50 protein-coding genes and 1 tRNA gene (1 of these 51 running past the window's edge) are annotated in these 57,671 nt (G+C 59.6%); 20 read left to right on the top strand and 31 right to left on the bottom strand.

The annotated features are described in order from the left end of the window. From iolE to phnN, 6 genes are all read left to right on the top strand, one after another. Positions 1 to 852: the 3' portion of a myo-inosose-2 dehydratase gene (gene iolE / locus LB533_RS25905; protein WP_224678510.1), read on the top strand. Its footprint begins 66 nt before the window's first position; only the last 852 of its 918 coding nucleotides appear in the window; the start codon falls outside the window, past its left edge; its stop codon occupies positions 850 to 852. A gap of 40 nt (positions 853 to 892) precedes the next feature. After that, positions 893 to 1,141 carry a DUF3329 domain-containing protein gene (locus LB533_RS25900; protein ID WP_224678509.1) on the top strand — a complete coding sequence of 83 codons (249 nt, stop codon included), beginning with the start codon at positions 893 to 895 and terminating at the stop codon, positions 1,139 to 1,141. A 216-nt stretch (positions 1,142 to 1,357) separates the two neighbouring features. After that, positions 1,358 to 2,170 carry a 5-deoxy-glucuronate isomerase gene (gene iolB, locus LB533_RS25895; protein WP_224678508.1) on the top strand — a complete coding sequence of 271 codons (813 nt, stop codon included), beginning with the start codon at positions 1,358 to 1,360 and terminating at the stop codon, positions 2,168 to 2,170. 150 nt (positions 2,171 to 2,320) lie between these two features. Next, positions 2,321 to 3,028: a DUF1045 domain-containing protein gene (locus tag LB533_RS25890; RefSeq protein ID WP_224678507.1), complete on the top strand. Its 708-nt coding sequence runs from the start codon at positions 2,321 to 2,323 to the stop codon at positions 3,026 to 3,028. Positions 3,029 to 3,072: 44 nt separating this feature from the next. Continuing rightward, a complete protein-coding gene (locus tag LB533_RS25885; RefSeq protein WP_224678506.1) occupies positions 3,073 to 4,212 on the top strand; it encodes an alpha-D-ribose 1-methylphosphonate 5-triphosphate diphosphatase in 1,140 nt (379 codons plus the stop codon). Next, positions 4,209 to 4,841, top strand: coding sequence for a phosphonate metabolism protein/1,5-bisphosphokinase (PRPP-forming) PhnN (phnN, locus tag LB533_RS25880; protein ID WP_224678505.1), 633 nt, complete (start codon positions 4,209 to 4,211; stop codon positions 4,839 to 4,841). Before LB533_RS25885 ends, phnN begins: the two co-directional genes overlap by 4 nt. A 36-nt stretch (positions 4,842 to 4,877) precedes the next feature. Here phnN and LB533_RS25875 read toward each other — a convergent pair whose 3' ends face one another. The 4 genes from LB533_RS25875 to LB533_RS25860 all read right to left on the bottom strand — a co-directional run bounded on the left by LB533_RS25875 (position 4,878) and on the right by LB533_RS25860 (position 9,284). Then, a complete protein-coding gene (locus tag LB533_RS25875) occupies positions 4,878 to 5,393 on the bottom strand; it encodes a DUF2231 domain-containing protein (protein ID WP_224678504.1) in 516 nt (171 codons plus the stop codon). Between the two features lie 228 nt (positions 5,394 to 5,621). Further along, the gene (locus LB533_RS25870) at positions 5,622 to 6,617 is read right to left on the bottom strand and encodes an ABC transporter permease (protein ID WP_224678503.1); all 996 of its coding nucleotides are present in this window, start codon (positions 6,615 to 6,617) and stop codon (positions 5,622 to 5,624) included. Positions 6,618 to 6,666: 49 nt separating this feature from the next. After that, positions 6,667 to 8,205 (bottom strand): sugar ABC transporter ATP-binding protein, encoded by a 1,539-nt coding sequence (locus LB533_RS25865; RefSeq protein ID WP_224678559.1) that lies wholly within the window; start codon positions 8,203 to 8,205, stop codon positions 6,667 to 6,669. A 116-nt stretch (positions 8,206 to 8,321) separates the two neighbouring features. Further along, a complete protein-coding gene (locus tag LB533_RS25860; protein WP_140491278.1) occupies positions 8,322 to 9,284 on the bottom strand; it encodes a sugar-binding protein in 963 nt (320 codons plus the stop codon). Positions 9,285 to 9,833: 549 nt separating this feature from the next. Here LB533_RS25860 and LB533_RS25855 point away from each other — a divergent pair. From LB533_RS25855 to LB533_RS25835, 5 genes are all read left to right on the top strand, one after another. Next, positions 9,834 to 10,928, top strand: coding sequence for a LacI family DNA-binding transcriptional regulator (locus LB533_RS25855; RefSeq protein WP_224678502.1), 1,095 nt, complete (start codon positions 9,834 to 9,836; stop codon positions 10,926 to 10,928). A gap of 360 nt (positions 10,929 to 11,288) precedes the next feature. Continuing rightward, entirely contained in the window at positions 11,289 to 12,890 is a 1,602-nt protein-coding gene (locus tag LB533_RS25850) for a flavin monoamine oxidase family protein (protein WP_224678501.1), read from the top strand. Positions 12,891 to 12,939: 49 nt separating this feature from the next. Further along, the gene (locus tag LB533_RS25845; protein WP_224678500.1) at positions 12,940 to 13,353 is read left to right on the top strand and encodes a c-type cytochrome; all 414 of its coding nucleotides are present in this window, start codon (positions 12,940 to 12,942) and stop codon (positions 13,351 to 13,353) included. Between the two features lie 90 nt (positions 13,354 to 13,443). Then, positions 13,444 to 13,956 carry a RidA family protein gene (locus tag LB533_RS25840; protein WP_224678499.1) on the top strand — a complete coding sequence of 171 codons (513 nt, stop codon included), beginning with the start codon at positions 13,444 to 13,446 and terminating at the stop codon, positions 13,954 to 13,956. 289 nt (positions 13,957 to 14,245) lie between these two features. Further along, on the top strand, positions 14,246 to 15,046 hold the full coding sequence (locus LB533_RS25835) for a class I SAM-dependent methyltransferase (RefSeq protein ID WP_224678498.1): 801 nt from the start codon (positions 14,246 to 14,248) through the stop codon (positions 15,044 to 15,046). A gap of 17 nt (positions 15,047 to 15,063) precedes the next feature. On the opposite strand, the gene LB533_RS25830 is transcribed toward LB533_RS25835, so the two are convergent. Continuing rightward, positions 15,064 to 16,596 (bottom strand): winged helix-turn-helix domain-containing tetratricopeptide repeat protein, encoded by a 1,533-nt coding sequence (locus LB533_RS25830; protein WP_224678497.1) that lies wholly within the window; start codon positions 16,594 to 16,596, stop codon positions 15,064 to 15,066. Positions 16,597 to 16,723: 127 nt separating this feature from the next. Between LB533_RS25830 and LB533_RS25825 the strand changes: the two genes are divergently transcribed. The 3 genes from LB533_RS25825 to LB533_RS25815 all read left to right on the top strand — a co-directional run bounded on the left by LB533_RS25825 (position 16,724) and on the right by LB533_RS25815 (position 18,944). Continuing rightward, positions 16,724 to 17,185 (top strand): cupin domain-containing protein, encoded by a 462-nt coding sequence (locus LB533_RS25825; protein ID WP_224678496.1) that lies wholly within the window; start codon positions 16,724 to 16,726, stop codon positions 17,183 to 17,185. 175 nt (positions 17,186 to 17,360) lie between these two features. After that, the gene (locus LB533_RS25820) at positions 17,361 to 18,062 is read left to right on the top strand and encodes a haloacid dehalogenase type II (RefSeq protein WP_224678495.1); all 702 of its coding nucleotides are present in this window, start codon (positions 17,361 to 17,363) and stop codon (positions 18,060 to 18,062) included. Positions 18,063 to 18,479: 417 nt separating this feature from the next. After that, on the top strand, positions 18,480 to 18,944 hold the full coding sequence (locus LB533_RS25815) for a hypothetical protein (protein ID WP_224678494.1): 465 nt from the start codon (positions 18,480 to 18,482) through the stop codon (positions 18,942 to 18,944). A 74-nt stretch (positions 18,945 to 19,018) separates the two neighbouring features. Here the strand turns inward: LB533_RS25815 and LB533_RS25810 are convergent, their stop codons facing one another. From LB533_RS25810 to LB533_RS25795, 4 genes are all read right to left on the bottom strand, one after another. Continuing rightward, a complete protein-coding gene (locus LB533_RS25810; protein ID WP_224678493.1) occupies positions 19,019 to 20,458 on the bottom strand; it encodes a relaxase/mobilization nuclease domain-containing protein in 1,440 nt (479 codons plus the stop codon). Further along, positions 20,455 to 20,808 carry a plasmid mobilization protein gene (locus LB533_RS25805; RefSeq protein ID WP_411970907.1) on the bottom strand — a complete coding sequence of 118 codons (354 nt, stop codon included), beginning with the start codon at positions 20,806 to 20,808 and terminating at the stop codon, positions 20,455 to 20,457. Before LB533_RS25805 ends, LB533_RS25810 begins: the two co-directional genes overlap by 4 nt. 323 nt (positions 20,809 to 21,131) lie before the next feature. Then, on the bottom strand, positions 21,132 to 21,482 hold the full coding sequence (locus LB533_RS25800) for an ankyrin repeat domain-containing protein (protein ID WP_224678491.1): 351 nt from the start codon (positions 21,480 to 21,482) through the stop codon (positions 21,132 to 21,134). Further along, positions 21,479 to 22,279, bottom strand: a complete 801-nt coding sequence (locus tag LB533_RS25795; RefSeq protein ID WP_224678490.1) for a hypothetical protein — start codon at positions 22,277 to 22,279, stop codon at positions 21,479 to 21,481. Before LB533_RS25795 ends, LB533_RS25800 begins: the two co-directional genes overlap by 4 nt. 190 nt (positions 22,280 to 22,469) lie before the next feature. Between LB533_RS25795 and LB533_RS25790 the strand changes: the two genes are divergently transcribed. The 4 genes from LB533_RS25790 to LB533_RS25775 are packed head-to-tail and all read left to right on the top strand — an operon-like array spanning position 22,470 to position 25,786. Next, complete coding sequence (locus LB533_RS25790) at positions 22,470 to 24,083, top strand: type IV secretory system conjugative DNA transfer family protein (RefSeq protein ID WP_224678489.1); 1,614 nt, start codon at positions 22,470 to 22,472, stop codon at positions 24,081 to 24,083. A 10-nt stretch (positions 24,084 to 24,093) separates the two neighbouring features. Then, entirely contained in the window at positions 24,094 to 24,855 is a 762-nt protein-coding gene (locus tag LB533_RS25785; RefSeq protein WP_224678488.1) for a J domain-containing protein, read from the top strand. After that, positions 24,855 to 25,436 carry a hypothetical protein gene (locus tag LB533_RS25780; RefSeq protein ID WP_224678486.1) on the top strand — a complete coding sequence of 194 codons (582 nt, stop codon included), beginning with the start codon at positions 24,855 to 24,857 and terminating at the stop codon, positions 25,434 to 25,436. Before LB533_RS25785 ends, LB533_RS25780 begins: the two co-directional genes overlap by 1 nt. Before the next feature lie 53 nt (positions 25,437 to 25,489). Next, the gene (locus LB533_RS25775) at positions 25,490 to 25,786 is read left to right on the top strand and encodes a hypothetical protein (RefSeq protein ID WP_224678485.1); all 297 of its coding nucleotides are present in this window, start codon (positions 25,490 to 25,492) and stop codon (positions 25,784 to 25,786) included. 13 nt (positions 25,787 to 25,799) lie between these two features. Here the strand turns inward: LB533_RS25775 and LB533_RS25770 are convergent, their stop codons facing one another. From LB533_RS25770 to LB533_RS25740, 7 genes are all read right to left on the bottom strand, one after another. Then, on the bottom strand, positions 25,800 to 26,159 hold the full coding sequence (locus LB533_RS25770; RefSeq protein WP_224678484.1) for a hypothetical protein: 360 nt from the start codon (positions 26,157 to 26,159) through the stop codon (positions 25,800 to 25,802). Next, entirely contained in the window at positions 26,156 to 26,329 is a 174-nt protein-coding gene (locus LB533_RS25765; RefSeq protein ID WP_224678483.1) for a hypothetical protein, read from the bottom strand. The genes LB533_RS25770 and LB533_RS25765 overlap by 4 nt, the downstream gene beginning before the upstream one ends. Positions 26,330 to 26,361: 32 nt before the next feature. After that, positions 26,362 to 26,604, bottom strand: a complete 243-nt coding sequence (locus tag LB533_RS25760) for a hypothetical protein (RefSeq protein ID WP_224678482.1) — start codon at positions 26,602 to 26,604, stop codon at positions 26,362 to 26,364. A gap of 322 nt (positions 26,605 to 26,926) precedes the next feature. Continuing rightward, positions 26,927 to 31,222, bottom strand: coding sequence for a beta strand repeat-containing protein (locus LB533_RS25755; RefSeq protein ID WP_224678481.1), 4,296 nt, complete (start codon positions 31,220 to 31,222; stop codon positions 26,927 to 26,929). A gap of 863 nt (positions 31,223 to 32,085) precedes the next feature. Further along, positions 32,086 to 32,535, bottom strand: coding sequence for a helix-turn-helix domain-containing protein (locus LB533_RS25750; RefSeq protein ID WP_224678480.1), 450 nt, complete (start codon positions 32,533 to 32,535; stop codon positions 32,086 to 32,088). A gap of 315 nt (positions 32,536 to 32,850) precedes the next feature. Then, positions 32,851 to 33,159: a hypothetical protein gene (locus LB533_RS25745; protein WP_224678479.1), complete on the bottom strand. Its 309-nt coding sequence runs from the start codon at positions 33,157 to 33,159 to the stop codon at positions 32,851 to 32,853. Between the two features lie 68 nt (positions 33,160 to 33,227). Then, complete coding sequence (locus LB533_RS25740) at positions 33,228 to 34,127, bottom strand: ArdC family protein (RefSeq protein ID WP_224678558.1); 900 nt, start codon at positions 34,125 to 34,127, stop codon at positions 33,228 to 33,230. A 470-nt stretch (positions 34,128 to 34,597) separates the two neighbouring features. On the opposite strand from LB533_RS25740, the gene LB533_RS25735 reads away from it, so the two are divergent. Continuing rightward, positions 34,598 to 35,059, top strand: a complete 462-nt coding sequence (locus LB533_RS25735) for a hypothetical protein (protein ID WP_224678478.1) — start codon at positions 34,598 to 34,600, stop codon at positions 35,057 to 35,059. Between the two features lie 22 nt (positions 35,060 to 35,081). On the opposite strand, the gene LB533_RS25730 is transcribed toward LB533_RS25735, so the two are convergent. The 13 genes from LB533_RS25730 to LB533_RS25670 form a co-directional block, all read right to left on the bottom strand. Then, entirely contained in the window at positions 35,082 to 37,598 is a 2,517-nt protein-coding gene (locus tag LB533_RS25730; RefSeq protein ID WP_224678477.1) for an AAA family ATPase, read from the bottom strand. Then, positions 37,570 to 37,782: a hypothetical protein gene (locus LB533_RS25725; protein ID WP_224678476.1), complete on the bottom strand. Its 213-nt coding sequence runs from the start codon at positions 37,780 to 37,782 to the stop codon at positions 37,570 to 37,572. The genes LB533_RS25730 and LB533_RS25725 overlap by 29 nt, the downstream gene beginning before the upstream one ends. Before the next feature lie 538 nt (positions 37,783 to 38,320). Beyond that, positions 38,321 to 39,322 (bottom strand): hypothetical protein, encoded by a 1,002-nt coding sequence (locus LB533_RS25720; RefSeq protein ID WP_224678475.1) that lies wholly within the window; start codon positions 39,320 to 39,322, stop codon positions 38,321 to 38,323. Between the two features lie 2 nt (positions 39,323 to 39,324). After that, positions 39,325 to 40,737 carry an argonaute/piwi family protein gene (locus tag LB533_RS25715; protein WP_224678474.1) on the bottom strand — a complete coding sequence of 471 codons (1,413 nt, stop codon included), beginning with the start codon at positions 40,735 to 40,737 and terminating at the stop codon, positions 39,325 to 39,327. Continuing rightward, a complete protein-coding gene (locus tag LB533_RS25710; protein WP_224678473.1) occupies positions 40,734 to 42,497 on the bottom strand; it encodes an SIR2 family protein in 1,764 nt (587 codons plus the stop codon). The genes LB533_RS25715 and LB533_RS25710 overlap by 4 nt, the downstream gene beginning before the upstream one ends. 275 nt (positions 42,498 to 42,772) lie before the next feature. After that, entirely contained in the window at positions 42,773 to 45,622 is a 2,850-nt protein-coding gene (locus LB533_RS25705; RefSeq protein WP_224678472.1) for a DEAD/DEAH box helicase family protein, read from the bottom strand. Between the two features lie 95 nt (positions 45,623 to 45,717). Beyond that, positions 45,718 to 46,332: a hypothetical protein gene (locus tag LB533_RS25700; protein WP_224678471.1), complete on the bottom strand. Its 615-nt coding sequence runs from the start codon at positions 46,330 to 46,332 to the stop codon at positions 45,718 to 45,720. Between the two features lie 13 nt (positions 46,333 to 46,345). Beyond that, positions 46,346 to 48,262: a site-specific DNA-methyltransferase gene (locus tag LB533_RS25695; protein ID WP_224678470.1), complete on the bottom strand. Its 1,917-nt coding sequence runs from the start codon at positions 48,260 to 48,262 to the stop codon at positions 46,346 to 46,348. Positions 48,263 to 48,273: 11 nt separating this feature from the next. Beyond that, complete coding sequence (locus tag LB533_RS25690; RefSeq protein ID WP_224678469.1) at positions 48,274 to 51,123, bottom strand: SNF2-related protein; 2,850 nt, start codon at positions 51,121 to 51,123, stop codon at positions 48,274 to 48,276. A 44-nt stretch (positions 51,124 to 51,167) separates the two neighbouring features. Next, positions 51,168 to 51,395, bottom strand: a complete 228-nt coding sequence (locus tag LB533_RS25685) for a CopG family ribbon-helix-helix protein (RefSeq protein ID WP_224678468.1) — start codon at positions 51,393 to 51,395, stop codon at positions 51,168 to 51,170. A 727-nt stretch (positions 51,396 to 52,122) separates the two neighbouring features. Next, entirely contained in the window at positions 52,123 to 53,298 is a 1,176-nt protein-coding gene (locus LB533_RS25680; protein ID WP_224678467.1) for a tyrosine-type recombinase/integrase, read from the bottom strand. Between the two features lie 54 nt (positions 53,299 to 53,352). After that, a complete protein-coding gene (locus tag LB533_RS25675; protein WP_224678466.1) occupies positions 53,353 to 53,586 on the bottom strand; it encodes a hypothetical protein in 234 nt (77 codons plus the stop codon). 64 nt (positions 53,587 to 53,650) lie between these two features. Beyond that, positions 53,651 to 54,313, bottom strand: coding sequence for a DNA methyltransferase (locus LB533_RS25670; RefSeq protein ID WP_224678465.1), 663 nt, complete (start codon positions 54,311 to 54,313; stop codon positions 53,651 to 53,653). Positions 54,314 to 54,769: 456 nt separating this feature from the next. On the opposite strand from LB533_RS25670, the gene LB533_RS25665 reads away from it, so the two are divergent. Continuing rightward, positions 54,770 to 56,419 carry a recombinase family protein gene (locus LB533_RS25665; RefSeq protein ID WP_224678464.1) on the top strand — a complete coding sequence of 550 codons (1,650 nt, stop codon included), beginning with the start codon at positions 54,770 to 54,772 and terminating at the stop codon, positions 56,417 to 56,419. On the opposite strand, the gene LB533_RS25660 is transcribed toward LB533_RS25665, so the two are convergent. After that, positions 56,390 to 56,466, bottom strand: a tRNA-Arg gene (locus LB533_RS25660). The two genes, LB533_RS25665 and LB533_RS25660, sit on opposite strands and share 30 nt — an antisense overlap. A gap of 111 nt (positions 56,467 to 56,577) precedes the next feature. Continuing rightward, the gene (locus LB533_RS25655) at positions 56,578 to 57,504 is read right to left on the bottom strand and encodes an HNH endonuclease (RefSeq protein WP_224678463.1); all 927 of its coding nucleotides are present in this window, start codon (positions 57,502 to 57,504) and stop codon (positions 56,578 to 56,580) included. Positions 57,505 to 57,671: the final 167 nt, after the last annotated feature.

The raw sequence follows: 57,671 nt of genomic DNA, 5'->3' as shown, positions 1-57,671 counted from the left end.
GACGTGTCGTTGGAGGAGTGCCTACGCCAGTCGCGCTCGGCCGGCTTCACCGGCATGGAGATGGGCCGGCGCTTTCCCAACGACCCTAAGGTGATGCTGCCGATCCTGAAGGCGGCCGACGTCACGCTGTGCGGTGGCTGGTTCTCGGGCACGCTGGTCGATGAGGAGATGAACAAGAACAAGGATCGCATCCAGCCGATGATCGATCTGTTCAAGGCGGTGAACGCGCCTTGCATCGTCTATGGCGAGGTCGGCCGCTCGATCCAGGGCGACCGCTCGAAGCCGCTCGCCACCAAGCCGAAACTCTCGGGCGACGAGATGAAGGCTTATGCCAGGCGCCTGACCGAATTCGGCGAATGGTGCGCCGAGCAAGGCATGCCGCTTTCCTATCATCACCACATGGCGGCGGTGGTCGAGACCGAGCCGGAGCTCGACGCCTTCATGCGCCATTCCGGAGCGGGCATTCCGCTGCTGCTCGATGCGGGCCATCTGGCGTTTGCCGGCGGCGATGTGCTGCGCGCCATCGACAATCACCACAAGCGCATCAGCCATGTGCATGTGAAGGACGTGCGCATGGGCGTGATCGAGAATCTCGACCGCACGAAGCAGTCCTTCCTCGATGCGGTGGCGCTTGGCGCCTTCACCGTGCCGGGCGACGGCTCGCTGGATTTCGGCGCCATCGTGCAGCGTTTCGCCGATCATGGCTATGAAGGCTGGTTCGTGGTCGAGGCCGAACAGGACCCGAAGAAGAACCCGCCGCTCAAGATGGCGCAGGTTGGCTACAAGGAGCTGATGCGCGTAATGACGGCCGCCGGCTACACGGTCGAGACGCAGGGCTTTCCCCATGCCTGATCGGGTTCTCGCCAGGCCGGGCTTGCTGTAGGTTGCCGCGATGAAAGATTCCGAGCACCCCTTTTTCCGGCCATTGTGGCGGCGTGTCGCCGTCGTCGCGGTCTGCGTCATCTGGTCGATCATCGAGTTCGCGAGCGGCACACCGTTCTGGGGCGTGATCGCGCTGGGCTTCGCCGGCTATGGCGTCTGGCAGTTTTTTTATCTCTACAAGCCGGCGGAAGAGAACAAGGCAACGCCTGACGGACCGAAGACTAGCGAACCCAAGGCCGGCCCTGAACCAAAGGAATGATTGGAGACGATCCTGTGGATCGGAGACTGCGTGCGTGGCGGATTGCATACGTTGGCTATTGGCCGAAACGCCTGGTCGAGGTCACGGAATGGATCCTAGGGTCTTCGCGACGGAGCTTCGCTCCTGCTTCGCCCAAGGATGACGAAGTTGGGGGTGGCCGACGATGGCCCCTTCATACGACCGGCTTGGCCAACCAATAGAATAGGAGAGCTCCCAATGTCGAAACTGCTCGTCAAGGCCGGGAAGGGCCACGGCCGCGTCGCGCATGTCACCCCGCAAAGCGCAGGCTGGACCTATGTCGGGTTCGACCTGCACCGGCTGGAATCAGGGCAAACGGCTTCGGGAACAACGGACGATCGCGAAATCTGCCTGGTGTTCGTCACCGGCAAGGGCACGGTCACGGCCGGCGGCAAGGATCTCGGCCTGGTCGGACAGCGCATGTCGCCCTTCGAAGGCAAGCCATGGTCTGTTTATGTGCCGCAGGGATCGGAGTGGTCGGTGACGGCTGATACCGGACTGGAACTCGCAGTGTGCTCGGCGCCCGGCCTCGGCGGCGGCCTGCCGGTTCGCGTCATCGGACCCGACGATCTCGGCCAGGAGGTGCGCGGCAAGGGCACCAATACGCGCTACGTGACCAACATCCTGCCCGAGGGCAAGCCGGCCGATTCGCTGCTGGTGGTCGAGGTCATCACGCCCGGCGGCCATACGTCGAGCTATCCGCCGCACAAGCACGACCAGGACAATCTGCCTGAGGAGTCCTATCTCGAGGAGACCTATTACCACCGCCTCAACCCGCCGCAGGGCTTTGCTTTCCAGCGCGTCTACACCGACGCCGACAAGGACGGCTCCCGCGAGCTGGACGAGGCGATGGCGATCGAGGACGGCGACGTCGTGCTGGTGCCCAAGGGCTATCACCCCTGCGCGGCTTGCCACGGCTATGACCTCTACTACCTCAACGTCATGGCCGGCCCGAAGCGGACGTGGAAATTCCACAATGCGCCCGAGCACGAATGGCTGATGAAGGCCTGACCGTTCCGGGTCTCGGCTGAAATTGTTGGTCCAGCTTGGAAAAATCGTCGGCTAAGGACCCGCGGGGTCGATTTGCCTTCGAAAACCCTTCAAAGCTTCGTCAATCCGTCATGGAAATCACCTATGGCAACGGGCTGACGAGGATTTTCGATGCGCTACGCCATCTATTTCATCCCCCGGCAGGACGAGAAGCTGGCGCGGATCGCCGCCAATTGGCTGGGCCGTGACCCGTTCGGCGCCGCGACGCGACCGGTCGAGGCGGTGGGCGACCTGTCGGCGGCGGAAGTCGCCTTTCACACTGCATCGGCACGGCGCTATGGTTTTCATGCGACGCTGAAAGCCCCTTTCCGGTTAGCGGCCAACGAAACCGAAGCCTCGTTGCGCACAGCGCTCGACCACTTTGCCGGAGCGATGCCAGTTGTGACGATCCCGCGCCTCGTCGTCAGCCAGATCGACGGTTTCTTCGCGCTGGTGCCGGAGGCGCCATTGCCTCCGCTCAATCGCTTCGCCGATGACGTGGTGCGCGATTTCGACCGCTTTCGCGCGCCGTTGACGGAGGCCGAGATCGAGCGGCGCAGCCCGGACTCGCTGAAGCCGGGCGAATTCCGCAATCTCTGCCAATGGGGCTATCCTTACATCTTCGAGAGCTTCCGCTTCCACATGACGCTTTCCGGCAGGGCCGGCCCACAGGAAAGCCCTCGTCTTCGCCTGGCAATCGAGGGCCTGTTCGCCGAGGTGCTGCACCAGCCGGTGCCTGTGGACGGGTTGACGTTGTTCATCGAGCCCGAACCCGGCGCCCCGTTCATGGTGCTTTCCCAGCACGCGCTCGGGCGCCGTCCGGCCAGGAAAACCGCCTGAAGCAACAAGCCGTAAAGGCCAGAAGAAACCAAGGACTGCCTGAAATGACCGCCGAGACCATTCTGAGCAACGCCCGCATCGTTCTTGCCGACGAGATCATCGACGGCTCGCTCCTGATGCGTGACGGTCTGATCGCCGACATATCCGCCGGCGCCGTCCGCGCCGGCGAGGACATGGCTGGCGATTTCATCATTCCGGGGCTGGTCGAGCTTCACACCGATCATCTCGAAGGCCATTATGCGCCGCGGCCGAAGGTGCGGTGGAACCCGATTGCCGCCGTGCTTGCCCATGACGCGCAAGTGGCGACCGCGGGCATCACCACCGTGCTGGATGCCTTGCGTGTCGGCATGGACGAGGATGCCGATCTCAACGCCGCCGACATCCGCAAGCTCGCCGATGCGATCGAGGACAGCGTGCGGATGGATCGATTGCGGGCCGATCATTTCATCCACCTGCGCTGCGAGGTCTCGGCGCCGGATTGCCTCAGGGCCTTCGCCAATTTCGAGACGGACGAACGGGTGAAGCTCGCTTCGCTGATGGACCATGCGCCGGGTCAGCGCCAGTTCGTGAACCTCGAAACCTACGCCTACTACTACCAACGCAAGCTGAAGCTGACCGATCACGATTTCCAGAAATTCTGCGAGAAGCGGATGGGCGAATCGGCGCGGAATTCGGGACCGAACCGCGTCTTCATCGCCGCCGCCTGCCATGAGCGCGGCATCGTGCTTGCGAGCCATGACGATGCAACGACGGGCCATGTCGACGAAGCCATCGAGCAAGGCGTGCGCGTTGCCGAATTCCCCACCACCGAGGAGGCCGCCAGAGCCTCGAAGGATGCCGGGCTTGGCGTGCTGATGGGCGCGCCCAACGTCATGCGCGGCGCCTCGCATTCTGGCAACGTCTCGGCGCGCACGCTGGCCAGCGACGGGCTGCTCGACATATTGTCGTCCGACTACATCCCCTTCAGCCTGATCCAGTCCGCCTTCTTTCTCGGCGACGTCGTCGATAGCATTTCCCTGCCGCAGGCGGTTGCGATGGTGTCCAAGAACCCGGCCGAGGCCGTCGGCCTTTCCGATCGCGGCATCATCGAAGAAGGCCGCCGCGCCGACCTGGTGCGCGTGCGCCTCGACGACCACGTTCCGGTGGTGCGCACGGTCTGGCGGCAGGGGCGACGGGTCGCATGATGGTGTCGGCGTTGATCGAGCGTGAACTGTCGGCCGAGGCGTTTCCGATACGCGACGGCGTCTTTGTTGCCGTGGTGGGCCCGAGCGGCGCCGGCAAGGATACGATCATCGGCCATGCCAAGGCGCTCTTCGCCGACGAGACGCGGCTGGAATTCGTGCGCCGCGTCATCACCAGACCGAGCGACACGGCAAGCGAGGATCACGACACGCTGGCCGATGCCGCCTTCATCGAGGCCGAAGCCGACGGCGCCTTCGCCGTTTCCTGGGAAGCGCACGGCCTGCGCTACGGCCTGCCGGCCGAGGTCGATTGGGCAGTGGCCAACGGCCATGTCGCCGTCGCCAATGTATCGCGCGCGATCATCCCTGCCTTGCGGGAACGCTATGCCAACCTTGCCATCGTCGAGATCACCGCTTCCCCCGATGTCCTGGCCGAGCGGCTGGCGATGCGTGGCCGCGAGTCGCGCGGCGAGGTGCTGGCACGCCTGGCGCGCAGCGCTACCGTGACCTTGTCTGGCCCCGATGTCACCACGATCGACAACAGCGGTTCGCGCGAGGCGGCAGGCGAGCGCTTCGCGCAGGTGCTGCGCAAGGCGATGGCATTCTCCGATATGTCGGGACTGATTGCCTGAGGTGTTGATCTTCAGATGGTGCCGGCCTGACCTGAATTATGCCGCGTGTCGGTCGTGATCGGCACGACGCGTGCTGGCCGGCGTTGCCGACGGTTGTGTCGGCGCGTCCAGAACCGCGACGTGATGGCGGTACACCATCTCCCAGCCTTTCCAGCCGGTAAACAGCAGGATGCAGACAACGATCAATGAAAGCAGCACTCCCCATGGGCGAACTGCCGCTTCGGCGCCTTGGCTGTAGCGAAGATAGAAATTGATCAGTGCCAGAACGACGGCGGTCAAATTGCCGACCATGTGATACCAGGCGTCCGTCAGGGCGCGGATGCGCGGCTCGCCCAGGAAATCGATGAAGCCGGCGACCGCCGCCAGGAGAGCCATGACGATGGCCGCCCCAATCAGCCATATCGACGCGCGTGCCCAGAAGGCGTCGGCAGTTCCCCAGAACATCAAGTCGGTGACAAACGCCCCGACAAGGAAAGCGACAGGAAAGGGGATGAGCATCGGATGGATGGGATGACCTCCCACCTTGGCGGTGCTTAGCGGATTCGCGGCCATGACAACGCCTCCGAATAGAAAAGCATTGAACAACGCCCAGATACGGGTTTCGTTCCACCCCGGATGGAAGCTCGCAAGACCGCTTTCCGGGCGCCGCCCGGTTTTGCAGCCAAGTCACTTGGGGCCGCACAGATGCGGCCGACAATAGTCGAGCGGAATTGCGGGTCGGGCGAAATGGCGCGGCGTTATCTTTCGACGGCCATGGCGGACGGCGGCTTTTTGCCCTGATTATTCCGCCGCTGCCCCGGCGATGCTCTTGCGGCTGGCGTCGACCATGCGCCGCCGCGCGCGGAACACGCCCCATTGCTGGTCGATCAGCACGCCGATGAGGATGACACCGCCCATCACCGCGAAATTGAGCGAGGACGGGATGCCGAGCAGATTGACGAGGTTCTGCAGCTCCTGCAACAGCACGGTGCCGAGGATGACGCCGATCAGCGAGCCCTCGCCGCCGCGCAGCGAGAAGCCGCCGAGCACGGCCGCGGCAATGGCGTAGAGCTCGTAGAACTGGCCGTGGCTGGCCGGCGAGATGGAGCGCGTGTACATGGCGAAATAGATCGCCGACAGCGCCGTCAGCACGCCGCAAATGACATAGGCGGCCATGACGACGCGCCCGGTGCGGATGCCGGAATATTTCGCCGCTTCCTCGTTCTTGCCGATGGCGTAAAGATAGCGGCCGAACACCGAGCGGTGCAGCACCACCCACATGACGATGGCGATGACGATCAGCGCGAAGAAGGAATTCGGCACGCCCCAGGAGCGGCCGGCGGTAAAGAATTCGAGCTCCGGGAAATTCTGGCCAAAGGCGAAGCCGGCGGTGCCGTCGGCGGTGTAGAAGCGGGCGACGCCGCGATAGATCAAAAGGCCGCACAAGGTCACCACGAAGGGCTGCAATTTGAGCCGCGTGATCAGCCAGCCATGCGCCAGGCCGATGATGGCACCGAGCACCAGGATGAGTACGAAAGCCAGCGGCCATTCCATGCCGCGCACGGCGATGAAGTCGATGAACAGCGTTCCCAGCAGCGCCACCAGCGAGCCGACCGACAATTCGATGCCGCCGGTGATGATGACGAAGGCCTGGCCGATCGACAGGATGCCGAACAGTCCGATCAGGTTCGAGGTGTTGGCGAGATTGATCGGCAGCAGGAAGCGCGGGTTGATGATGGCGACGATGGCGCCGACCACCAGGATCAGGATCAGCAGGCCGAGATCTTTCTTGCTCATCGTCTTCTCCCCAATGCCGGCCCGAGCGCTTCCGCGGCGCGGCGCAGAATTATTTCGGCTGCTTGCCTACCGCCAGCAGCAGCACGTTTTCCTGGCTGAACTGGTCCTTGTCGAGAATGCCCGAGATCTGGCCCTCATGCATGACGGCGATGCGGTCGGACACGCCGATCACCTCCTCCATGTCGCTGGAGATCATCAGCACGGCGACGCCGGCGTCGGCGAGCGCGCGCATCAGCGCGTAGATCTCCGCCTTGGCGCCGATGTCGATGCCGCGCGTCGGCTCGTCGAGGATCATCACCTTGGGGTTCATCGCCAGCCATTTGGCCAGCACGACCTTCTGCTGGTTGCCGCCCGACAGCGTGCCGGTGCGCGTCTGCACCGAAGGCGCCTTGATGCCGAGATCTTTTTTCTGCTTCTCGGCGGTAGCCGTTTCGGCGCTGGCCGACACCAAGGAGCGCTTGGCATGCGCCGGCAGGTTGGGCAGCGAAATGTTCTGGGCGATCGACAGGTCGAGCAGGATGCCGGTCAGCTTGCGGTCCTCCGGCACCAGGAAGATGCCGTGCGCGACGGCATCGGCCGCCGAGCCCAGGGCGAGCGGCTTGCCGGCGAGCTCGAGTGCGCCGCCAAGGCTGCTTTCGATGCCGAAGAATACCCGCGCCAGCTCGGTGCGGCCGGAACCGACGAGGCCGGCAAGGCCGAGGATTTCACCGCGCCTGACGTCGAGATCGACCGGCCGGCCGGGATAGGTCGGGGTGCGGATGGCCTTGGCCGACAGGGCGACGGCGCCGGGGGCGCGGGCCGCCTCGGAAGCCTTCTCGCGCTCCTTCAGCATGCGGCCGATCATCAGCTTGACCATCTGGTCGTGGTTGATGTCGCGCTTGGGCAAGGTGCCGGCCAGCATGCCGTCACGCAGGACGATGACGCGGTCGGCGACGCGCTCGACCTCGTGCAGGCGATGTGAAATGAAGATGACGCTGATGCCGTCCGCCTTCAGCGCCTTGATGACGTCGAGCAATTTGTCGGTCTCGGCGATCGGCAGGCTCGATGTCGGTTCGTCGAGGATGACCAGCCTTGCCTTGATCGACAGCGCCTTGGCGATCTCGACCATCTGCTGCTGGGCGAGCGACAGTTCGGCGACAGGCGTGTCGGCGGAGAAATTGGCGCCGACGCGCTTCAACAGCGGCGCCACCATGGCGCGCAGCCTGGCGCGGTCGACGAGCTTGAGCGGCCCGGCGCGCAGCGGTTCGCGGCCGAAGAAGATGTTGGCTGCGACATCGAGGTTCTCGAAGAGGTTGAGTTCCTGGTGGACGAAGGCGATGCCGGAGCCAAGGCTGCCCTCGACGCTCAGGCCGTCATGGGCGGTGCCGTCGACGGTGACAGTGCCGCTGTCGGGCCGCGTCACGCCGCCGAGGATCTTCATCAAGGTGGATTTGCCGGCGCCGTTCTCGCCGACGAGGCCGATGACCTCGCCCGGCCTGACCTCCATCGAGAAGCCGTCGAGCGCTACGACGCCCGGATAGGTCTTGCGCACGTTCTCGAGACTGAGGAACGGGGTGGTCGCGGCGATGGATGTGTCGGAATAATTCATCATGCCTGACAGCGTTGGCGGGCCGACCTCTTGGCAGACTGACTGGCCTCGAAGGCTTCGTCAATGCGAGAGCAGCCGGCCCAAGCGACGTTGGGCCGGCTGAACTGCCTTCGGTCTTAATTTCCAGCCATCGCCTTCAGATTGGCGGCGTAGGCGTCGACGTCATCCTTGCCGATGATCTTGGTCGGGATGATGATGAGGCCGTCGGCCGGGATGCCCGACTTGTCGCCCTTGAGATAGGATGCCATCAGCTTCATGCCCTGATAGGCCCACTCGAAGGGCTGCTGCACGACGGTGGCGGCAATGGTGCCTTCCTTGACGCCGCCCAGCGTGATCGGATCGTCGTCGAAGCCGACCACGGTGATCGAGCCGAGCTTGCCGGCATCGCGCAGCGCTTCATAGATGCGCGGCGTGTTGTAGGAGTAGAAGCCGACCATGCAGGTGACGTCGGGGCTGGCGACCAGCGCGTCCTCGACATTCTTCTTGGCACGGGCCTGATCGATGTCGTCGCCGCGCACGTCGACGAGCTCGATCTTGGTGCCGGCGAGGCCATCCTTCATGCCCTGGATGCGCTCCTTGGCATTGTCGGCGCCGAGCAGGCCGACGAAGCCGAGGCATTTGCCGCCGTCCGGCATCGCCTTCTTGGCGATTTCGGCCGCCTGCTTGCCGGCATCGACATTGGACGAGCCGATATAGGCGACGCGCTTGGTCTGCGGAGCGTCACTGTCGGTGGTGAACAGCGCCGTTTCCGAGGCGATCTTGTTCAGCCCGTCGGTCGAGGTCTTGGGATCGACGGCCGAAACCATGATGCCCTTGACGCCGGCGGTGACCAGATCGTCCATCAGCCGCTGCTGGATGGCGACCGAGGACTGCTCGGGATATTTCAGCTCGAGATTGTAATCGGGCAGTTCGCCCTGCGCCTTCTTGACGCCGGCTTCGGCCGCCTTCCAGAAGTCGGAAGCGCCGTTGACCACGAAGGCCAGCGTCGGCTTGTCGTCGGCGCGCGCGATCGTGCTCGCCGTCAGGCCGAGCAGCAGCGCCGCGGTGGCCACGGATGCATTGCGTATCAAGGATTTCATGTTCAACCTCCCGTTTTGGCCGGTCGTCGGACCGGCCGATCCTGCACTTGTCTGATTTGCCGTTCGCGGCTTGGACGCCCTCCTCCTCAAGGGTTCCCGGCACTGAAGATGGCGTCGTTCCAGCCACGGCGACGGACTTTAGAGACTCATCCCCCGTTCGTAAATAGTCCGATTTGTCTGACATATCACATGTCCGCGACAAGGCTTCGCGGGGTACTATCCGCTTGCCATCGGGCCATTCGCATGCGCCGCGCCCCAGGGAAATCGAACGCGACGGACCGACGTTACAGCGCATTTTCGTATTAGTAAACGGTATTAGTTGCGGGCGATGGCGACCGCGCCGGCGGCGCCGCCGTTGGGCTTGCCGAGAACGCAATGGCTTGGCGCAAAAGGGATAATCGGCTCATATGCTGTGATTTAGGCTACCTGAGCCGCCTAGCCAGTAGACCGGTCGCCCGCTAATAGATATAAGTCACGCGATATTTCTATAAGCCGGCGCGGCCTTGATGGTTGCCGGGCAGGCCGGACAGGCCGGGGAACACGAACAGCATGAGCGAGACCACTGATATCGCGACGGCAAGGCGCCGCAAGGCGCCGGTGAAGCCCAAGGGCCGGGTCACCATGACCGACATTGCGCGCGCCGCCGGCTGCTCGCAGGCGACTGTTTCCTTCGTGCTCAACAATTCGCCTGGCATAAAACTGTCGCGGCAGACCCGCGAGCGGGTGATCGAGGCGGCGCGCGCGCTGGGCTACAGCGCGCCGGCCTTCTCGGCGCTGAAGACGCCGGCTGCCGCCTTCGACGGGCTGGACGGGGTGATCGGCTTCGCCGTCGACCAGCTCGCCACCAGCCCGGAAGCCGTCGTCGCCATCGAGGGCGCGCGCCAGGCCTCGTGGAACGCCGGCAACGTGCTTCTGGTGGCGCAGACCATGGGCGACGCCGTGATGGAGCCGCGCGCCATAGAGGCGCTGACCAGGCGGGGCATTTCGGCGCTGATCTACATGACCATCTTCACCCGCGAGATAACGGCGCCCGACTTCCTCTACAGCCTCGACATCCCGGTGATCCTGCTCAACTGCTACACGTCGGATTATGCCTTCCCCGCCGTGGTGCCCTCCGAGATCGCCGGCGGCCAGAGCTCCACCCGGCACCTGATCAGCCACGGCCACCGCCGCATCGCCACCATCACCGGCGAGCCCTGGATGCAGGCGGCACAGGACCGGCTGAAAGGCTACCGCCGCGCGCTTGCCACCGCCGACATCCCCTTCGATCCCGAACTGGTGGTCGAGGGCGACTGGTCGGCCAGCGCCGGTTATGCCGCGACCGTCAAGCTCCTGGCGCTGAAGGACCGCCCGACCGCCATCTTCTGTCAGAACGACCGCACCGCGATCGGCTGCTACGAAGCGCTGAAGGAAGCCGGCCTGCACATACCGCAGGACATCTCCGTGGTCGGCTACGACGACGAGGAAATCGCCCGGCATCTGTTCCCGCCGCTGACCACCTCGATCCTGCCGCATATGGCGATGGGCCAATGGGCGATCGAACAGCTCGAAGCGCCAGCGACGGTGGGACGGGGGCGCTATCCCATCACCAAGCTGGAATGTCCGCTGGTGGAGAGGGAGAGTGTAAGGGCCGTGGCAGGCTGACCGACAGGCCGACAAGGCAAGCATTTGGGCGATGAAAACCGGCGCCGCGAGCGCCGCCTGGCCACGGACTTTCCCGCCGGACTTTCCCGCTGCCGGGGCCAGCCAGGCATGCCCTTTCAATTGGCACAGCAAGCGGTCGGGCCGCCGGCCCCGAGGCCGCGAAGGCGTGAAAAATGCCGGCCAGCGACGCCGCGAGAGCCCTATTGCGCCAAGGTTCGAGGACATTTGTTCCAAGCGCGGCGTGTTGGTTGAACGGACTGGATTGCAGGCATAGCCTTGCGTCGTCCACCGGGGCTCGCCTCGAGCTTGCGGGGGCAACAGGCGGCGGATCGCGGCGTGCCGCTGATCGAGGAGACGAACATGCAGCTCGAACAATCCCTTGCCGGCATGCGCCGGCGCGACCTTCTCAAAATGATCGGCATCACGGCGGGCAGCGCCGCAATGTACCAGGCCATGACCAGCATGGGGCTGGCGGCAGAGTCCGATTACGAGGGACCGATCAAGCTCGAAGGCGACCCGAAGGGCGCTTCGGTGCTCGTCCTGGGCGCCGGCCTGGCCGGCATGCTGGCGGCGCTGGAACTGCGCCAGGCCGGCTACAAGGTGAAGATCCTTGAATACAATGCCCGCGCCGGCGGCCGCAACTGGACGATACGCGGCGGCGACACCGTTACCGAACTCGGCGGCTACACGCAGAAATGCGAGTTCGATGAGGGGCTCTACCTCAATCCCGGCCCTTGGCGCATCCCCTACCATCACAACGGGCTGCTGGCCTATTGCCGGAGGCTCGGGGTGACGCTGGAGCCGTTCCAGCAGACCAACCACAACGCCCTGCTGCACTCGACGGAGGCCTTCGGCGGCAAGCCCAAACGCGTGCGCGAGATCGAGACGGACTTCAAGGGTCACACTTCGGAGCTGCTGGCCAAGGTGGCCAGGAAGGGCCAGCTGGAGGGGCTCGTCTCCAAGGAGGACCAGGAGGTGCTGCTCGAGGCGCTGCAGTCCTGGGGGGCGCTGGACAAGGACTACAGCTACAAATCCAGCCTCACGACCGCCGAATTCCGCGGCTACGAGAAGGAGCCGGGCGGCGGCATCGGCGCCGAGCCGGCGGCGGGTCAGGTCATCGGCGCGTCCGACGTGCTGAATTCGCGCCTGTGGGGCAGCCTCGCCAACTTCTCGCTCTACGAATTCCAGACCACCATGTTCCAGCCGGTCGGCGGCATGGGCAGGATTGGCGAAGCCTTCGCCAAGCAGGTCGGCGACCTTATCACCTATAATGCCAAGGTCACCAAGATCGCCCAGAACGACAAGGGCGTGACGGTGACCTATGAGGACGCGAGAAACCCCGGCACCGCGCAGGAGGCCAGCGCCGACTGGTGCGTGTGCACCATTCCGCTCACCATCCTCAGCCAGATCGAAATCCAGGTCGGCGGCGCCATGCAGGCGGCGATCGGGGCGGTGCCCTATGCGTCCTCGGTCAAGGTCGGCCTGCAGATGAAGCGCCGTTTCTGGGAGGAGGACGAATCGATCTTCGGCGGCGTCAGCTACACCAACCTGCCGATCTCGCAGATCTCCTATCCCAGCACCGGCTTCAACGCCGGCGGCAAGGGCGTGCTGCTCGGCTGCTACACATGGAACGGACCGAACTCCTACGAATTCACCGCCATGACCCCGCAGGAGCGCGTGCAGAAGGCGGTGGAATACGGCGCGCAGCTCCACCCGCAATACAAGCAGGAGTTCGAGACCGGCGTTTCCTGGGCATGGCACCGCTCGCCCTTCACGCTTGGCTGCGCGGGCGACTGGACTGAAGAGGCGCGCAAGGAGCACTACGACAATCTGTGCCAGATCGACGGCCGCATCGTGCTGGCCGGCGAGCATGCCTCCTACATTCCCGCCTGGCAGGAGGGCGCGATCCTGTCCTCGCTCAACGCCATCACCCGCCTGCACCAGCGCGTCATGCAGGGATGAGGCCATGCCGATCCCTTCGTTCACCCCGTATCCCGCGAGGCATCCCATCATGAGCAGCTCCTTCAAAAGATCCAGCGGTCTCATCGCCGCCATGGCCGTCGCCATGGCGTTCACGGCCCCCGGCGCGTTCGCCGATTCGGCCGGCGTCACATTCAGCCAGGGCGATAATTTCACCGAAAAGGACGGCGCGGGGCTCTATGCCAATGTCTGCGCCGCCTGCCACCTGGACAAGGGGCAAGGCGCGGTCGGCGCCGGCCACTATCCGGCGCTGGCCAAGAACAAGAACCTGGAGACCGGCGGCTATCCCGTAAGCCTCGTCCTGCACGGGCAAAACGGCATGCCGCCGGTGGGGCAGATGATGAGCGACGACCAGGTCGCGGCCGTGGTCAACTATGTCAGGACGCATTTCGGCAACGACTACAAGGATGCCGTGACGGCGCAGGACGTGAAGGATGTCCGCTGATTTGCGGATGTCGACCGCACATGCGGCAACGCAAACCGCGCGGCGGGCATTCCGGCGCTCGCCGCCCTCTCGAACAGAAGGAAACGGGTCATGAAACCATCGATCGGGAAATCATGGATCGGGGTCACCGTGCTGGCGGCGGGAATGCTGGCTGCCGGCGCGGCCTTGGCCGACGACGTCGTTCGCCACAAGATTCCGAATTCGGATTTTCCGATCCTGCGCGCCGTCGAGGTGCCGGCCGGCAAGACCACGGTCTATCTCAGCGGCGCCGTGCCGTCGGTCATCGACGAGAAGGCCGACAAGGCGACGGTCGCGGCCTATGGCGACACCGAGGCCCAGACCGGCTCGGTGCTGAAGTCGATCGACAAGACGCTGGCCGATCTCGGCCTGAAGATGGGCGACGTCGTCAAGATGCAGGTCTTCCTGGTCGGCGATCCCGCCAAGGGCGGCAAGATGGATTTTGCCGGCTTCATGAAAGGCTACACCAAGTTTTTCGGCACCAAGGACCAGCCGAACCTGCCGACGCGTTCGGTGGTGCAGGTTGCGGGCCTTGCCGGCCCCGGCTTCCTGGTCGAAATCGAAGTGACCGCCGTGCGGCCCTGAAGCCGGGCGTTCAGCCAGCCCGTTGCGCCAGGATGCCTACCGGGCTGGGGAGGCGCGGATCTGGCGGGCTGGGAACCGGCGCGGTCGAAGCGGCCTCGCTCGCCCGGGCACCCACCGAAAGGCGGAGCTGGGCGATGTTGACCCGCCAGTGAGGGCTAAACCGCGCGGAGCCCGCGCCCAAGCACTAGCCATTCGTCGAAGGCAGGTTGCGCGACCGCGGACGGAAAACCGCCTCACAGTTTTCCCGGAATTGCTCTAGCCTCGCCTTCTTCAGCGCAGGGAGAGCGAGATGACCTCAAGTTTCACCGTTCATGACGCATCCGGATATGAGCAGCTCATGGGTCGCTGGAGCCGCAAGCTCGCGCCCAAATTCATCGACTTCGCCGGGCTCGGCACCGGCGAAAAGATCCTCGATGTCGGCTGCGGCACCGGCAGCCTGACCTTCGAGCTGGCGAAATCCGCCGACCTCTCGGCGATCGCGGCGATCGATTTTTCGCCTGTCTTCGTCGAGGCGGCGAAGGCGCGCAACAGCGATCCGCGCATCGAGATCCAGCAGGGCGACGCCACCGCTCTGCCGTTCGCCGACAATGCGTTCGACCGCGCGCTGGCGCTGCTCGTACTTCATTTCGTGCCGGAGGCCGGCAAGGCGGTGGGCGAAATGCGCCGCGTGGTGCGGCCGGGCGGCGTGGTCGCAGCCGTCGTGTGGGACCATCTCGGCGGCATGCCCGGCATGCGCATGATGATCGACACGGCGGCCGCGCTCAGCGAAGGCGGCCGCCAGATGCGCAGCCGCTATTGCTTCCAGCCGATGATGCAGCCCGGCGAAATGAAGCGAACCTTTATCGAGCAGGACCTGGCCGACGTCACCGAAACCGAGCTGATGATCCGCATGGACTACCGGGATTTCGACGACTACTGGGCGCCGATCGGCGCCGGCGAAGGGCCGCTCGGTAAATACATGATGACGCTCGACCCAGCCGAGCGGACGCGCATCGAGGGCGCCGTCCGCGATGCCTACGAGGCCGGCCGGCCGGATGGAGCGCGGTCGTTCGCGAGTGTGGCCTGGGCTTGCAGAGGTGTGGTGCGGTAAAGGGGCTGAGAGCCGCGCTATTGCGGCAAACCGGCGGCCTGCAGCGCATCGCCGAGGCAGTGCGCGAGCGCCGGGGCGCAGTTCACGGCCGCGAACTGGCGACCGTAGCGAAACGTCGGGTGCAGCTCACGCACCCGCGCCGCTGCCGCCGCCGCCTCATCCAGCCGACCGAGCTTGGCCAAAGCGGCGGCCAACTGCACATAGGTGATGCTGTGGGCGGGGTTGGCCTGAACGGACCTGTATGCGGCACGGCAGGCCTCGTCATAGCGGCCGCGCAGCAAATGGCTCATCGCCTGGGCATCGAAGGCGGCGAAAGCCCATGGATCGAAGGGGCTGAGCCGCATCCCGCGCTCGCTCCACTCGATGGCCTGCTCCGCTTCGCCGCTCCAGCCGAGGATGACGCTGCCCAGAATATAGGTCAGGGCGGATGAGGGGCTGACGGCAAGCGCGGCTTCCAGGGCTGTGAAGGCGGCCTTGCGGTCATGTCCATCCATGCCGATCGAAAACCCCGCAAGGGTAAGCGCGGCCGCGTCGTCCTGTCCGTGCAGGATGGCCAGGCGGGCGTGGCGTATCGAAGCCTCCCGATCGGCTTCCTGCAGGCCGGCGCGAAGGAAGAGGCAATGGTGGCACATGGCGGCGTTGCCGTGGGCAAGCGCATAGGTTGGCTCGAGTTCGATGGCGCGTTCGAGCAGCACAAGCGCCTGCGTCACCCGCTCGGGCATGCCGGAATCCACGTCCGGCTGGGCGCGCAGCACGAGATCGTAGGCATCGAGACTGTCGGGGCGCTTGCGCCTCACCCTCTCGATTTCGACACGCCGCAGGCTGGGCGCGATCGCGCCGACAGCCGCCAGCGCGATCTCATCCTGGAGCGCGAAAATATCGGCGGAGGCGCGGTCGAAGCGCTCGGCCCATATGTGGGCGCCGGTCGAGGTGTCGATCATCTGGCCGGTCACGCGCACGCTGCCGCCGGCCCTGCGCACGCTGCCTTCGAGCACATAGCGGACGCCGAGCTCGCGGCCGACCTGCTTCACGTCCATCGCGCGCCCCTTATAGGTGAAGGAGGAGTTGCGCGCGATGACGAACAGCCAGTTGATGCGCGCCAGGCCGGTGATGATGTCGTCGACGATGCCGTCGGCGAAATAATCCTGTTCGCCGCTCAGGTTCGAGAACGGCAGAACCGCGATCGAAGGCTTGCCGGGCCATGTCAGCGTTGCCGCCTCGGGGCCCAGACCACCGATCGCGACTTCGGGCCCGACATAACGATAGCCGTGCCGCGGCAGCGTCTCGATCCAGCTTCCGCCGCCGGCCGTGCTCTCCAGCATGCGCCTGGCCGCCGCGATCTGCACCGTCAGGTTGCTGTCCTCGATCGCTTGGCCCGGCCATGCGGCGTCGATCAGCGCCTGCTTGGGAACCGGCTTGCCCGTGCGTTCCACAAGCAGCGCCAGCAGCGCGACGGCCCGTTGGCCGAGCGGCGTCGGCTGGTCGCCGTGGAACAGGATCCCGGCTTCGCCGTCGATGCGAAAGGGGCCAAAGGCGAGGCTTGTTGCCATTCCCGAAGGAGATACCGTTTGCAATCTTTTCGCAATGATTTCGCAACGGCTTCACGACTGGCCGGCCGGGTAGAGGCATTCTGTGCCGGTGGCTGCGGGAAAAAGCAGCGAACCGATGGAGGATCAAATGAGCGCCGCCCCTGTCATCCGGATGCCCGACGAGAACAAGGGGGTCATGCTGCGTGGCCAGCCGATGGTGTTCCTCGTCACCGGCGGGGATACCAGACACACGAGCATGTTCGACTGGACCATACCGGCCGGCTTCGCCACCGGCCTGCATGTCCATCGCGTGCAGGAAGAAACCTTCTATGTGCTTGACGGCGAATGTGTCTGGCACGTCGGCGCGCAGGTGATCCGGGCGACGCCTGGCACCTTCCTGTTCATTCCGCCTGGCGTGCAGCATAACATCACCAATGTCGGCGAAAAACCGGCCCGCGTGCTGATGACCGTCTCGCCGCCCGGCCATGAGCACTATTTCGAAGAGCTTGCGAGGCTCGCCGTAAAGGGCTCCCCGGACCCGAAGGCGCTCGCCGAACTGCGGAACCGCTACGACACCGAGCAGCTCTCCACCCTGACGACGAGCACGTAGGCGTGATTGGTCCATAATCGGCCTGCTTCCGATGCAAGCGGCCCCCGGCGCCTGCGATGACACGGCAAAGATGATCTCCACGGCCGTGCAATGCGGAGAACCCTGCATCTGGATAAAAGCGCGCAGTGGTCTAATCTCCCTCGGGATTCCGACGTCTTTCGCAAAGGGTTCCCGAATGGCACTTAGCGGACCGCGCCCGACTTGGCTTACTTTCGACTGCTACGGCACGCTGATCCAGTGGGATGAAGGGCTGATGGCGGCGATGGAGACGATCCTGTCGCGCAAGGGCCGCAGGATCGAGCCGGAGACATTCATCCCGGTCTATGACCGGCACGAACACCAGCTCGAGCATACCAAGCCGCACCTCTCCTTCGCCGAAGTGACGGCGAAAGCGCTGCATCTGGCGATGCGCGACTTTTCGCTGGAAGCGGAAGCCGGCGACGCCGAACTGCTGACATCCTCGATCGGCCGCATGCCGCCCTTCCCGGAAGTCGTCGCGACGCTGCAAAAGCTGAAGCAGGCCGGCTTCAAGCTGGCGATCATCTCCAACACCGACGACGCCATCATCGCCGACAATGTCGCGCAGCTGGGCGGCGCCATCGACCGGGTCATCACGGCGCAACAGGCGCAGGCCTACAAGCCGTCACGGCAGATCTTCGAACACGCCTGGCGCACCCTCGGCGTGACCAGGGACGAGCTGGTCCACATCTGCGCCAGCCCGCATCTCGACCTGACCGCCGCCCGCGACCTGCATTTTCGCGCGGTATGGGTCGATCGCGGGACAGGGCGGCGCCCGCCAGCGGGTTATGAGCCGGACGCGGTGGCGCGCGGGCTGGATGATGTGCCGGGGTTTTTTGAGGCGGCTGGGTGGATTTAGGATATCGGAGGGTTGGGCGCGTAGGCTCGAACCCCTCCAAAGCCCTTCGGGCCAAAAGTGTTACCCATGTCTCCGGTATAAACCGTAACCTATGTGTCCGGAACGGACCCTAGTGAGTTGGCGCGCCACAGAGGATGAAACTGGGAACTCGTATATGCTTGTGATTGCTCTATAATCCAGTATGCGAGCGAGGCGCGACCCTGCCCACATGGCGGTGGAAACCCTCGGCGAGGCGCTGAACCTCGGGTGGCGCATGCATATGCGCTGCCTCGACGACGGGATGAGTGGGCTGAAGCACAAATGGGAATGCGGCCATCGCTTCCGGCGACGACTCCGAGCAAGGTGATTGAGTGGGCGAAAGCGACTGACCAGCCCCAAAGGAATTAGGATTTACCACGGGCGAACTATGGAGCAGCGATGACGAGCCTTTATGGCCTTCTTCTCCAGTCGAGCGGGCTTTCGGAAGTCGAATCGGCTTCCCTGCACAAGATGCCCTACGAGACAGTCGCCGCTTGGTCGCATGGAACTGCCGCTCCGAGCGACGAAGCGCTGCGGTTTCTGTACCGGCTCATCGATTTGCAAAACCATGCTGCTCATTGGGTTCTGCACATGCTCAAGCAGGAAAGCGAAACTGCTTCGCGGCGGATCGTGACTATCTGCATCACAGACGACGAAAATCAATCTGGGACACTGGGATGGCCAACCGCGTCAGCGATGAATGCCGCAGTCCGGCGGCTGCTTGAGATTGCCGGTGATGATCTCCGCAGCCGTATTCAGCTCGTGTTCAATCCAGAACCGGGCGAACCCGGCGTCCATTTTGTCGGTACCCGGTTGCGGCCGGATGGGACGCCTGAGGCGCCGGGACAAACGACCGATGAATAAGCGGCATTAAGACGCGGCCTGATCTGGCTGCAACATTGTGCCCCCTCCGGCACCTGCTGAACGTTTTCCAGGCATTATTCCTCCCGCTTGTAACGATAGCCTTTTGGACCATCCTGCCTCTGTCCTTTGTTGTGGCCAAGGCCCTTCGTTCTCTTTTTCCAGCCATCGTCCTTTGCGGGCGCGCTGAGACCTTCGGCTGGAACTGTCAGATCGAGCTTATTCACCTCAAGCTGCCTTTTGCGAGCCTGCCACTTCTCGGTTTGCAGGCTCTCGGCGGCGCGTAACTGCCGCCGAACGGTTGTTTCCAGCGACCGCCTTTCACGGGCTTCGAGGCGGGCCAACGCCTTGCGCCGCCGCTCGTGCATGAAATGCTCGCGTTGATGACGGCGCTCCAGCGCCTCGCACTCAATGCGATGACGCTCAGCAGGATTGATCTTTGCATTCCGACGAAGCGGCGCAATGACCGAACGAAGGCCGGGTACCCGGTCAAGCAGCGCAAAGATAGCTCCCGCGACCCGCGCGAAGGGTTTGCCTGCCTCCGATTTATGGGCCGCGTGAAGAGACATGCGCTCGCCGCCCTGAACGATATCCAGTTCCTGCTTGCGGAGGTCGAGCTTTTTGCGGCGCTCGGCCTGACGGATGTCGAGTTTCCCTGAAAGCTCGGCCATGCGTGGCGCAACACGCGCGTCAACGAGGGGCTCGATATCTGAGGCTTCCCGCCGTACAGCCATAACAGCTTCGTCCACGGAGGGGATTGTCCCGGACGCAAGCGGGGCGAGCTTGTCATCCAGCTCGCGCGTGCGCACGCCATCAATCTGGCGGGCAAGGCTATGCACCTTGCCGAAACGGTCGACGACCACAAATCCGCGCTTGTCGCCGCGGGCAAGGACATAGCCTTTCTCTTTCAGCGCTGCCCGGAACGCGGTCGCACTATCCGACCTGCGGAACGCATCCGTGATTTCTGCACGGCGCTCGCGGGGAGTAATCCCCGTCGCGTCGGCCTGCGCCTTCTCCTGAAGGGTCATGTCCTTCTTGCGCTGGCGGTCCTGGCCCGCATCTCGCGCAAGCCCTTCGGGGAGCGGAAGGCCGAACTCATGGGCAAGCTCGCGCGCAAGGGTACGGAGCTTCTGGCGGTCGTGAGAGAGCTGCACCGCGCGCATCTTCGCGGTGTCTATTCGCGACCAGACGACATGGCAGTGCTCGCGCCCGTGCTTGACATGAAACACCACAGCACGAGCCTGGCCGCTGAGCCCGAGGCCCTGCTCAATGCGGTCAATGGCGGCCCGGTACTGGTCGCGGGAGATCGGCGCGGACGGATTGATCGAGAGGCTGTAAAGAGGCTCCTTGCACCGCGTACCCGCGGCAATGGCCTCGTACTCGCCGAACGCGCCGTGCAAATCCTGTGCGACCGTGCCCCTGATCTCGGCCACCTCGACAAGCTCGTTGTCGAACTCGTTCTGAAGGTGGCTCGCAAGATCAGCCCCGCCTGCGCGCTGGTTGCCTTTCAAGATCATGGCTCTCGGCCCATGGCTAGAAAGCAGACGGTGCGCATCTCGGCGAGATCGCGGAACGCGGCGGCAACGTGAGGCTCGTTAGGGTCGATACCGCCAGCCGCCGCAGCGGCACGCAGCGTGTCCGCGATGCGGCCAAGTTCGCCGAGAATGCGGGCAGCCGCCTGATGGTTCACCGTAGGGCGGCGTGATTGTCGCGGGACGGGCACGTTCAATGTCGCCGAGCGGATGACGGAGGCAACGCTCGTGCCGGTGCGATCGGCCATCAGCCGTATCGCCTCGGCCTCCGCGACGTTGAAACGTGCAGAGAGCGTCAGCTGACGCTGTCTCGTATCGGACCCACTCCGCGACATGCCCGCCCTAACCGCGCATCCAATGACGCGCTTCATTGGTCGTGTTGCAGCGACGAAACGCTGCTTCGGCAGTTACCGGCTCGATGCCTGGGAGCTGCCGATCATGCGGGGGATGCAACGGGGGCTGGCTTCAAGAAGCCCCCTGCCAAGATTGCGCGGACTCTCCGCGCACATCTTGTAATCCGCACTAACGACTCTTTTTCTGATTGTAGGCGGGAAGATTTACAAACAAGTAAAGGTTGTATCGGCTCAAGCGGACGCAACCAGATCGCAGAAGTAATTGAAAATAGCACTGTTTCGTTCGTTGGTCAAACTCTGGCCACTTAACGCGCAAGCAGTTTTGCTTCCTCTTCAACGATGTAGTCGCAAAGATTTTCATCGGCTCTGCATTCCGCCGCGATCACAGTCGGCCATCGACCAGACCTGTCCGGACCGATAAGGGCTCCTGCGTCGATAAAAAATTTTGTAAGCGCGAGGTTGTTTGTGCCTACGGCGATATGCAGGGGGTTCAATCCTGTCTGCTCATGCACGCAATCAATGTCCGCTCCATCATCGATGGCGCGTGCGACGCTGGATAGATCGCCGAGATAGGCGGCTTGCAGAAGGTCCGCGTTGAGCCGCGCCGTTCCTGCGCTGTCTCCCTTCCGCGCGCTACGTGAAGCCTTTGCGTTCACGACGCCTCCTCCTCATCAATCCGCTCGAACGAGAAATCGACCGGGTCGCTGTATGGCCGCGCGATCTCCAGTTCGTGAAGGAACGCGGCTTCCATTCCGTATCCCATGAGCGTTCCTCCTTCGAACTCACGCAGCCAATAGGCACGCGGCAGCCGGGTGAGGAGGTTTTTCGCGACGACAAATACGAGAGGGTCAAAAATGAGTAGCGCGCCTTCGAAGCTATGCCGCGTGCCGTTCGCTGGAACCGGGTCGACCATTCCAGGATTGAACACCTCTTCCCGGAACGAAAATCGGGCCGGATCGTCCCCTTCAACCGCGCATGTCGAGTAGCCGAGCGTGTATTCGGTTTCGTCACTTTCGAAAACTCGTACCTTTCTTTCGCGGCGCTTCGCCGAAACTCTGTAACGCCCGCTAAGCCGAACCGGCGCGCTCTTTGACGTGCCTCCTTCGTCCGTTGGACAATGGAGTGCCTGAAGACCAAAAAACCCCGCGAGTTCGCGTGCGAAGTCTTCCGTTTTCCCTGCCGCCGGCAGGGTCTGGGCGAACTGGAAACAGGGTTGCAGGAAGGCATCGTTCGTCCGCCCGCAATCCGCCAAGAAACGCTGTAACGTCTTCAAGGGTAGAAGGTCGGGCGGCCTGTCCGTCGCGTCCGCGATGCGCAGCTGAAGCGCGGGCACGCCTATCCGGTTTTGCTGCATGTAGCTTCGCAGCGCCGCGCGAAGCCGCTCCCGGTCTGCCAGATTGAACTGGGTCTTTCGGGCCGCTCGCTTCCGTGTTGCTGCCTGCGCATCATTCATAATCTGACCAATCCTTGGCCAAGACCTTCAGGGCCGCCGCTTCCACTATGCGGCTATGGATAAGATAACTCTTGCATATATTGCGGCGGGTGTCGCGGGTGCCGCCATCTGGGGATGGCGGAGCAAGGAACGCCCTACGACATTCGGCTCTGCCGACTGGCTCGCGCCATGGGTGGCGAGCCGTAAGGGCATGTTCCGCAAGAGCGGCCTCATGCTGGGCGACTGGACCGGCCAGCTCCCCGTCTACTACCGCGGCTCGGGCCATATTCTGACCGTCGCCCCAACCGGCTCCGGCAAGGGCACTTCTGCCATCATCCCTAATCTTCTCCAGCATCCCTGGATATTCCTGATTGACCCTGGCGGGGAGAACACGGCCATCGCGGCTCGCGCATGGCGCGAGAAAGGCTACGGCTTTCATTGCCTCAATCCCTGGGGAATGCATACGGCTGCGCCATGGTCGCTGCCTTCACACAGCATCAATCCGCTTGGAATCCTCGACCCTCTTAGCGAGACGTTTTCAAGCGATGCCGAGCTCATCGCCGACATGATCGTGACCCGGACAGGGACCGAGAGCGGCTCCTCTGCCTATTTTAAAGAAGAAGCGCGGAGCGGCATCCGCGCCTTCCTCATGCACATCATGACGAGCGAACCCGCCGAACGGCAGACGCTGCTTACATTGCGGAAATACATCTCGGCTGGTCCCGCCGAATGGGAACGTCTCCTCACAGCCATGAAAGGCAACACTGCTGCTGGTGGCATCATCGAACGCGAAGCAACGCAGCTCGAACGGCGCGAGGCGCAGGCGACGGAGGAGTTTTCGGCAATCCTTTCGACAATGAAGCAGGATACGAACTTCATCGAAGACCCTGTGATGCAGCGCGCGCTCGCAACTTCAACGGCGCAACTTTCCGAGCTCAAGGGCACGGGAACAAATGGCCGGTTGTCCGGCTGCGTCGTTTCGGTCGTCATTCCGCTCGAATATCTTGAAACCCACGCGGCGTATGCCCGGCTCATCGTCGGCTGTGCCCTGTGGACGATGCAAAGAGAGCCCCTTTCTCGCGGACGCGTGCTCTTCGTCATGGACGAGTTCCCTGCGCTGAAGAGGATGGACCGCATCGCGGGCGGGCTCGCGACGCTCCGCAAATACCGGGTGTGGCTGTGGCCTGTCATCCAGAACCTCGGTCAGCTCAAGCAGCTTTACGGTCAGAACTGGCAGACGTTCATATCGAACGCAGGCCTTAAGCAGTTTATTGGCGCGAGCGATCTTGAGACGGCGCAATATATCTCCGAGCTCTGCGGTGACGGCACTATAGAGGTGACGACCCAAACGCCTGGCGGCGCTTCAACGTCGCACGCGCAGCGCCGTCTCGCGACCATCGAAGAGGTCATGCACATCGAAAGCAAGTCGCAGATTGTCTTCGTCGACAATCTGAAGCCTCTCCTCCTGCGCAAGACGGAATATTGGCAGCGGCCCGGCCTGCGGGGACATTTCAACCAGAACCCTTATCAGGCGAGCACACCTGCTCTCGATACGCGCGTGCCCTACTGGACGGCCCAGGGACTCGGCATGCGCCTGTGCGCATGGCTCGCCGGGCCGTCTCCTGTCGTCATGGCTCTCCTTTGCTTCTGGCTCGCGAATGCGCTCGGCCTCGGCATTTCGGCGGAGCCAGTCATCGGAAGATCGCGGCAAAAAGCCGTGTGCACCTACCTCACGACACACGGCGCGCTTGATTACACGACGCAGGAAACATCACGAGGGCGGGGCTGTTCGTGGTTCGCCGTCAATCTTGGATACGGGGAATAGGAGCGCCGATATGGCTGGCATGAAACTGAAGGCCGAGAGCGGCAACGACCGGGGCGGATTCTGGACGATTTTCATCGGCGTTTTCATGAGCATGGGGTTCTCGGGCCAGCTGCTTGCCTGGCTCGATTTCAGACTCCCTGCCGCCGACAATATGGCCGTTCGGATAGCCATATTCGCGCTGTTCGTAGGCCTTTCATATGCGGCGTTCGCCGCCATCGTCCTCGTGTCCGCGCGGCTTCTCACGCTCGCCTTCGCGGGAATCGAATGGCTCGTGCGCCGCGCGGTTTCCTTGCTTGAAAGGCTTCTGACGGGTGCCGTCGACCATGGGCAGACGGCGCTCAAATCCGCGCTCGCGCTCTCCCTTCTACCTGTGCGCATCGCAGGGTCATGGTTTCATGCGCGTTACCTTGCGCCCATGTTTGAGCGCAGGCGGCAACGCATCGAGCTGCGTCGCCTCTACGAAGAAGTGCGCGGTGACTATGCAAGCTTCGAAGAGTTTCTTCGCGCCTTTGAAGGCGGCGATAGGGCAGATGCACGAGACGACGAGACTGTGCGCGAAGAAGAGGAACTCAAGCCTGAGCCTGTCGACAAGTTCGCGCTTGCCTGCCGCACCCTTGGTCTAAGCCCTGAAGCCCTCACGCAAGCGCAGCTCAAGACGCGCTTTCTTGAACTCATGAAGGCGGTGCATCCCGATGTCATCGGACCCAACGTCTTTGCCTCGCAAATCAACGAAGCGCGCGAGATCATCAAAGCGCGCAAAGGATGGAAATGATGAAAAACTGGCTGACATTGAAGCCTGCCGCGTTACCAGCGAAAGCGGCTTCCTCCGAGCTTGCGACGAAAGCGGATTTCGACCGCAAAGTCGCAGAATTCCGAAGAGCTTCCGGCAAGCTTGAATCCTGCCGCTTAGACTTCGTCTGCGCGAAAACGGGAGAGCCATTCTGCGCCTTGTTCGACCGCGCGAGCGCCGCCGAAAAATTCGCGGTTGCGAAGATTGAGAAGATCGGCGTGACAATAGCCGCGCCATCTCCTATTTCTCGTCCCGCCCTGCGCAGCTTCGATGCGAATGAGTTTTCATTCGCTGCCTGGCGCTGCCCTTGCTGCGGTAGCGGCAGCTTCGTCCATTGCGCATGCGGCCAGAACTCCTGTCAGGCGAAGGTCCGGCAAGCCGGTGATGGGCGCATGTATCACACATGCGAGCCCGGCTGCGGCTCTGTAGGCGAGATCGGCAAGCTGCGCAGCGTGCAGGCGAACTCGGGCGGTGGCGGATACGCAAAGCCTCAAGCGGGCCTAAAAAGACCAGCGCTGCCCAAGGCGGGCAACGGGGGCCTGCTGACGCATCGCAAGTGGTGAAGATACTGGCGAATTTTCTAGCGCCACTGATCTGCGGGCGCGTACAATAAGGGATGGCTCCACGATACAGAAAAGGTGGCGGCAAGCTGCCTTCAGTGAAGGACGAGAGCAGTTCCCTCAAGATCAAGATACGGGGCAAAGACAATGCACCGCTCGGCATGGACGAGCTGCGCGAGGGCTTGATCGACGCTGCGCGAAAGATGCAAGAATACCAAAGCGGCTACCGGGCGAAGTTCGCCACCATTTACCTCACCGTGGTTGACGAGAACGGCCAGCCCGTCCGCATCAACGATGCGAACGAGCTGACGATCTATCCTTACCGTAGCGCCGCTGACGAGCACGGCGTATAAGGTTCCTGCCATTCTAAAACAGTGCGAGCTGAACCTCATAAGGGTCTTTTACGCCGTAAATGAGCCGTGCCATTGCGATGGTCGTCCCGCCTGAGAAGGTCGGCTTCATCTGGTAGCTGTTATGGGTTTCCCAGCTTATCCAGATTTTCAGGCCAGCGCCCTTATACGTGAGCGACAGGCAATCAGGGCCACCGCATCCGCCAAAAATGCCGAGCTCATAAGCAAGAGCTTCAGCAGGCTCCTGATTGGAAAGTCCTGTCCTTGCCCGCTCTCGCCAGCGCTCCCGTGCGCCCGCCATGCTGCATGTCGCGCGCCGGAAACCGGCGATGCGGTCGGCCTCGGTGAGAGGCCGTGGCGCGAGAAGCGCCCTCATCCTGTGCCTCCCGCGATGGGCGTCGCCTCGTAACGGTCAAGCTCAACCGCAATCCAGACCGGATTCTCGGGTGCGCTCCTGGCGCGTTCGATGGCGCTTTTCTCGTCGTCGGCTTCGACGGCCATCTCGTAATGGCGCAGCTCTGTGAAGGTCACGATATACCTGGTCATTGCAATGTCCTCCGCGAAGGGAAGAGAGGCGCTTACGCGCCTCTCTCCTCGGTTGCTTCCGCGGGAGTGCGGAGGACAATGCGTCCGCCTGAGACGGGAACCAGATCGAGCTGCAAGGTGAAGCCCTTGCCGTCGTCGTGATCCCAGGCCGCGCCGATGCGGGTCCAGAAGGACTTGCTGTCGGCTTTTTCCGCGACGTGCCACGCGATGAATGCGGGGGCTTTGGTTTCGCGAGCCTTGTTGTTGGCTGCCTTGTGATTGTAGCTGCGTGCCATGATTTGCTCCTTTTGCTGAATGGTTCGACACGCCCAACCGAAGACAGGGCGGCAAAGGGAGCGGTTCACAGTCTTCTGAACGGGAGGGGCATCTCCCGCCTGCACACGCGCAGCACGGAAGGCGGGGAAACGCTTTCAGAACCCCAAGGGCTTGGAATTGAATCGGGAGCGCGCCCTGTCAGGTCACGGCGTAAAAGTCGAGCCTTCTCAGCGGAAAGGCTGGCACCGCAGCGTTCACGGCCAGAGACAGGGCTACTCCGCGAGCATTTCACTCAGCCGCCAGAGCGGCAGCGAAGGAAATCTTATAGCCTGCGACCCTTGCCTAAGCCGCCAAAAGAGTCCCGGCGGTTACGAGAGCTTCCTCATCAGTAAGACCGGTTACACCCTGGATGGAAGCAATGTGCTGAGCCGTTCCGAACGTTGCGCTGCCTGTCGCGTCGACATAGAGCTTTGAATTGCTCCCGTTTGTCGTGATCTGCACAAAATTCGTAATTACATCTGTTCCTGGATGGTAGTAACCGTCGAGAATATCAGAGATGTCGATCTTGTCGGGGTTGGCACCTGCCGTCTGAAAACTTGAGATCGTATCAACCGCACCGAACGCGGATGAATCGAATGAGAAGGTGTCCTTCCCGGAGCTGAAACCAACGAGCGTATCGGCACCGGCACCTCCTTTCATAATGGTTTGGCCGTATCCGCCGTGGAGCGAATCCGCTCCGTCACCCCCGTACATGGTCACGAGGGTCGATGCTGCCGACCCGCTCGCTGCTCCATTTCCGAGGTAGTCGTCTCCTGCGTCGCCATATAGGGTTGCGTGGGAGTCGCCGGTTATGGTGTCATTCCCATCGTCGCCGTGGGCAATGTCATAGCCCGTCATCGCATAGATTGTGTCTGTGCCATCGCCGCCGTAGAGCAGATCATCACCGTTTTCACCCTTCAGAACATCATTGCCTGCGTAGCCATAAATTGTATCGTTGCTGGAGGCGTCACCGATGTCATGCCCGAATAGGTAGGAGTCGTTGCCGGAAGTGCCATGCGTTTCGATTTCCATGGTGCTCAGTGTCCAGACGGTGGTGTCGCCAAAGACAACATGCTCGACGGAAGTACCTGCGGCGTTCGTATGATTGTAGACGAGAATAGTATTTCCATCTGGATCGGTGAGTTGGAGGTGCTTGTCACTCGAACCGCTTTGCACGAAGACGATAGTTACGTCGGACGGTGCATAGCTCTCCCGAACGCGTATCGTGTCAGTGCCCGCTGAGTCATTGATTGTGTCATGTCCGGCAGAGAAAATGTAGGTATCGTCCCCGCTGCCACCTGCCATGGTATCGTCGCCCTCGCGGCCATCGAATATGTCGTTTGTTCCTGCATTCACGGTCGGCACGGTCAAGTTGTTGTTGCCGGACGTGCCAAGCGTTGTGATCGACAGGTTCGTTAGTGATACCGAGCTGCTGTCCGACAAAAAATAAAGATTTTCGACTGCGGCCGTTGAATTCAAAAACTGCCCGCTGATGATGATCTCACCAAAATCTGCAATTAGAATACCAAGATTGCTGGTAGGGCCGCTCGCATTGTTGACCCTATAGAATGTGATGTCGCTTAGATTGTACTCGGCTGGAATTATAATTGTGTCGCTCCCGCCAAAAGTATCAGTGATGGTGTCGATGCCTTCGCTCGCCAGATAAGTGTCGTTTCCGCTTCCGCCCGCCATAGCATCGTTACCAAGCCCGCCATCTATGGTGTGCGCTCCCGCGCCTCCCGTTGTGATCGAGTCGTTGCCTTCATTGCCATAGACCGTGTAGCTCGCAGAGTTGCTGAGACCGAAGGAATCGTTGCCACCCGTCAGATAGATGTCGGGTGTCGTAATCGTGGTCAGATTTAGCGTTGAAGTGTCGGCAAAGACGATGCTCTCGATGTTCCCATACGACAGGCTGCTTCCGCTGAAGTTCGTTTGAACTTGTATTGCGGCGATGCCGTCTATTGAAATTAGGAGGTCATTAAATGTGGTGATCGAGCCCTGACTTGATACGCGTGCGAACGAAAGATTACCCAGGGTGATGCCAGAGGGCAGTGTGATGTGATCGGTTCCGCCTTGATCGATGATCAGGTCTTGTCCACCTTCATAGATGTACGTGTCGCCATCAGAGCCTGCGGCCAGAGTGTTCCCGCCAGTGCCGCCGCCAATGATGTTGGTGCCCTGATAGGCATGAATTATGTCGTCGCCGTCGCCGCCATAGATCGTGTCGTTCCCGGAGCTTGCCGTGATGTCGTCGTTCCCGGCATCTCCATACAGCGTGTTGTTGCCGAGGCCGCCATCGATAATGTCGTTTCCGCCATTCCCATGGACGGTGTCATTGCCGCCGATTGCTACGATCTCATCCTTATCAAGTCCACCGTTGAGCGTGTCGTCGCCATTGGTTCCGCTGATGCTATTGTAGACGCCGAAAGTCGGGTCAATGATGTGGCGTATTGTGTTGATGCTGAGATTGACGTCGGTATCTGCGAGCGCGTCCTCCAGCCAACCTGTCTCCGTGATCGTTAGATTGTCGATACCTTCAACGCGATCTATAAAGCGAAGGATTAGCTCCCAGAAGGCATTATTGTCAGCACCCGGAGCTGGCGCGATTGTCGTTAGATAATCGAGCGCATCACTGGAGAGCACTGCGGTGCCTTCGATCTCGCCGGTTGCCACATTGTAGGTCACGGGGGCGCTGAAAAGCGCAAATCCTCCCGCCTGGACCATAAGGTCCGCGGCAAACATATCGACGGCCGCACTGTAGGCGGGCGTAAGGCTGAGAACCGCTCCCGGCGTAGGGTCCGGAGTATGCAATTTGATCTGGTAGAAGTCTGTTCCTAGTATACTTTCGAGAAATTCGAGTTTCCGCGCGTCGAAATAGTTACCTCGACTATCAGGGTCTATCCCATCAACGCCTGCCCACTTCAGCAATATTTCCTCGATGTCGGATTTTAAGTTCGTACTATCCACGAAACTATCGAGGGAAAAACCAGCGACAAAATTCGCAACCAAGTCCTTCAAATCAGAATCCTGGCTCATCGCAATCGTGAGATCGGGGATTTTACCGTAGCCGCGCAGCGTCGGCAGGAACAGGGTTTCGACATCAAGCGTGTAATCGCCCGCGTAATAGGAATTCGTGTTGTCGTGGACGAACCAGGCATCCGCAATCGTCGCCGTCGCGCCGCCTGTGAAAGTCACCTTGCTCGTGTGGCTGATCGGGTTGCCCGAGATCGTGGACGTTGACGAGGCGACGCCCGCGAGATCGATATTCGCGATGCCAAGCGAGGTGAGCGAATGAAGCTCTCCGCTTTGAGTAACAGCATCCCCGTTATCGTCTGTCCAGACGACAAGCGTGCTCCAATCGGCATCGTTGTTGTCGATGCGCAGATCATGGTTGGAGTCGAGCGCCGCAAGCTTCGCGAACCCGTCAACGGTAGGCGAGCCAAAGAGCTCCGCCGACGAGTCAATCATGCCATTGCTGTTGAGGTCGCGCGCAAGCAGGCCGCTATCACCGCTCACCCACGCCGTCTGAACGGCAAAGCCGTTGTCATTCAGGTCAAAGAATGTCTCTGTGGTTGAAGCGTTCCAGGAAGTAAGAGTTACGCCTGTATGCGCCGACGATAGGTCGATGACGAGCGGGCTTGATGCTGAAATTGCCGAGGTGAAAGCGGGTTGGATTTCCCCGGAAATCAAGGCTGGAAGCGGCACAGGTGTGTAAAGCGGGATATTGTCAGGGTCGACGAGAGGAACTGACGTCGGCGATCCAACAGGAGGTTCTACGATGAGCGTATTGATCTTTGGTACGCCACTGCCATCGAACTGGCCCGGTATCGTCACGATTGGCGTATTGCGACCTTCAATAAAAATGTCGAGGTATCCGTTGGGCCCGCGAACAACGTGAACATCGGCCGGATCGACGTTTAGAAGAGTAATTTTGTCCACTGTCCCCGTATCTGAATCCTCGAAAATGTTGATCGTCTGCCCGAGCCCAAGGGTGGACGGATCGAGGGTGTAATTGTCTGCGCCTCCTTGGTCGAAGTATGCTTTGATTTCTGGGTTAAGCGCGACAGTGCTGTCACCGGTCGAAATTAAGCGTGCATTGATTCCTGGATAATGCCATTCCGAGGTCCGTTCTCCCGATCCAACGTCGCCGCCAATTTTTGGCAGGTTCGCTAACGTGTCGATTCCGCCTGCGTCGCCGAGCGTGCTGGTGAGGGTGTGGCAGTCGGGTGCCGGAATCCAGTAAGTATCTTCCGCTAGTTTGGTTACGCTTTGACCTGCATAATCCGGATCACTTATCGAGGTGCCCAATGCAGTTGCCGCGCTGACCATATCGTCCCAAACTGCTTGAACAATTAGAAGACTACCGGAAGTGACCGTCGTGTAATATCTGTTGCTGTATGGATCGTCTCCATCAAGAGCGTCTCTCGAATCCGCAATGTCGCGGTCAATTTCAATTACGTAATCCGAGCTGTTGAGATGCGGGAGTCCGCCCCGAATGATTTTTTCGTCACCGCTGTAGGGATTACCATCTGGATCAAATACCCAGTAGGTGTGCTGTGTTCCGTCAGATTTAGTTGCGATGTAAATAGCTGCGGTCATTGATGCAATCCTTCTAAATAAGTTTCTATAATTTATGGCAGTCGCTGAATAACAAGCACGCCGAATAGAAATATTCGACAATGAGTACCGGTGAATAAATTAAAAGCGAACATGTAACTCCGAGGCCAAACTGAAGATGCGTTATCTTTTTGTTGGCCCCTAGGCGATAGAGAGATACTAAAAGAGGGATCTGACATAGAAGCGCAATAAGCGGGAAGAAAATTTGGGGAATAAGCAGCGCAGTGACGCGAGACACCACATCGACCTGCAAAATCGACTGCAGAATTATCATGTTGATTAGCGGTGATAGAACGACAACAACGACTAGATAACTTTTTTCGGTCATTTTGACCTCCGAATAGAATGTGATGAAAAAGAAGAACAGAGCGTCAAGGGCATGAATTGAAAAAGAAGCACCCAACGTAGATGCTCGTAATCATTACTAGGGGGATTATGATGAAAAGGAGCGCAGTGAATGTCACAAGACGCCTAGCGAGATCGTCTTGCCGGGCCTGAGCGCTTCCTAAAACGAGGTAGCTTGGGCTTACGATTAGCGCGTAATACACGAATAAGCCTAGCGGACGCGGAGGAATATGAAGTATTGCTGCTCCAAATCCTGACGGCAATCCGATCAATATCTGCATTACAAACGGTAACAGCAATGCTCCGACCCACATCAGAGCCGGTGATCTCAGATTAATAGATTTCAAATAACACCTCGTGTTGATGAGCAAGAAGCCAAATTGTGATCGATTGAAATCGATGACTTAAAATGAGAAGCATCATACAATATCGACCAAGTTTCGTACACGGTGCAATTGCGTAGCGAGTTAACCCACTTCTAAATCGCATATGAAAAACACTCACTGACATTGAGAAGACTCCGGCGCTGAAAGCTCACAGAGCTGCACGATGTGTCCAGCAACCGCAGCAATCTCACGAAGCCGTCCCGTCGCTTGCGCCCTTGTGTAAAGCGTCAGCCACTCAGTGAAGCGTGGCCCCGTCATCCCGCTGCCGGTGGTCATATCGTCCGCACCATCAACCAAGGCAGAAAAGCTGATGCCGAGGATTGACGCGAATTCCCACGCGCGCGAGACCGACATACGGTTCTTGCCGTTCTCGTATTTCTGAATCTGCTGGAAGGTCAGCCCCACCTCGGCTCCAAGCCGCTGCTGGCTATAACCGGCGAGCTTGCGCGCGATATTCAGATTGCGCCCTGCGATCACATCGACAGGGTGCGGACTTGCGCCTGACCTTGCTCTTCTCTTCCGTTCCGACATGCACTCCCGCAGCTCCGGCTTGTCGCCGGGCATCGATCGTTCCTGGTTGTTGGGAATGCCACCTCGCTGGTGGCCGGGAGTTTCAAAATCGTGCAAGACGATCACAGCACTCTTTAGGCCGGAGCCCTGAACATGCAGTGCTGTCCCCCGGCCAAATGCCAAGGGACATGAATGACGGTCATGTCCGACCGCTTGCACGGGTTTGAAAAGCCCGATGCGGAGTCTGTCCGCAAGCTTCAATTAGAAGCTGCGTAAGCCTGCTCTTCCAGATGAAAAAGCAGCTTCCCGGATTCTATCCGCCGATTTATTACGATTATTTCCGTAACCGCGCGACCAACGGGAGCGCGGTCAATGCCGCTGATCTGTGCCAGCAAGATGCGCCGCCCCGATCTTCTGATAGAGCGCCGACAGTTCATCCTGAGCTTTGCGGACATGGGCGTACCATTCCGCATTCTGAATGATTGAACCATGAGCTGAGAGCTCCCGGTCAATCAGGCCGAGCAAGAGGCTGGTTGTGTGCAGCGCTTCATGGCAGCCGAAGCTTTCCGCCCCGTAACGATATTCAAGGGGCTGCTTTTCGCCGCGTTCCTGATCGCTCTTCCGCAATTCGGCAAGCAGGGCAAGGCGTTCCGCTTCGAGCTCTTTATCTTCCGTCACGGTCTGTTCCCTCCGGGTTGACTTTTTGTGGCACTAATCGGGCGCTTCCTGACCATACCATGCCACGGTCAGGCGGCACGCTCCTGTGTGGCCGCGCTCAGCTGAAAGCCATTCAGACAATCGGCGGCCCGCTGCGCGTGAGAAGCGGCGGTAAAGATCGCGCGAGGGTCTTCCTTCAGCACCTTCAGCCAGTTCCCGATATAGGCGGTGTGATCGGCCCGGACTTCAGGAGTGAGATCAAGATCGGCTGAAACAAACGCGGCTCCAAGCTCCGCCACAAGCTCTTCCATCGCGTAGCCCTCATCGCCGAAACGCTTCCTGCCGAAGTCGCGGTCAAGCCGGGAAGGATGCCGCGTCCAGTGCGTCACCTCGTGCGCCAGAGTTGCGTAATAGCTCTCCGCATCGCGGAAGGTTTCGAAGGGAGGCATGCGTACTTCATCGCTTGTGAGGCTGTAGCAGGCGACATTCCCGCCGTGGCGGATTTGTGCCCGGGTGGCTGAAAAGAATTCATCGGCTTTAGCGATACGCTCAACGGGGTCAAGCCGCTCTTGCGCAGGCGCATGATACTGCGCGGGCAATCCGTCGATCTGCTCGACGTTAAAGACGGTGTAGCCCTTCATGAAAGGAATATCCCGCTCGCTTTCCTCGCCCTTACCGTCGGTTTCGGTGCGGGTGATGCTGGAAGCAAACACAACAAGGCTTCCCTTCTCGCCCTTCCTGATATGTGCGCCGAGCTCCTGCGCCTGCTTGAAGGTCATCCAGATGGGTGCAGCAAATCCTTTCTCCACGGCTTCCGCCCAAAGCATAATGACGTTGATACCCTGATAGGGAACAAGATTGCCGCGCAATGGCCGCGTTATCCTGCCTGCCGCATGCTCCGCATTCCAGGGTTTGCGCCAAGGTAGAACGCCCTTCTCAAGCTCTGCCACAATCTGGTCGGTTACGCGCTGATAGACATCGTTTCTCACTGTTTCCTCCTCGCTCAAAAAGACGGGTGCGCCATGCAACCGGTTGGCACTCGCCGAGAGCGGGAGGGTCTGGGTGGGTATGGGTTCGTGACTGGCCGGGTTGCCGGACGGCGCATGCGCGAAGCGGAAGCGCTCTGTTTGGAGCGCCATGCGTCCGGACGCGGCCCTGCCAGCTCTAAGAAGACATGCCGAAGGGAGGGAGGGCGGCGCCCTTCCTGAAGCCCTTCACGTCATGAAAGCAGCGGAACGCTTCTTATGAATCCTCGCGCGAGGGATCGTCACCGTATGGCCGAAACCGCGATTGCGGGTTCGGTGAGCCGCGCTGTAGTCGCCAGACGAAAGCGGGGGCGAATAGAGCCCGGCGGCGCTGGAGCGAAGCGCAGGCGGCGCGCGCCTGCTAACTGTCCAGCTTCTGACCAGGCATTTCACGACACAAAGGACGATGCTCCTTCCAGCAACAGGAGCAAACAATGAATACCGACATTCACATTGCCGCTGTACGGCGTTTCCGCGCTTTGGTCGGCGACCTTAAGGAGATGACGGAGGCGGAACGGCTTCAGGCAGAATCCGACCGTCTCGCGCATGCGCAGTATACATCAGAACACACATGCAGATGGGACATGGCCGCGCTGCTGTTGCGGTTCATGCACGAGGTCTGTCACATTCCCCTTTGGCAGGCGCGCGAATGCACCGTTGTCCTTATCGAGCAGAGCGAAGCTTTCCGCATATCGGGCCGCGACCCCGCAGAAATCACGGCTCGCATCGTTCAGGCAACCGCGAACGTCCTCGCGGCGGATGCAACAATCCAGATGTATATCGCCGCAGCCGAAGGCACCGAATTCGAGCCTTTCTGGAAGGAGGTTTTGAAAGTGCTCTGGTATGCCCAGCCCTTCGAGCACGATGACGGCGGCGAGAATCCAACCCTGCACTGACCGCTCAAGCCGTCAGTTCTTTTCAGAGATAGGTCTTCTTCAGGAACCGGATATCGCCAAGCGCGACCTTGAGAACGCCTGCCGCTGGAATAGCATCGTCGTGCTTCGCGGGATTTACTGCCCCTCCAATGGCCCGCAGCTTTCCCGCGTGGGACGGATCACGGGTAAGAAGCGGCTCGACGAGCGGCGCGAGATGGCCGAGATTTTTAAGGCCATAGTCGTTAAGCGAGGCGGCCGCTTCGCCTTTTGCCCGGCGTTCCTTGATGAGCATCTCCTTACAGAAACGCTCCGCGGCATCGCGTATCAGTTCGCCTCCCTGCTTGTGCAGGCTGGGATGGCCGCCGCGCACGAGGATTTCGGCTTTCATGAACTTGGTCTCAAGGTCGTCCGCGGTGTTGGCAACCGCGGAACCGTCGGCAGGGCTTCGTAGGTCGATCTGGAAGAGGCCGATGCCCTGATGAAGATATCGCTCGCCGAGATCCTTCCAGGTCTTCTGATCTTGCGTCAGCACGATCACCTGCATGCCGAGATTGATGAGCTCCTCGACGACCATGGCGTTGAAGAAGGCGCGATAATCCTCGTCGCTCGACAAGATGGGGTCGTCCAGCACGACGAAGCCCACCTTCTCGTTCACGGCACGGGCCAAGAACAGCGCAAGGCCAAGGCAGTGAAGCTGTGACATGCTGAAAACCGCGACGACATCGCGAAGCTGCGGGCTGCTCCGGTCAGGCGCGATTGAAAGCCCCGCCTTAAAGTCGATTGTACGCCGCGCGCCGGGCCGCTGCTTCACGCCATCGAAATAGCTGTGCTCTTCCGGCCTTAGTATATCCCACCATTTCTGAACACCGTCGCTGAGATCGCCGAATTTCTCGTCAAGGACCGCCTCGTTCCCCTTGTCGATCTGCTTGATCGCCTGAGCGAGCTCCTTCGCGGCTTCGGCATACGCGGTGCGCTCGATCATGACAGATCGCAGCGCCGCCGGGTTATCCGCAAGCTCGATAAGCTCCTGCCATCCCGCCGTCTCGCTCTGTGCGTCAACGATGGCTTGCAGCCCCGCACGCACCTTGTCCTCTGCTGCGCCGTATGCCGCGAGCGCAGACGCGAACCCGGCATGGGCTTCCGCGACCGCGCCGAACCCGTCTTCAATCTTTGCGCATTCGTCAAACCCGTCCATATTCTTAGCGCAGCTCTCGACAAGCAAGCCGGTCCCGCGAATCGCCGCGATGACGCGGCTCCTATCGCGGGCAAGAATCCGAAGCGAGGATAGCCACGCTTCAATGTCAGCTTGCCCATCCGCTCCCAGCAGCTCGCAGATGCGTTCTACCCGGAACCCGCGCGCCCGCCTGAATTTCGAGGGATTGGTGATGAAGATCGGCAGCGCATCGCGCAGCGCGGTCTCAAAGCCGGACAGCCCCGTCGTCATCGGGCCAAGAGCTTCACGCGCATCCTTCAAAGCCTTCTGAAACGCTTCGGTATCGGCAACGCGCTCGCGCAAAAGCGCAATCCTCTCAGGAGTCAGCGTGTCTTCCGCCCCGCACAGCGGGCAGTCGATGGGGTGCGCCGCCTCATGCACCGCAGGCAGAGCGAGCGCCTCGCGGAATAGATTGGCAAGGCGGCGCACTTCCGCGTCGATCTTCCCGCGCTCCTCCACAAAACGGTGCAGGCTCGCAATCCTTTCAGGCGCTGGCGCGGCCCAAGCCGCAAGGGGCTTCCGGTCAAACCCTTTGAGCGGGAACGTCTTCGCCTGCTTCTCGGCAAGAAGGGCAACGACGCGCTCCTTACGCTCTCCATAGCCTGCTGGCGCTGTTTCCCCGCTCGCCTCAATGATGGCTTTGAGCGCGTTGGAAAGCGACGCCGCGAGCTCGTTTGCGGCGAGTACCTTCACAACAAACGGCTTCAGATGCTGCGCAGCAGCCGGAACGGCGACCGCCGCCGCGAACTTCGCGAGAAGCGGGTTTTCAGGGGGCGCAATCTCTTTCTCAAGCGCCGCCACCTGACTGCGAAACTCGTCAAGGTCGGTGACTTCAAGCAGCGCCTTGAAATAGCTCGACCGGTCCTGCGGCTTCGCCGAGAACACGTAGCCTAACGTATGCTGTGCAAGCACCGGCGCGCGTAACGGCGGTTGTGACAGCCGGATGCCAAGCGCCGCAAGCCCTGTTTCATTGCACGGCGTTCCGTCGATGGTCAGCGCCGTCACGCATTCCTGCTTCTTGCCGTAGTCGGTCGTCAGCGTGCGCCTGACGACATATTCCTTGCCATCGATGCCAAGCACGGTGGCCTGAACGAACACATCCATCCCGGCAGGGAGATGCGCGTTCCGCAGCGAATCGGCAAACTCGTCCTGTCCGCTCGCCATTAGGGCGCGCCGAACGATCTCTCCCGTCAGGAGGAACTCGACGGCCTCCGCGAGGCTCGTCTTGCCCTGGCTGTTCGGTCCCCAGACCGACGCGAGCAGTGAGGGGAATTCAAGCGTCTGCGCGGTTCGCCCGAACGCCCTGAACCCTTGAATCTCAAGCTTGTTGATCTTGCAAAGGGTCATGCTTGGCTTTCAGCGCTTCAATTCGGTCAAGCATTGCCTTGCGCAAGGGCGGGCGCGGGTCGCCATCGCCAGCTGCGATGCGGGCGGCAACCAACTCTGCCGCAAGGCTCCCTTCCTTTAAATGACCCTGTAGCCGCCCGAGATTGCTCTGCGGCTCATCGTCTGACTGTTCTTCCTCGCTCACGCTATTCCCCCAACCCGTCTGTTCTCACAGCAACCCCTTACTGCGTTGCTGGAAGTGTATCACCAGTCGCGGAAACCGCGATCTGCAACTCGGCTTTCCCCCGTTAAATCACTCTTTTCCTCCCTCGGGCGCGTGCCGCGCGTCCTTCTTCTCTCGGCTCCTTCGCACCCTCGTCAGCTAAGGGCTGCAAGTGCGTTGCACTCCTCCACTCCGTTCCAGCCGCAAGCGGTGCAGCCCGCTGCCGGGGCGCGTGAACCGGCCCGTACGAAGGCCGCGGCGGTCGCGGCCCGAAAAGACGGAGGAAAAAATGAGAGTGATTTCACAAACCGAGATTTCGCAGCTGACGCGTCCTGAGGCACTGGTGCTGCTTCGCAGGATAGCAGCTGAGCTGCCGAAACTTCCGGCGGGGTCGGTGGAACTGCGTAACGCTCACGCGAACCTTCAGAATATCCGCAGGGCTCTCGCCGCGCCGAGCTTCAGACTCGCATAACCGAACGCTCGCGGCAGCCCGTCTTCGGGCTGCCGCTTTCGTAAATCTTTAGCGGCGTCTATCTTCGCGCATTCGCTCAATCTGCTCCTCAATGTACTGATCGACCTGACCATGCGCCTGGTCCAGCGCTTCCCGCGATTCCTCTGTTTGCGTCACGAAGTCACGGTATTTCTTTAACGCCTTATGCGGGTTCGTCTCCGCTCGAACCCGTGCCGCCCGTGTCCTCCAGCCCGGTATTGGGTCGCTCCTGAAGGGGAATGGGTAGTTATCTCCTAGCCAAGTTATGAACTCGGACAGACTTCCGCGGAAGCGATTGGCTTGAGCATACTTCTTGCCCTCGTCGCTAAATGCAATGCGCCAGGCGAATGTTTCTACGATGGCTTCATCGCGGGTGTACTGGCGTGGCCCGCCTGTCGCGATCACCTCAATCGCAATATCTTGCTGTTTGATAACCCCGTCCATATGGTCTGCAAGCGCCCCTGCCATCTCGGCGGGTTGAAAAGGGATGGAGTCGCCGAGCGTCTTGCAAGCGCCGTGGTAGTCTTCAATACCTCTGGAGAAGAAACGGTCTGTGCCGAAGTATTTTCTCGACCTCTCAGGCAACGTCATTCCGTGACTGTACCCAAAGAAGGGCGGCTTATAACCATCGAGCAGTTCGCATGAAAGCTGGAAATAGAAAGGCACAATAGCCGGAAGGATGGCCTCATGCTGAACGCCGATATGGTAGACCTCGTTTCGAAACGAGTGAAAAATGCCGATACTGTTACCTGTCTCTTCCGACAGCTTTCCGATCTTCTTCGCGAATTTGACCTTGGAATCGAAATGCTGCCCCAAGGCAGCCTTCAGCGCCGCGGCATGCGCGTACGGCTTGTCACGATGCAGGAATGACGAAAGGTCGTTCTGCTTGTCTTTTGCGATTTGGTGCAGAGTGATCTCGACGACATTGTCGAGGAGCATGAGCCCAAATCGCGCATTGTTGGCATCGCCCTTGGCGACGTGCTCCAGCGCCAGATCGACCTGCTCGATGTTGTTGGCGAGAAAGCGCAGCATGGCTACATAAAGCTGCGGAAATCGTAGATGTTGTCTACGATCTCGGGGTTCTGCTGGATGATGTCGGCGAATGTCTTCGAGTAGACAAGTGTGACCGGAAGCTTTTTGTAAAGCGTGTTGTTATTCCAGTCCATCTTCGTAAGGCCGATGATGCCAGCGCAGGTATCGTGCCATCCGCCGCTTCCAGCGAATCTGCGTACAAGGACCGGAGACGGTGTGGGCTTGAGTGCGCCTTCTTTATAAATGTCATACGCGGAATTCTTAAGGTTCACGCCGCGTACGCTGCCCTGGGTCCAAAGAAGCGCCTCGTCTTTCTCGACCGGAATGTATGTTCCCCGGCTGACCGGGTATCCAAACGGAAGCGGGGGCTTTGCTGTATTGAACCTGATGCCCTTCCAGCTCACGCCCTTGACGATCTGGACAAGCTCGACCTCGGTGCCGTCGCGGAAGCTGTCGAGCGCGCCAAGAATCTCCTCTTCCTTGAACTCCGTATTCTTATGAATGGTGATCTTCTTCGGCAGCCTGCCAAAATAGCCGCGTTGATAGATTTCGAGACTGCGCGAGAGCACTGACTGCATTTCGTAGTAGGACAGATAAGGATTTTTGCTTCTGTCCTGCGTGAACTCACGAGCATCGTAAGCTACAAACTGGAAGCCCGTGCCATCGGGGTCGAACACCTGACTGCAACAGGTGCTATATTCCGTGCCGGAAGCGAGCCGCTTCATAGCGTAGCTTATGCCGATAAAGGCCTCATCCGGGTTTAGGCCCGTGAGCTTCCAGGGCACGCCGCCCGCTTTGGCATAAATGGCGACGCTCAAGCCCCACATAACATTTGACCGGCAGGCGCGGTCAAAGCTTGACTGACGAAGAATCTGCACTGGGATATTAGACGGTGCGCAGAACGCCTTCAGATAGTCGTGGAAGTTGAAGCCCTCATCCTCAAAACATGCTGCCCACGTTGGAGGAAGATATATGAGCGCAACGTCAAAGCGCGAGCGGATCGGGCGAAGCTGCGCGATGCACTGAAACAGGCCGCGGGCAAGCGCACGCTTATCCTGCTTTTGAGCGTAAGCATCAAGCTCGTCCGGAAATGCGAAGGCAAGGTCGTCATGCACGGGCACGATTGGAGCCCGGAAAACTTTCTCGAACCCGGGATAATCAGGGTAGTATGCAGGAACTTCGCGCGTCTTCGCGCCATTGCCTAGCTCGGCCACAAGCCCGCGCAGCTGGCGCATTTTCGCGCCCGGCGCGAGCAAGGCGAAGCGAACCGATGCAGGCGTGCCGTACTTCAGGCCGTATGGCCCATGATCGATCAGTCCCCGTAGCGGGTGCTTGTCGAGTCCGCCCTGCGCGAACATCAGGTCCGGCTCGGGAATAGTCGCGTATCCCGGAAGTTCACTGCTATGCGTGGTCATGATGCCAGCCTGCGCGTGAATGCCGTTCGCAGCTGAAGGCTGAAGACGGGCGTTTCGGCTGGCGAGCCGCTTTCATACGCGGCGACCGTGAAGGCTGCCTTGCGATCATGATCGCCCAGAAGCACCGAAAGCCAACCATCGAGGATATCATTGTAGAGCTTGTTATATCGGTCCCCGCGCCGCTTATCGAGAAAGCCTGCGGCTAGCGGACGGGCGCGGGTGGGCCAAATCCAAATGTCCGGGTCAAAAAGGAGCCAGCTTCTTCCATCTATCACCTGAATTGAGACGCGAAGGGCTTCCGCCCAGAACACTTTTTCCGGCTGCGGATTCTCCTCATCGACCAACGTGAACAGACCAGCAATCTGTCCGTTCGTCTTTCCGACAATGCGTTGCAACGGGGCAAGCGCAGATTGATCGGCGCTGTGCGCATCCGCTATCAAGCTTGAGCCCGATTTGTTCGTTCGTGTGAGCAGCGGCCTCTCGCGTGCTAGCCCCTTGCAGACGGCCTCTTCGAGGAATTGCTTCATGTAGAGGTGATTGCCCAGATCGACGATCTTGGACGAAATATCATGACGGGACACCGACACGACATCCGCAAAGTGGCCGCGGATGAGTGCTTCTTCGCCCCAGCACAATGTCGTGTCGGATTTTGTGAAAATCAGCCTGCCTTCATTCGCGCTCGCCGCAGAGCGCAGATCGCTCCACTCCTTCGCTCCTTTAAACTCGACCGCCTGGCATTCCTTCGGCAAGCCGATGATCGGCAGCGCATTCATTCTTATGATTTGGCCTTTGCCGGGAGCTGCCAAAGGGATTTCGACATTCGTCCGCTGGGTCTTCTGAACCTTCGCGTTGATCTCAGGCTCTTTGCCAGCCATGTTGCGCCAGAAACGCAGCATCAAGGAATCGAAGGTATCCACTTCAACGAACGATGCCTTTACTCCGAGGCGCGTTGCCTCTTCGAGCAAGCGGTCGACAGCTGGCAGGACAGGCGCGTTTTTCATGCCTGTCCAGTAAAGACCGTGAGGAAACGGATTGGGCGTTGCCAGCGCCGAACGCAGGAGAGACATGACGCTCTCATCCCGCCCGCTATAGCCGGAGACAATGAGGCCGAACCGATTTGCCGCATTCAATAGCGCTTTGGACAAATCCTCATTCTGAGAGGCAAGGTCGCTACGCAAATTCTTGATGCTGTCGTACCTGAAGTCGCCGTGCAGCTTGCAGTAAAACGGAAACTCTTCGTTGCTGATGGCGCTGTTCGCCGATGCCGCTCCTTCGAGATGGTACGCCGAAATCGACCTGCCACTCACTTCCGCGACAGCTCTTTCGACGACACTGTCAAAATTTGTGGTGAAGACGGCGCGGGTTCGCCCGGTAGCCAAAAGTGCCCCCAAAACACGATTGCCAACAGAAAGCGTCACCTTGTCTTCCGACAGAATGCCGGTGAGGTACTGGCGCTGCCGCTCCTTATCGTCTCCAAAGATATTCTCGAAATACTTCGTGTATTCGGTCGGGTCGCCTTCCGGCGGGAAGCCTTTCGATTCCATATAACTTTGGATGCGGGCTCTGATCGCTCCGATCTGAACATCCTGTCGGGATATATCTTGATTTTCTTCCCGGCAATATTGCCGCCGCTTTAAGTCCCAAATGATGTCCCACGCTGTGGGTAGCCCCGCGACTGCGGACGTTCCTGCTCCGATGAACCAGGCGAACTGCTGGGGCTTCGCGCAGAAAATGCTCGTAAGTTCATATTGGTCGGTCATATTGCTCTTTCCAGCGCAGCGATTCGCCCGCAGCGCGCCCAAATACTAAATGGAACAGAAATGGTAGGCGCTGTCGCGCGGGCAAGGTGGAGCACACAGGCAATCCACAACCAAGAGCCACGCAAATCCGAAATACGGATTCTGTAGTCACCTAAGCCTTATCAATAGCGGACCGGTAGGAAGACGAACAGAGTATTTCTGCGGTGCACTATTATGGAATTCAGCCACTTTTCTGGGGGCCCGCGAGCGGCTGGAAGCCGCTCGCGGTATGGCCGCTAAAAAGAAACTTCCGCCAGAGAGGTGACAACCGAGAAATCAACGCCGATGGAGGCGAAGTGCCTGCGTCCGCATGCAATCTTCTGGTTCTCTTTCGTGCGCCGCTCCTCGCTGTCAAGCGTGCTCTTCGTCTCCCGCACGAAGTAAAGCTTCTCGTCGCGCTCTGTGACGAAGGCCCAGTCGGGATTGTAGGTGCCGATGGGCGTGTCGATCTTGAACCAGGACGGCAGCTTGACGAACAGCTTGACGTTCTCGTTGTGGTCGAGATCGCGGGCAAACTGCCGCTCCACTTCCGAATCATAAACGATTGCATCGAACAGCGCTTTTTCACGGTTCTGCACCTCATAGAGGTTGCCAAGATACCGGACGATGCCTTCCTCGGCCTCCTGCTCGATGCGGCTCATCTCCCAATGCTGGCCCACAACCTTCTCGTACTTGATGCCTTCCAGCATGAGATCGTGCAGGGCGCGCGAGATTTCCTTCGCGACCGCCGCCATGAACGCCTGCGGATTGATCTTAAATTCGGGAAGCCGCCCGGAACGCTTCAGGATTTCAGCGAGGGTATGACGGGTGAGCTCGGTTTCTTTCTGAAGGAACGTGAGAATGTCGGGCAGAATTTTCACCTGCTCCGTTTCGCGCACCCTCGATGAAATCTGCTTGTCGGCAGAAACGCCAGCGTCGGTGATCTCGACCTCGACCACGGTAGTCGCAACGCGGGCGGCCTTGATCGGCTCGATCTGCTTGATGCGGGCAAGCGCCCGGTCAATGAGGTCTGCCGTCTCGAAGGTCACGCGATAACGCGTGCGGTGCTTGATCTTCTCCCAAAGGGCCTGAAATTCGGGGCTGAGCTGCACTTCCTTGCGGAACTTCAGCGTATGCTCCTCGCGCGCGTTGACGATACGGTTCTTGAAGAGCTTCCGGTTCACCTCGTCGATGATCTCGGGCGCAAGCGCCGCGAATTCATTCGATACGTCCAGCTTGAAGTGTGGGTTCTTGGGGTCGAACTTCGCGAGAATGTCACCTGTTGAATTGAGGTAGCCCTTCGCGACGAGCTCGCCCCAGAGCTTCACCGAAGCATCCTGCCCAAGGGCATTCTCGCTGCCGTCCGGCGCGCGCTGAATGAGTTTTGCGAAGGCGATCTTCTCAACCCTGCCGAACTTGATGCCGAAATCTTCCTCGAACTCCGTTTGAAGGGTGCGGGCGAAATCCTCATAGGATTCGTTCGCAATCACCGTAAGGCGGTTCACCGTTTCGTCGTGGACGCGCTCCCCATCCGCATTGACCGGCAGGCGCAGCCCGCGGCCAATCTCCTGCCGCTTGCGCTCGACCGACTGCGTTTCATTCAGCGTGCAAATCTGGAAGACGTTGGGATTATCCCAGCCCTCGCGCAGCGCGGAATGGGAGAAGATGAAGCGCAGAGCAACATCAGGGTCCAGCAGCCGCTCCTTGTCGCGCATGATGAGGCTGTAAGTGTCATCATCGTCGGCGGTGTTGCCGCGCGTATCCTTCGCGTGGCCCTGCTTGTCCTGCGAGAAGTAGCCGTTATGGACCTCGGCGACATCGAAGGGGATGAGCCCCTTGTAGATCGGCTTCGCGGTCAGCTCCTTATATGCCTCCTCGAACCATTGACCTATCTTGCCAAGGCTCGTCGAACCGTCATCGTTATAGATGCGGTAATTCGCGACCCTGTCGATGAAGAACAGCGACAGGACTTTGATGCCTTTGCCCTTGAGAGCGCGTTCCTTCCGGAGATGCTGCTCGACGGTCTCCCAGACCTGGGCCTTCATGATGTCGTCGCCGAGCCCGCCGACCTCCTGACCGAGCTCAAGGAAGCGCCCCTGATTGAACTCGATATATTCCGCGCCCGGTGTGCAATCGATGTTCTGCACGATGTAGCCGTCGCGGTACGCGTCACGCTCATCGGACTTCACAAAAAGGTCGTCGCCCTGTTTGACCCAGAGCTTCGCCACCTTCGGACCGGAAGCGCCTTCCTTGTGAATCTCGATCTGCGCCTTGATGCCGTTCTTGTTGTCGGTTTTGAGCAGCTTGACATACGCGTCATTGAAATTATCGTCCGACCGGATGGACGCGACCTCGATACGCTTTACGAGCCGAAGGTCGTAAGCCTTGATCGGGTCGAGCTTGTAGACAAGGTTATAGGGATTGCGATGCGTTGCGCTGTAACGCAGCGTCACCATCGGATTGAGGTTAGCTATAGCGCGCCGGGATTTGTCGGTAGTATCGACACTCTGCGGCTCGTCGATGATGACGACGGGGCAGGCCGACTGAATGAATTCAATCGGCCTCCTGCCCGACATGCGGTCATTCTCGCGGTTGATGACGTTGAGCTTTTTCAGCTCGTCCTCCGTCATCTCCGACATATCCTTATCGGCAACATCCTTCTGGAAGGACTGGATGTTGATGACCATGATCTGGATTTGGTTGCTGGTCGCGAACTGGCGCACCTTGCCGAGACGCTTCGAGTCATAAACGAAATGATCGAAGGGCACGTTGTCGAAGAGCGTATGAAAATGCTCCTTCGTGACATCGATGCTCTTTAGAACGCCCTCACGGATGGCGACGCTCGGCACCACGATGATGAACTTCTTGAAGCCGTAAGTTTTGTTCAGCTCGAAAATGGTGCGCAGATAGACGTAGGTCTTGCCTGTTCCGGTCTCCATCTCAACCGAGAATTCACGCCCGGCAAGGGCGGCGATCTTCTCAATCTCGTTCGCTTCCTGGATGGCCTGAATGTTTTTAAGAATCTCGTCGTCGCCGATGGTGAGGCGATTGCCGAGCCCGAGCTCCGTCTGGAACAGTCCGCCGATCTGAAGCGCCTGCATCGCCATAGCACCGGTCTGCACGAAAGGCTGACCTTCGAACGCGCCGACGACGGCATTCACTGCATCATGCTGGTACAGAAGCGAGGGGTCAAATTTGAGTTTCATTCTGCCGCCTCCGCGAACTTAAGCTCGCGCTCGGGAGGGAACGTCTGAAGCCATCCAATCCATGCCTTGAGGAAGGCGAGAAACGTCTCCTCGTCGAAGATCGCGACGCGATAGCCGTCGCCCTCGTGCCTGCTGAGAAAGGCCAGATAGACGAGCCGATTGCCTGGCGTCTCGTATCCGTCCTTGTCGAGATATACGACGTTGCCATGGGCGAGAGCGTTGCGGATAGTGCGCAAAATGATGTTCGCATCCTTCATCTCGGATGATGCGAGCGGATGTTCTCCTTTGGCATTGCGCCAGCGAACGGAATTCTCCGCCTCTGTCACGATCTTTGCGTAGCGGAAAAAGCCCGGCTTCGCGCCCTGCCAAAATTTTGCATCCGCGAAAGATTGCTTCTTAAGACCTTCGACCGCGTCATAAAGCTTATCCTCCGGCGCGCCGAGCGGGTGCGCCTTTTCAACCATCCGCGCGAAAGGGATGGTGAAGGCCGCGCTGGCGACAAGCAGGGCAAATGAGCCGACAAGGTCCGCCTTCCGCGCGGGCGCTTCCAGGATATCGAGAAGCTGGCGGCAACGCGCGGGATATTCAGTAACAAAACGTTCGGGAACCATGACTGCGTCCTCCTCAAACTGTCTTGAAGACGATTTCGGATTCCTCGGCCTGCGCCCGAGCCTTGAAGGTCTGCACGGCGTTCGTTTTCAGCTGGTCATTACCCTTGAAGCCTTCATCGAGGCAGATGACCTGCAATGGGTTCGCCTCGGCTAACGCGTCGATAAGCTCCGGGGTGATTTGCTTTGCAAGGCAGATCAGGAGAGCGCCTCCCTCAATCGAGAAAACCTCCGTACCTGCCAAGATTTCTGTGCTCACAGCCGTGGTCGGCAGGAAGCCTGATTTAAGCATTAGCTCGAAAAGAATGTCTTGCGCCGAGCTTGCTTCGGAAACGTGGTCCACATGCAATTCTAGCTGAGCACCGATGTCAGAGCTCTGGCTGTCGCCATCCCAGATTCGAAAGTTAGATCGATCAAGCCTTAGAAGCCTGAAGCCGGTGTCCATCTCGCTGCGCTTGCCTGCCAGATCGAGCTTCGCTTCTGCCTCGGCCGCTAGTACCTGCCCAGCTTTGCGCAGCCGGGATTTTCCCAGGTCGGCGATTGTCCGGACAGATGCCTCTTCGGTGGGAAGGGGCTCGGGCAGCTGGACTAGTATGAAGCGACGGTTGCCGCCATCCTCAGCATTTTGAAGCATCGCAGCGTGGCCGGTCGATGCGCTGCCCGCGAAAAAATCGAGAATTATATCTCCCTCGTTCGCCCGCGTTCCAATTTGCATAGCTCGTCTTAGCAACCGAGTTGGCTTCAGCGAATTCAGAACATTCTCGGTGTTCTCAAAGGCCACATATTCCAGGAGCTCTTTCTTAGCCTCTTGAGTGTGGCCGACATCCGTATATTTCCAAAGGGTCTGGGGCACTACGCCCTGTTTGACTTCTGAAAGAAACCGCTTGAGGCGCGGCATGTTGTTCCCGTCGCTTCCCCACCAGATGCGCCCGTCTTCGTTCAGCTCATCAAAATTTTCTTTCGAGACGCGCCAGTAGCTCCCCTTGGGATTAGAAAATTTCTTCCCGCCTGGCCCAGTTACCTCGTAGGTGCCTTTGCCGTAGAAATTGCGAGCCAATAGATCGCCTGATGTCCAGGCACCTCTCGCATCGTCGTCAGGATTTTCGTAGCGTGACTCGGCGCTATCAGATCGCGGCAACAGCGCAGGTCGCCATACCTCCTTATTGCGAGCGTATATTACGATGTAGTCATGATCTTCAGAAAAATAGGCCGCAGAGTTTTTCGGAGAGAAGACTTTTTGCCAAATAACGGTCGCAACGAAGTTTTCCTCACCGAAGATTTGGTCGCAGAGCTCTCTAAGACGACCGACCTCGTTGTCATCGATCGAGATGAAGATAGCGCCGTCCTCCCGCAGCAAGTTCCTGGCGAGATATAACCGAGGGTACATCATTGTCAGCCATCGGGAGTGATAACGCCCGGCAGAGTCAGCGTTGGTCGAAAATCGTCGTCCCCCCGAGTCCAGCTGATTAGTGTACGATAGGTAGGTATCCAGCGTCTCCGCAAACTTGTCGGGATAGATGAATTCATTCCCGGTATTGTATGGCGGGTCGATGTAGATCATCTTGATCTTTGAGAAGTAGGATTTTTGAAGAAGTTTGAGAACTTCGAGATTGTCGCCTTCAATGAATACGTTGCCAGTTGTATCAAAATTGACTGACTGATCAGGCACTGGTTTCAAGGTGGCGACGCTCGGCTGCTGGACGATGCGCATGCATTCCGCTTTTCCAGGCCAATTCAGTCCAAATCGCTCCTTACCCGGATCGACCCATATCCCTAGTTCCCGTTTCAGTTGATCGAAATCGATGGCGCCCTCGGTGAACACCCCGGGAAATGCATCTTCAAGCGAACGCCGTAGCTCGGCCCGCTTCTCCGCTGCCACGTCCATCGAATGCAAATCCATCTTCTCCGGTTCGGCCTGTTCCGGCTTGTTCATTTTTTGCCCCTTCACTTAACTTGGAATCTGATGGCAAAAAGCTCTTCGTCGGACACAGCCTGCCCGAGTCGCTCTTCCACCTGATCGAGAAGTCCGTCCTTTTGGACCTCAATATCTTTGGCTGCCGCGTCGTACGCCCGCCATGCTTCATCGCGCTTGCCTTCAAGTAAACGCGCCTTGCGCTGCAAGGCGAGCTTGTCCGGAAGATTGCCGGTCTGGCGAACCTCTTTCTTGAGGGCTTTGATCTCCTCGTCGATGTCCTTGAGATCGGCCTTCAGGCCCGCGCGCTTGTCCTCGGCCCAGTTGTCCAGCTTGTCGATTTCATCATCGAACCATCTAGCCTGCCGCGCCGCCATGTCATCGAGAATGATCTTGCGCTGCATCTCGGCAGCGGCCCTGACTGCATCAGGCAAATGCGCATCGTTTGCCGCCGCCTTGTGAACAGGCAGCTCGAACAGGCGCATCGCCGCCGCTGCATCGATTGCCTCGCCGTCATCCGTCATCGCCGCGATGATGATATGGTCCTGGTCGTCGGCTCCCCGAACGGACAGCTTGTGCGCGACGAGCGCTCCCTGCTTCCCGACGAGGGGCGAGATTGCGACGGCGGTCTGCGGCCACGCCGTGTAATCAAAGACAAGCGTCGCCCCGTTCAGCTTCCGAGCGCCCGCCGTGCCGATGATGTGCTGGGCGAGCGGATGGCCAAGCCGGTAGCGATGGCCATCAATGCCAACCTTTGAAAGGAAGTAACTGCCCGTTGGTACGTCCAGGCCGGAAGGGCACACGGACAGCATGAAGGTCAGATAATTGTCATCGCACTTGGCCTGCTTGCCGAGCTCATGCTTCGTGAGTGCCCAGAGCATGCGGGTGTATCGGTCAAGATATTCGCGGCTCTGATTCATGTTGATGCGAAGCCGGTCATGGACTTCAGCGTCGAAGTGCTCAAGCAGCTTGCGGCGCGTATCCTCCATGGTCGCTGTGATGTTCGCGTCCATCTCGGTGCGCAGCTGCTCGAACGCGGTTTCGATTTCTGAGGTCGAGCGGCAGTTCTGGTAGATCGAGACAATGCGCTTTTCAAACTCAACGCCGGACTCGATAGCGCCGAGCACCTCATCGCTCGCGCCGAACACGCCCGAGAAGAGCTTGAATTTCTCGGACAGCAGCTCGTGCACTCGCTGGTCGGCGGCGTTGTTCTTGTTCAGAAAGTTCACCACCACAACATCGTAACGCTGGCCATAACGATGGCAGCGGCCAATACGCTGTTCAATGCGCTGCGGATTCCAGGGCAGGTCGTAGTTGACCACCATAGAACAGAACTGAAGATTGATGCCTTCCGCGGCGGCTTCTGTCGCGATCATGATCGAGGCGGTCTCGCGGAAGTAATCCACGAGCGCCGCCCGGATATCCGCCGTGCGGGAGCCTGTGACCTTGTCGGTGCCTTTATGGCGTTCAATCCAGGCGTTGTATATTTGCTTCGATTGCTCGTCTGAATTCGAGCCATTGAAGAGGACGAACTTGCCGTCAAAGCCGTTCGCGGACAGAAGCCGGACGAGATATTCCTGTGTCCTGCGCGACTCGGTGAAGATAATGGCTTTCTCCGCGCCCCCGAGCTCCTTCGCTTTCATAAATCCGGCGCGCAGGGCGCTTAGAAGCGCTTGTCCTTTTGCATTCTCCGAGATCGTCACGGCGAGGTCGCGGAAGCCGCGCAGCTCGATGATCTCGGCCCCGATATTGGCGATGTCTTCTTCGCTCAGGAGCTCCGGCGCGGCCTCGTCATCGCCCCACTCGTCAGCGGTTTCCTCGAACTCCTCGTAGTCCTCCGCGATCTCCTGTTCGAGCTTCTCACGCAGGTTCTTGTCCTGCCCAAGCTGGCGTTCAAGCTTGCGGGCGAGCGAATCAAGCGCTCCGGCAATGGCGAAAGTGGATGACGCCAGAAGCTTGCGCATGATGAGGGTCATAAGGGAGCGCTGGCTTGACGGCAAAGCCTGCAAGGATGGTCGCCGCAGATACTCGGAGACCATGTCATAGAGCTTCTGCTCGTCCTCGGTCGGTACAAACTCCTGCGTGATCGGGATGCGGTTCGTGTAGCGGATATATTCCAGCACCTGCCGTCGCAGCGTCCGGTGGCAGACGGGCTTCAGGCGATCTTTGAGTTCGTCAAACTGCGCATCGTCTGACAGGCGCGCGTATTGTGCCCTGAAGCTTTTCGCGTCGCCGAAGGCAAAGTCGTCGACAAGGCTGACCAGCCCGTAGAGCTCCATGAGGGAGTTCTGAAGAGGCGTCGCCGTAAGCAGCACCTTAGGGGAGTTGGCAAGCGCGCCCTTCAGCGCCTTGCCTATGCGGTTGTCTGGCCGGTAGACGTTTCTCAGCCTGTGGGCTTCATCAATCACGACGAGGTCCCAGGGGATGACCATGAGCTCGTCCGCGTTTCGTGCTGCGAACTGGAAGGAGCAGATCACGAGCGTCTTCTGCTCGAACGGACGGCGCGCGCCATCCTTTTTCAGCTTGTTGTAATTCCGGGCCTCAAGGATGGTCGATGGCAGGAAGAATTTTTCCGCGAGCTCCTGTGACCACTGCTTGCGAAGGTTGGCCGGGGCGATGACGAGCATACGGCGTTTGCCCTCAGTCCATTTTTGGGCCAGCACGAGGCCCGCCTCAATGGTCTTTCCCAGCCCGACTTCGTCCGCGAGAATCGCGCCCTTTGATAGGGGCGATTTAAACGCGAACAAGGCTGCTTCGACCTGATGGGGGTTCAGATCGACCTGAGCATCCAGCAACGCGCCAGCAAGCTTCTCTGCGTCGGCAACCGAGCGCTGGCGGGTAAGCTCGTGAGCGAAAAGCTTCGCGTGATATTCCGTAGCCAATGTTCCCCCTACCTGGCCGCTCGACCCAAGCCGTCAAACCCGCCTCACGCGCCCTTCCTGCCGCGACCGCGAGCGGGGCGATCTCCGCGGGGGCCAAGCTTGAGCGGTATTGTCTGCTCCCCGTGATAACCCGCCAGAAACTGCGACAGCGCGTGGCGGACTATCCACGCAGCCGAAACGTCATTGCTGGCGGCAAGCTGCTGAACACGCTGGTACAGGTCGGCAGGCACGATCACCGAGGTCCTGACCGTCTTTTCCTTGTCTACCGGCATCGACTCGCCTCAATAAGAATCAGGAGTGACATTATGTAAAGTGGTGCACCTTGCATACCCGGAATCGCGCGGTCACGACGACAGCCCCGCTCCCGGATGTGAGCAGCTAACTGACCAGTTTCTGGCCAAGCCCCGGCCGCCCGTGACGCGTAGGATCAGCCAGCCTCAAGGAGGAAGTTATGTTTATTCAGAAAAACCAAAGCCGCTGTGCTGCCTATCAATGCACCGAGGGCCAGGTCCGGGTCGACGAACAAGTGCCTTGCTCCAGCTGCACCTTCTCACAGCGAAATTCCTGCTTCGTCTGCGGTGGCATGCGGTATGTTCGGAAGCAGGTATGGAAAACGTGCACGCAGTGCTGGGGAAGCGGACTGGCCCGCTAGGTTGCTCAGCGTTCTGATGCAAGCCGAAGGTAAGCTGTGATTGCTATCACGCGCTGTGGCAAGTCTGTGGCAATCACAGATCAACGGTTTGAAATATAAAAGTTTCAGTAAGTCTTCCAAGCTGGCCATGAGGGTTCGATTCCCTTCACCCGCTCCACTTTATAAATCAAAGGCTTAGAAGCCGATGATTTCCATAGTCATACAGATGGCGGTATTTCTTGCCACAAAAACCGATCCTCGGAAACCCGCGGAAATCCGCCATTCTCTGGATTGGACTTTTTGAGTTTGTGGCGCGTTTGTGGCGAATCCGATCGCGTCCGATGCGCGGAATCGGACTCAGGATTTGGTTAGCCGAGCAGGTCGGCGGCGATTTCTTCGGCTGTTTGCTTGTGTCGATCCTCGCGATCTTTCATCAAATGACCGTACGTATTGTAGGTGATCTGAATGTCGGAGTGACCCATGAAGGACTGGATGTACTTAGCATCCTTGCTCTTCTCAATAAGTTTGCTCGCCTGATAGTGGCGAAGGCAATACGGCGTGTATTTCGGTTTCAAGATGATCTTGTCACCCACCTTTTCCGGGACCACCATACCCGCCTCCCGCAAAAGCGGAGCCCAAGCGCCCACGGCAAAATTGAAGAGAAGGATGGGCTTCCCTGTGTCGGTTGGGAATACCAGGTCCGCCTCGCTCTTCGGGCAACTCGCCCGCCATTCCAAAATCATATCAGTGACCTTGGATGAGATGTGCAGGGTGCGACGCCCGGCTTTGGATTTAACCGGTCCAATCAAACCGGTTTTGTCGGCCCGCTGCTTCACTTGAATCACGCCGTTTCCGACATTGGTCCAAGGCAGGCCCCGATACTCCGAGGGGCGCATTCCTGAGAACACGGCTAAATGAATCATCGGCTTGTAGCGCGCCCAACATTTCGCCATGTACTCGTTCTTGGAGCGCAACGTTTCGGTCGCGGCAAGGATGTCCCTCACTTCCTGATCGGATGGGATTTCAACTTCGTCGTTGTCACCGTCGTAACGTCCGCCGCTCCGAATGGTGATGTGTGCAGCAGGGTCGTCTTTGATCATGCCCTGCAATTTCATTTCGATCAGAACTGAATGAAACGAGGAGAGGGTCCGACGCGCAAGGTCGCGCGTTACATTCTCTAGAAGCCAGGTCCGAAACTTCACTATGTCGGCCTGTTCAAGTTCATGCAGGAGCCTGGTCCAGGGATACCGCTTTATCACCTGGGCCCGGCGCTTGTATTCCTTGAGTGTTTCAGGCTCGACGGTCTCGCGCCCATCCCGCCCGACCTTTTCACAAATATCGAGCCAGCGGTCGACGGCAGAAGGCACATCGAGTTTTGCGCCGGTTGGCGCTTCTTTCACCGCCCCTAGATTTTCAGAGAAAGCACGCGCCTCTTTCATGGTGTCAAAGGACGCGTATGCGTAACCCGACTTGGCTGATTTGCTGGGGTAGCGAACTTGGTAGGTGGTGCCCTTAGCCCCTGTGCGTTTCCTTATATCGGCCAATCAATTCTCAAAATGTATTTGGTTAGTGAAAGAAGTATAGAATCACCATAATCCTTATTCTTGCAAGTTTTTCTCAGCATCTACTTGCAGTTTTCGATAGGCTGCGACCAGCGAACCCTTTTCTATTTTCAAAGTTCCTGTAATCGGATCGACAAAAAACGGAAGCTTCCGCTTACCGCCAGCGTCCCGATCGGCGGCACGCTTGATTTGCCTGTCAGAAAGTTCGATTCCCATCGAGGCAAGTTCGGTTCTTGCCTCTGAAAGACCAATATAAATCGGCATGTCCATAATATACCTCCAATTGCAATAAATATATTATTGCAATCTTTGGTTTAAAAATGGTTAATTGTCGTTAACCTCTGATCTCTGCAGCAAGCCGGGTAACGGCAGAATCGTGATGCTTCTCGTCCAATTCGAAACCGACGTAATTGCGTCCGGTATCGCGTGCAGCGATCAGGGTCGAGCCCGAGCCGCAGAAAGGATCAAGGACAAGATCGCCACGCGAACTGAAGGCTCGTATCAGCGGCTTTAGAACCTCGACCGGCTTTTGGGTGGGATGGAATCTGTTTCCCGTTGATCGAGGCCAATCGATGACATCTCCCAAAGGAAATTCTGGCAACTCTGGTTGCCCCTTCGCGAGGAGATACGCCTGCTCATGCTCATATCTCAAGAACTTCGCCGATGATGCATAGCTCTTGCGAAACACCAAATGGCCTACGATGCGAAAGCCCGCGTTTCGCCATGCAGTCAGAAACAGGTCCGCCTTGGACCAGCCATAAAAGCTGACGCAGAATGAATTGCATTTCAGAACACGATACGCCTGCTCAAACGAGGGACCGAGCCAGTCAGCGTTATCGTCATTCATCACAGAACGTCCCGAGCGATCCAGGTAGCGAGTGATGTAGGGCGGATCGGTCAGGATGAAATCTGCCGAACGTGACGGCATCTGCTTCATGAGATCGATGCAGTTGCCGAGGGCAACGGTATTGCGGATTAGATTGCAAGTAAGCGCCATGAATTCTCCTGTCTATGCGCGTTTTCGTAACGCAAAGACATAGGCTGGCCGAACAAGCCTTCGCGGCACCGGAGGGGAACGAACAACACGGGAGCGCAGCGAAGGAGCGGGCGGGCCGTTGCGGAGAAGGCGCGGCTAGCCAAGAAAAGCGGCAAATACGAAAAGGCAACCAGACAGGAGCCCGTGACCAGCTTCTGGCCAGGATATCTCGTGCGGTTGCTGCCATCCTTCTGGTATGAAACGGGAGGATAGCCAACAAAAATCGGAGTTTTCGGTTCTTGACGATCTGGGAGACGAGCCCTCAATAACGCCCGCGGAGCTCGACGCGGTTGAAGCTTTCCTCCTTCCCCAGCTACTTGCCATTCTAGCGAGCACTGAGCACAGAAAATCTTCGACCGGACTCGAAAGCGCCGAAAAGATGGCGCGTATAGAAGGCCGGTTCTGAGGGCTGGTTCGATGAAACACACCGTATCCGAGGCTGGGGAAGCGCTCACGGCCAAACGCGCGGCGCTCTACCTTCGCGTCTCCACAGGCCGTCAGGCAGAATCTGATCTCTCCATTCCCGACCAGCGCAGGCAGGCGCTCGCCTTTTGCGCAGCACGCGGGTGGGAAGTAGCGATTGAGTTCGTCGAAGCCGGGGCCAGCGGCATGGACGACAACAGGCCCGAACTCCAGCGCCTCCTTGATATGGCGACTTCCGGCGGCTCGCCCTTTGATGCCGTCGTCGTTCACTCCTTCAGCCGCTTTGCACGTGACCACTTCGCGCTCGAACACAACGTCCGGCGGCTGCGTAAGGCGGGTGTCAGCCTCGTCAGCATTACGCAGGACTTGGGCGACGACCCTATGAGCGTGATGGTCCGGCAGGTCTTTGCTCTCTTCGACGAATACCAGTCCAAGGAGAATGCAAAGCATGTTCTCCGAGCCATGCAGGAGAATGCCCGGCAAGGCTTTTGGAATGGCGCAAAGGCTCCATTCGGCTACGCCATCGTCGATGCCGGGCAACGCGGCGCGAAGACGAAGAAACGCCTTGCCGTCGACCCTGTCGAAGCCGAAATCGTGCGCCGCATGTTCACTTTGTTCCTGAAAGGCGACGGTGTGTCCGGCCCTCTGGGCGTAAAGGCTGTCACTTGCTGGCTCAACGAGCATGGCTATCGCACGCGCGTTGGCGCGCGCTGGGGCATTGGACCCCTCCATCAAATTCTTACCCGCAAGACTTACAAGGGAGAGCATCGCTTCAATCGCAAAGTCTGGAAGACCAAGGAATCAAAGCCTGAAGCTGAGCAGATTGTAATTCCTGTTGAGCCCATCATCGATGCGGCAACGTTCGATCTGGTGCAAGCGATGCTGCGGGCCAAAAATCCAAAGGTCATGCCTCCTCGCGTCGTCACGGGCCCCATTCTCCTGACGGGCATCGCGACGTGCGCAAGCTGCGGCGGCGGGATGACGCTGCGTACCGGGAAATCCGGGCAGTACCGGTACTACACCTGTGCGACATGTGCCCAGAAGGGCAAGGCTGCCTGCAAGGGCCGCTCGATTCCCATGGATAAGCTCGACCGGCTCGTAAGTGACCGGCTGGCTGAAAAACTGCTCACGCCCGAACGGGTGCGAAAGCTTCTTACTGGGATAATGGAGCGCCAGACGGCAAAAGATGAGGACTACTCCCTGCGCCTGTCGGGTCTGCGCGCAAAGCTCACCGATGCGAAGGACAGGCTAGGGCGGCTCTACGCTGCTATCGAAAGCGGCATTGCTGACCCTTCTGACGCAACGCTCAAGGACCGCATCGCTGCGGTTAAGACCGAGCGTGACATCGCGCAGGTCGCTTTCGACCGCGCCGTATCGGAGATGCGACCAGACGTGCGCATCACCGAAGATAATATCGCCGCCTTCGCCGATCTGATGCGGGCAAATGTCCTGAACGGCGAAGTACCATTCAGGCGTGCCTATATCCGGTCGCTGATCGACCAGGTTGAAGTTGACGACGCGGAAATCCGCATCCACGGGCGACGGTCAGTTCTGGAACGGCTTGTGATGGGCGGCGGAGCAACTCCGGCAGGAGTGCCCAGTTTTGTTCGGAAGTGGCGCACCCGACAGGATTCGAACCTGTGACCTCTGCCTTCGGAGGGCAGCGCTCTATCCAGCTGAGCTACGGGTGCTTCCCGGCGAGCCGGAAAACGAACCAGCCGGCGAACCGGCAAGTCACGGCTTCTTAGCGGAAGCGGGCGCGGGCTTCAACGGCGAACTCATTTTTGTTCGAATGCGAGTCACTATCCGAGATACCGGCTGTTGTTGTGCCAGGTCAGCGCATCGCGATCGGGCTGCTGGCTGGCGACGGAAGGGACAGCAACGGACGATCCGTGAAGTTCGTAGTAGTGTCGACCGTTCTCGAATTCCTCGCGAATGCGCCGGCTCACCTCAAAACGATTATCAGGAGTAATGGTCACATACCCTTGATCGAACAGGCTGTGGATGTCCCGCCGCATGAGGATGCCATTGTTCGGAGAGTGTTCTCCACCGTCGGCATAGGGTCGAATATGGGCGGCCTCTAATGCTGGCAAGGTACGCTCCTTCGTAATGGCACATCGCCTGTCATAAAGGTCCGTCACCAACAGCCTGAACGCTCCTTGACCGAGGCGTGGCCGTATCAGCGCAGGCTCTCCAAATCGCGACGCTTCTTCCGAAAACCCCGTGCTGATGGAAACCGCGGGAATCATTGCGTCCTGCACCGAGTTCCAAAGTGCTGCGCCTTCAGAACTATCTGTCCCGTAGGTCGTAAACGAAACAATGTTCTTTGACCAAGATAGCGGCGGCGGAAACCAACGGCTCTCTTCGAGAAAAAAGGGCTGGGTTAGGACACGGCAACCGATTTCGACGGGGCCGGCTGTTCTCGGATCGAGCTTTCGATAGCGGAGGATGCGTGTTCGCATTTCGGCGAGGCTCGTCACCCCATTGTTCTTGCCGAACGCCTCCCATGCCAGCGATAACGGCATGACTGTAGAGGAAGCGAAGATCCCACCTCCCACGATCATGTTGATCGGCGCATGCAATTTGAACAGAAACAGCTCACCCGGTTGCAACGCTCGAAACGATCTTGGCGATGGCGACCAGAAATTGACTTCTATCAAATCAGGCATCCGGCGGAGCTGCTCGAACCAGTCTCCATCCGTTACCGCGACCACAATTTTGACGGCCACGCCCGCTACCCCCTTGCGGCTATTCCGGCACGAGATATTGCCGTTGCCCTTGTATTCCTCTTCGGAAAATCAAACTTTACACACCAGACTGTTTAACTGCAGAGAATTTCTACAGCGGCTCAACGAAATCGCTGGGCGGACCACCCCTCACCCGCCCGCCTCACCCT

The sequence above is a fragment of the Mesorhizobium sp. BR1-1-13 genome (assembly GCF_020165515.1).
GTDB lineage: Bacteria > Pseudomonadota > Alphaproteobacteria > Rhizobiales > Rhizobiaceae > Mesorhizobium.
This window is presented reverse-complemented; position numbering and strand designations above follow the sequence as displayed.

Bases quoted from the DNA above. Each gene is read 5' to 3' on its own strand.
- LB533_RS25900 (WP_224678509.1), top strand. From the start codon at position 893: ATGAAAGATTCCGAGCACCCCTTTTTCCGGCCATTGTGGCGGCGTGTC.
- iolB (WP_224678508.1), top strand. From the start codon at position 1,358: ATGTCGAAACTGCTCGTCAAGGCCGGGAAGGGCCACGGCCGCGTCGCG.
- LB533_RS25890 (WP_224678507.1), top strand. From the start codon at position 2,321: ATGCGCTACGCCATCTATTTCATCCCCCGGCAGGACGAGAAGCTGGCG.
- LB533_RS25885 (WP_224678506.1), top strand. From the start codon at position 3,073: ATGACCGCCGAGACCATTCTGAGCAACGCCCGCATCGTTCTTGCCGAC.
- phnN (WP_224678505.1), top strand. From the start codon at position 4,209: ATGATGGTGTCGGCGTTGATCGAGCGTGAACTGTCGGCCGAGGCGTTT.
- LB533_RS25875 (WP_224678504.1), bottom strand. From the start codon at position 5,393: ATGGCCGCGAATCCGCTAAGCACCGCCAAGGTGGGAGGTCATCCCATC.
- LB533_RS25870 (WP_224678503.1), bottom strand. From the start codon at position 6,617: ATGAGCAAGAAAGATCTCGGCCTGCTGATCCTGATCCTGGTGGTCGGC.
- LB533_RS25865 (WP_224678559.1), bottom strand. From the start codon at position 8,205: ATGAATTATTCCGACACATCCATCGCCGCGACCACCCCGTTCCTCAGT.
- LB533_RS25860 (WP_140491278.1), bottom strand. From the start codon at position 9,284: ATGAAATCCTTGATACGCAATGCATCCGTGGCCACCGCGGCGCTGCTG.
- LB533_RS25855 (WP_224678502.1), top strand. From the start codon at position 9,834: ATGAGCGAGACCACTGATATCGCGACGGCAAGGCGCCGCAAGGCGCCG.
- LB533_RS25850 (WP_224678501.1), top strand. From the start codon at position 11,289: ATGCAGCTCGAACAATCCCTTGCCGGCATGCGCCGGCGCGACCTTCTC.
- LB533_RS25845 (WP_224678500.1), top strand. From the start codon at position 12,940: ATGAGCAGCTCCTTCAAAAGATCCAGCGGTCTCATCGCCGCCATGGCC.
- LB533_RS25840 (WP_224678499.1), top strand. From the start codon at position 13,444: ATGAAACCATCGATCGGGAAATCATGGATCGGGGTCACCGTGCTGGCG.
- LB533_RS25835 (WP_224678498.1), top strand. From the start codon at position 14,246: ATGACCTCAAGTTTCACCGTTCATGACGCATCCGGATATGAGCAGCTC.
- LB533_RS25830 (WP_224678497.1), bottom strand. From the start codon at position 16,596: ATGGCAACAAGCCTCGCCTTTGGCCCCTTTCGCATCGACGGCGAAGCC.
- LB533_RS25825 (WP_224678496.1), top strand. From the start codon at position 16,724: ATGAGCGCCGCCCCTGTCATCCGGATGCCCGACGAGAACAAGGGGGTC.
- LB533_RS25820 (WP_224678495.1), top strand. From the start codon at position 17,361: ATGGCACTTAGCGGACCGCGCCCGACTTGGCTTACTTTCGACTGCTAC.
- LB533_RS25815 (WP_224678494.1), top strand. From the start codon at position 18,480: ATGACGAGCCTTTATGGCCTTCTTCTCCAGTCGAGCGGGCTTTCGGAA.
- LB533_RS25810 (WP_224678493.1), bottom strand. From the start codon at position 20,458: ATGATCTTGAAAGGCAACCAGCGCGCAGGCGGGGCTGATCTTGCGAGC.
- LB533_RS25805 (WP_411970907.1), bottom strand. From the start codon at position 20,808: ATGTCGCGGAGTGGGTCCGATACGAGACAGCGTCAGCTGACGCTCTCT.
- LB533_RS25795 (WP_224678490.1), bottom strand. From the start codon at position 22,279: ATGAATGATGCGCAGGCAGCAACACGGAAGCGAGCGGCCCGAAAGACC.
- LB533_RS25790 (WP_224678489.1), top strand. From the start codon at position 22,470: ATGTTCCGCAAGAGCGGCCTCATGCTGGGCGACTGGACCGGCCAGCTC.
- LB533_RS25785 (WP_224678488.1), top strand. From the start codon at position 24,094: ATGGCTGGCATGAAACTGAAGGCCGAGAGCGGCAACGACCGGGGCGGA.
- LB533_RS25780 (WP_224678486.1), top strand. From the start codon at position 24,855: ATGAAAAACTGGCTGACATTGAAGCCTGCCGCGTTACCAGCGAAAGCG.
- LB533_RS25775 (WP_224678485.1), top strand. From the start codon at position 25,490: ATGGCTCCACGATACAGAAAAGGTGGCGGCAAGCTGCCTTCAGTGAAG.
- LB533_RS25770 (WP_224678484.1), bottom strand. From the start codon at position 26,159: ATGAGGGCGCTTCTCGCGCCACGGCCTCTCACCGAGGCCGACCGCATC.
- LB533_RS25765 (WP_224678483.1), bottom strand. From the start codon at position 26,329: ATGACCAGGTATATCGTGACCTTCACAGAGCTGCGCCATTACGAGATG.
- LB533_RS25760 (WP_224678482.1), bottom strand. From the start codon at position 26,604: ATGGCACGCAGCTACAATCACAAGGCAGCCAACAACAAGGCTCGCGAA.
- LB533_RS25755 (WP_224678481.1), bottom strand. From the start codon at position 31,222: ATGACCGCAGCTATTTACATCGCAACTAAATCTGACGGAACACAGCAC.
- LB533_RS25750 (WP_224678480.1), bottom strand. From the start codon at position 32,535: ATGCCCGGCGACAAGCCGGAGCTGCGGGAGTGCATGTCGGAACGGAAG.
- LB533_RS25735 (WP_224678478.1), top strand. From the start codon at position 34,598: ATGAATACCGACATTCACATTGCCGCTGTACGGCGTTTCCGCGCTTTG.
- LB533_RS25730 (WP_224678477.1), bottom strand. From the start codon at position 37,598: ATGACCCTTTGCAAGATCAACAAGCTTGAGATTCAAGGGTTCAGGGCG.
- LB533_RS25720 (WP_224678475.1), bottom strand. From the start codon at position 39,322: ATGCTGCGCTTTCTCGCCAACAACATCGAGCAGGTCGATCTGGCGCTG.
- LB533_RS25715 (WP_224678474.1), bottom strand. From the start codon at position 40,737: ATGACCACGCATAGCAGTGAACTTCCGGGATACGCGACTATTCCCGAG.
- LB533_RS25710 (WP_224678473.1), bottom strand. From the start codon at position 42,497: ATGACCGACCAATATGAACTTACGAGCATTTTCTGCGCGAAGCCCCAG.
- LB533_RS25705 (WP_224678472.1), bottom strand. From the start codon at position 45,622: ATGGCGATGCAGGCGCTTCAGATCGGCGGACTGTTCCAGACGGAGCTC.
- LB533_RS25700 (WP_224678471.1), bottom strand. From the start codon at position 46,332: ATGGTTCCCGAACGTTTTGTTACTGAATATCCCGCGCGTTGCCGCCAG.
- LB533_RS25695 (WP_224678470.1), bottom strand. From the start codon at position 48,262: ATGAACAAGCCGGAACAGGCCGAACCGGAGAAGATGGATTTGCATTCG.
- LB533_RS25685 (WP_224678468.1), bottom strand. From the start codon at position 51,395: ATGCCGGTAGACAAGGAAAAGACGGTCAGGACCTCGGTGATCGTGCCT.
- LB533_RS25675 (WP_224678466.1), bottom strand. From the start codon at position 53,586: ATGGACATGCCGATTTATATTGGTCTTTCAGAGGCAAGAACCGAACTT.
- LB533_RS25670 (WP_224678465.1), bottom strand. From the start codon at position 54,313: ATGGCGCTTACTTGCAATCTAATCCGCAATACCGTTGCCCTCGGCAAC.
- LB533_RS25665 (WP_224678464.1), top strand. From the start codon at position 54,770: ATGAAACACACCGTATCCGAGGCTGGGGAAGCGCTCACGGCCAAACGC.